This is a genomic window from Burkholderia sp. Tr-20390 (genome assembly GCF_017104595.1).
Taxonomy (GTDB): domain Bacteria; phylum Pseudomonadota; class Gammaproteobacteria; order Burkholderiales; family Burkholderiaceae; genus Burkholderia.
The window spans coordinates 1-55,876 of record NZ_JAAGPC010000043.1 but is presented as its reverse complement, the minus strand read 5'-3'; the positions used below and the strand labels follow the sequence as shown (position 1 = coordinate 55,876).

The 55,876-nt window shown below is 66.8% G+C and carries 52 protein-coding genes, 1 tRNA gene and 1 pseudogene; 22 read left to right on the top strand and 32 right to left on the bottom strand.

The genetic code is table 11. The features are described 5' to 3' along the window. From G3N98_RS14555 to def, 8 genes are all read right to left on the bottom strand, one after another. Positions 1–389: response regulator (locus G3N98_RS14555; protein ID WP_241025914.1), on the bottom strand; the 389-nt coding region annotated here is incomplete at its 3' end. Beyond that, positions 390–2,804: a sensor histidine kinase EsaS gene (gene esaS / locus G3N98_RS14550; protein ID WP_089473746.1), complete on the bottom strand. Its 2,415-nt coding sequence runs from the start codon at positions 2,802–2,804 to the stop codon at positions 390–392. Beyond that, positions 2,794–3,384 carry a DUF4390 domain-containing protein gene (locus G3N98_RS14545; protein ID WP_039353770.1) on the bottom strand — a complete coding sequence of 197 codons (591 nt, stop codon included), beginning with the start codon at positions 3,382–3,384 and terminating at the stop codon, positions 2,794–2,796. The genes esaS and G3N98_RS14545 overlap by 11 nt, the downstream gene beginning before the upstream one ends. Further along, positions 3,381–4,772 (bottom strand): 16S rRNA (cytosine(967)-C(5))-methyltransferase RsmB, encoded by a 1,392-nt coding sequence (gene rsmB / locus G3N98_RS14540; protein WP_206148534.1) that lies wholly within the window; start codon positions 4,770–4,772, stop codon positions 3,381–3,383. The genes G3N98_RS14545 and rsmB overlap by 4 nt, the downstream gene beginning before the upstream one ends. 234 nt (positions 4,773–5,006) lie before the next feature. Then, the gene (gene htpX / locus G3N98_RS14535) at positions 5,007–5,864 is read right to left on the bottom strand and encodes a zinc metalloprotease HtpX (protein ID WP_011353570.1); all 858 of its coding nucleotides are present in this window, start codon (positions 5,862–5,864) and stop codon (positions 5,007–5,009) included. A 101-nt stretch (positions 5,865–5,965) separates the two neighbouring features. Next, complete coding sequence (locus G3N98_RS14530) at positions 5,966–6,601, bottom strand: LysE family translocator (RefSeq protein ID WP_175236913.1); 636 nt, start codon at positions 6,599–6,601, stop codon at positions 5,966–5,968. A gap of 120 nt (positions 6,602–6,721) precedes the next feature. Next, positions 6,722–7,705 carry a methionyl-tRNA formyltransferase gene (gene fmt, locus G3N98_RS14525; RefSeq protein ID WP_089426595.1) on the bottom strand — a complete coding sequence of 328 codons (984 nt, stop codon included), beginning with the start codon at positions 7,703–7,705 and terminating at the stop codon, positions 6,722–6,724. A gap of 34 nt (positions 7,706–7,739) precedes the next feature. After that, positions 7,740–8,243 (bottom strand): peptide deformylase, encoded by a 504-nt coding sequence (gene def, locus G3N98_RS14520; protein ID WP_006477461.1) that lies wholly within the window; start codon positions 8,241–8,243, stop codon positions 7,740–7,742. A 185-nt stretch (positions 8,244–8,428) separates the two neighbouring features. On the opposite strand from def, the gene dprA reads away from it, so the two are divergent. The 3 genes from dprA to G3N98_RS14505 all read left to right on the top strand — a co-directional run bounded on the left by dprA (position 8,429) and on the right by G3N98_RS14505 (position 12,982). Then, positions 8,429–9,775, top strand: a complete 1,347-nt coding sequence (gene dprA, locus G3N98_RS14515) for a DNA-processing protein DprA (RefSeq protein WP_206148533.1) — start codon at positions 8,429–8,431, stop codon at positions 9,773–9,775. A 36-nt stretch (positions 9,776–9,811) separates the two neighbouring features. After that, the gene (locus G3N98_RS14510) at positions 9,812–10,192 is read left to right on the top strand and encodes a thioredoxin family protein (protein WP_039353754.1); all 381 of its coding nucleotides are present in this window, start codon (positions 9,812–9,814) and stop codon (positions 10,190–10,192) included. A 192-nt stretch (positions 10,193–10,384) separates the two neighbouring features. After that, a complete protein-coding gene (locus G3N98_RS14505; protein ID WP_039353751.1) occupies positions 10,385–12,982 on the top strand; it encodes a DNA topoisomerase III in 2,598 nt (865 codons plus the stop codon). A gap of 128 nt (positions 12,983–13,110) precedes the next feature. On the opposite strand, the gene G3N98_RS14500 is transcribed toward G3N98_RS14505, so the two are convergent. Then, positions 13,111–14,160: a LysR family transcriptional regulator gene (locus G3N98_RS14500; RefSeq protein WP_089426598.1), complete on the bottom strand. Its 1,050-nt coding sequence runs from the start codon at positions 14,158–14,160 to the stop codon at positions 13,111–13,113. Positions 14,161–14,586: 426 nt separating this feature from the next. Between G3N98_RS14500 and G3N98_RS14495 the strand changes: the two genes are divergently transcribed. After that, positions 14,587–15,600: a D-2-hydroxyacid dehydrogenase family protein gene (locus tag G3N98_RS14495; protein ID WP_089426599.1), complete on the top strand. Its 1,014-nt coding sequence runs from the start codon at positions 14,587–14,589 to the stop codon at positions 15,598–15,600. Between the two features lie 49 nt (positions 15,601–15,649). Here G3N98_RS14495 and G3N98_RS14490 read toward each other — a convergent pair whose 3' ends face one another. Both G3N98_RS14490 and G3N98_RS14485 read right to left on the bottom strand, forming a co-directional pair. Next, positions 15,650–16,516: a patatin-like phospholipase family protein gene (locus tag G3N98_RS14490; RefSeq protein ID WP_206148532.1), complete on the bottom strand. Its 867-nt coding sequence runs from the start codon at positions 16,514–16,516 to the stop codon at positions 15,650–15,652. A gap of 8 nt (positions 16,517–16,524) precedes the next feature. Next, a complete protein-coding gene (locus G3N98_RS14485; protein ID WP_059232891.1) occupies positions 16,525–16,929 on the bottom strand; it encodes a PaaI family thioesterase in 405 nt (134 codons plus the stop codon). A 191-nt stretch (positions 16,930–17,120) separates the two neighbouring features. Between G3N98_RS14485 and G3N98_RS14480 the strand changes: the two genes are divergently transcribed. Together G3N98_RS14480 and G3N98_RS14475 are read left to right on the top strand one after the other, a co-directional pair. After that, positions 17,121–17,196: transfer RNA gene (locus G3N98_RS14480), tRNA-Lys, on the top strand. 187 nt (positions 17,197–17,383) lie between these two features. Next, entirely contained in the window at positions 17,384–18,433 is a 1,050-nt protein-coding gene (locus G3N98_RS14475) for a DUF3592 domain-containing protein (protein ID WP_206148531.1), read from the top strand. A gap of 54 nt (positions 18,434–18,487) precedes the next feature. On the opposite strand, the gene G3N98_RS14470 is transcribed toward G3N98_RS14475, so the two are convergent. Further along, positions 18,488–19,102 carry a CGNR zinc finger domain-containing protein gene (locus G3N98_RS14470; protein ID WP_206148530.1) on the bottom strand — a complete coding sequence of 205 codons (615 nt, stop codon included), beginning with the start codon at positions 19,100–19,102 and terminating at the stop codon, positions 18,488–18,490. An 81-nt stretch (positions 19,103–19,183) separates the two neighbouring features. Here G3N98_RS14470 and G3N98_RS14465 point away from each other — a divergent pair, with 81 nt between their 5' ends. Next, on the top strand, positions 19,184–19,999 hold the full coding sequence (locus tag G3N98_RS14465; protein WP_206148529.1) for an alpha/beta fold hydrolase: 816 nt from the start codon (positions 19,184–19,186) through the stop codon (positions 19,997–19,999). 39 nt (positions 20,000–20,038) lie between these two features. On the opposite strand, the gene G3N98_RS14460 is transcribed toward G3N98_RS14465, so the two are convergent. The 3 genes from G3N98_RS14460 to G3N98_RS14450 are packed head-to-tail and all read right to left on the bottom strand — an operon-like array spanning position 20,039 to position 22,271. Further along, the gene (locus tag G3N98_RS14460; RefSeq protein WP_174975896.1) at positions 20,039–20,797 is read right to left on the bottom strand and encodes an amino acid ABC transporter ATP-binding protein; all 759 of its coding nucleotides are present in this window, start codon (positions 20,795–20,797) and stop codon (positions 20,039–20,041) included. Next, positions 20,794–21,474 (bottom strand): amino acid ABC transporter permease, encoded by a 681-nt coding sequence (locus G3N98_RS14455; RefSeq protein ID WP_089426605.1) that lies wholly within the window; start codon positions 21,472–21,474, stop codon positions 20,794–20,796. The genes G3N98_RS14460 and G3N98_RS14455 overlap by 4 nt, the downstream gene beginning before the upstream one ends. Positions 21,475–21,488: 14 nt before the next feature. Then, positions 21,489–22,271, bottom strand: coding sequence for an amino acid ABC transporter substrate-binding protein (locus G3N98_RS14450; RefSeq protein ID WP_043185191.1), 783 nt, complete (start codon positions 22,269–22,271; stop codon positions 21,489–21,491). 325 nt (positions 22,272–22,596) lie between these two features. On the opposite strand from G3N98_RS14450, the gene G3N98_RS14445 reads away from it, so the two are divergent. Beyond that, complete coding sequence (locus G3N98_RS14445) at positions 22,597–22,872, top strand: hypothetical protein (protein ID WP_206148528.1); 276 nt, start codon at positions 22,597–22,599, stop codon at positions 22,870–22,872. An 89-nt stretch (positions 22,873–22,961) separates the two neighbouring features. Here the strand turns inward: G3N98_RS14445 and phnY are convergent, their stop codons facing one another. Then, the gene (gene phnY, locus G3N98_RS14440) at positions 22,962–24,416 is read right to left on the bottom strand and encodes a phosphonoacetaldehyde dehydrogenase (RefSeq protein ID WP_206148527.1); all 1,455 of its coding nucleotides are present in this window, start codon (positions 24,414–24,416) and stop codon (positions 22,962–22,964) included. 29 nt (positions 24,417–24,445) lie between these two features. Then, positions 24,446–25,684, bottom strand: a complete 1,239-nt coding sequence (phnA, locus tag G3N98_RS14435; protein ID WP_047852694.1) for a phosphonoacetate hydrolase — start codon at positions 25,682–25,684, stop codon at positions 24,446–24,448. Positions 25,685–25,892: 208 nt separating this feature from the next. Between phnA and G3N98_RS14430 the strand changes: the two genes are divergently transcribed. The 5 genes from G3N98_RS14430 (at position 25,893) to G3N98_RS14410 (ending at position 32,526) form a co-directional block, all read left to right on the top strand. Then, a complete protein-coding gene (locus tag G3N98_RS14430) occupies positions 25,893–26,948 on the top strand; it encodes a putative 2-aminoethylphosphonate ABC transporter substrate-binding protein (protein ID WP_089426608.1) in 1,056 nt (351 codons plus the stop codon). A gap of 97 nt (positions 26,949–27,045) precedes the next feature. Beyond that, on the top strand, positions 27,046–28,137 hold the full coding sequence (locus tag G3N98_RS14425; RefSeq protein ID WP_089473757.1) for a putative 2-aminoethylphosphonate ABC transporter ATP-binding protein: 1,092 nt from the start codon (positions 27,046–27,048) through the stop codon (positions 28,135–28,137). After that, positions 28,134–29,861, top strand: coding sequence for a putative 2-aminoethylphosphonate ABC transporter permease subunit (locus G3N98_RS14420; RefSeq protein WP_175240404.1), 1,728 nt, complete (start codon positions 28,134–28,136; stop codon positions 29,859–29,861). The genes G3N98_RS14425 and G3N98_RS14420 overlap by 4 nt, the downstream gene beginning before the upstream one ends. A 48-nt stretch (positions 29,862–29,909) precedes the next feature. Then, positions 29,910–31,040 carry a 2-aminoethylphosphonate--pyruvate transaminase gene (locus tag G3N98_RS14415; RefSeq protein ID WP_089426610.1) on the top strand — a complete coding sequence of 377 codons (1,131 nt, stop codon included), beginning with the start codon at positions 29,910–29,912 and terminating at the stop codon, positions 31,038–31,040. Between the two features lie 97 nt (positions 31,041–31,137). Next, positions 31,138–32,526 carry an FAD-dependent oxidoreductase gene (locus tag G3N98_RS14410; protein ID WP_206148526.1) on the top strand — a complete coding sequence of 463 codons (1,389 nt, stop codon included), beginning with the start codon at positions 31,138–31,140 and terminating at the stop codon, positions 32,524–32,526. Positions 32,527–32,651: 125 nt separating this feature from the next. Here G3N98_RS14410 and G3N98_RS14405 read toward each other — a convergent pair whose 3' ends face one another. Both G3N98_RS14405 and G3N98_RS14400 read right to left on the bottom strand, forming a co-directional pair. After that, a complete protein-coding gene (locus tag G3N98_RS14405) occupies positions 32,652–33,380 on the bottom strand; it encodes a phosphonate utilization associated transcriptional regulator (RefSeq protein ID WP_089473759.1) in 729 nt (242 codons plus the stop codon). Between the two features lie 206 nt (positions 33,381–33,586). Beyond that, positions 33,587–35,761, bottom strand: coding sequence for a phospholipase C, phosphocholine-specific (locus tag G3N98_RS14400; protein WP_089431859.1), 2,175 nt, complete (start codon positions 35,759–35,761; stop codon positions 33,587–33,589). 228 nt (positions 35,762–35,989) lie between these two features. Here G3N98_RS14400 and G3N98_RS14395 point away from each other — a divergent pair, with 228 nt between their 5' ends. Next, on the top strand, positions 35,990–36,907 hold the full coding sequence (locus G3N98_RS14395; protein ID WP_206148525.1) for a LysR family transcriptional regulator: 918 nt from the start codon (positions 35,990–35,992) through the stop codon (positions 36,905–36,907). A gap of 96 nt (positions 36,908–37,003) precedes the next feature. Here the strand turns inward: G3N98_RS14395 and G3N98_RS14390 are convergent, their stop codons facing one another. Beyond that, positions 37,004–38,644, bottom strand: coding sequence for an L-lactate permease (locus G3N98_RS14390; RefSeq protein ID WP_206148524.1), 1,641 nt, complete (start codon positions 38,642–38,644; stop codon positions 37,004–37,006). Between the two features lie 471 nt (positions 38,645–39,115). Here G3N98_RS14390 and G3N98_RS14385 point away from each other — a divergent pair, with 471 nt between their 5' ends. Beyond that, on the top strand, positions 39,116–39,427 hold the full coding sequence (locus G3N98_RS14385) for a DUF4148 domain-containing protein (RefSeq protein ID WP_089473809.1): 312 nt from the start codon (positions 39,116–39,118) through the stop codon (positions 39,425–39,427). Positions 39,428–39,529: 102 nt separating this feature from the next. On the opposite strand, the gene gshA is transcribed toward G3N98_RS14385, so the two are convergent. The 3 genes from gshA to ada form a co-directional block, all read right to left on the bottom strand. Continuing rightward, positions 39,530–41,143 carry a glutamate--cysteine ligase gene (gene gshA / locus G3N98_RS14380; protein ID WP_206148523.1) on the bottom strand — a complete coding sequence of 538 codons (1,614 nt, stop codon included), beginning with the start codon at positions 41,141–41,143 and terminating at the stop codon, positions 39,530–39,532. Positions 41,144–41,761: 618 nt separating this feature from the next. Then, on the bottom strand, positions 41,762–42,721 hold the full coding sequence (locus G3N98_RS14375; RefSeq protein ID WP_206148522.1) for an AlkA N-terminal domain-containing protein: 960 nt from the start codon (positions 42,719–42,721) through the stop codon (positions 41,762–41,764). Then, entirely contained in the window at positions 42,718–43,809 is a 1,092-nt protein-coding gene (ada, locus tag G3N98_RS14370) for a bifunctional DNA-binding transcriptional regulator/O6-methylguanine-DNA methyltransferase Ada (RefSeq protein WP_175240398.1), read from the bottom strand. The genes G3N98_RS14375 and ada overlap by 4 nt, the downstream gene beginning before the upstream one ends. 431 nt (positions 43,810–44,240) lie before the next feature. Here ada and G3N98_RS14365 point away from each other — a divergent pair, with 431 nt between their 5' ends. Next, positions 44,241–44,654, top strand: a complete 414-nt coding sequence (locus G3N98_RS14365; RefSeq protein ID WP_034179392.1) for a VOC family protein — start codon at positions 44,241–44,243, stop codon at positions 44,652–44,654. A 21-nt stretch (positions 44,655–44,675) separates the two neighbouring features. Here the strand turns inward: G3N98_RS14365 and G3N98_RS14360 are convergent, their stop codons facing one another. The 3 genes from G3N98_RS14360 to speG form a co-directional block, all read right to left on the bottom strand. Further along, the gene (locus tag G3N98_RS14360) at positions 44,676–45,230 is read right to left on the bottom strand and encodes a YaeQ family protein (RefSeq protein WP_039364653.1); all 555 of its coding nucleotides are present in this window, start codon (positions 45,228–45,230) and stop codon (positions 44,676–44,678) included. A 189-nt stretch (positions 45,231–45,419) separates the two neighbouring features. Then, positions 45,420–45,767 (bottom strand): hypothetical protein, encoded by a 348-nt coding sequence (locus tag G3N98_RS14355; protein WP_011353606.1) that lies wholly within the window; start codon positions 45,765–45,767, stop codon positions 45,420–45,422. Positions 45,768–46,255: 488 nt separating this feature from the next. Continuing rightward, entirely contained in the window at positions 46,256–46,813 is a 558-nt protein-coding gene (gene speG / locus G3N98_RS14350) for a spermidine N1-acetyltransferase (protein WP_089426678.1), read from the bottom strand. 138 nt (positions 46,814–46,951) lie between these two features. Between speG and G3N98_RS14345 the strand changes: the two genes are divergently transcribed. From G3N98_RS14345 to G3N98_RS40185, 4 genes are all read left to right on the top strand, one after another. Then, positions 46,952–47,122, top strand: coding sequence for a hypothetical protein (locus G3N98_RS14345; RefSeq protein ID WP_039364617.1), 171 nt, complete (start codon positions 46,952–46,954; stop codon positions 47,120–47,122). A 134-nt stretch (positions 47,123–47,256) separates the two neighbouring features. Continuing rightward, the gene (locus tag G3N98_RS14340; protein WP_206148521.1) at positions 47,257–47,505 is read left to right on the top strand and encodes a DUF2795 domain-containing protein; all 249 of its coding nucleotides are present in this window, start codon (positions 47,257–47,259) and stop codon (positions 47,503–47,505) included. A gap of 109 nt (positions 47,506–47,614) precedes the next feature. Continuing rightward, positions 47,615–48,973 carry a sensor domain-containing diguanylate cyclase gene (locus tag G3N98_RS14335; RefSeq protein ID WP_206148520.1) on the top strand — a complete coding sequence of 453 codons (1,359 nt, stop codon included), beginning with the start codon at positions 47,615–47,617 and terminating at the stop codon, positions 48,971–48,973. A 162-nt stretch (positions 48,974–49,135) separates the two neighbouring features. After that, positions 49,136–49,258, top strand: coding sequence for a hypothetical protein (locus tag G3N98_RS40185; protein WP_256976788.1), 123 nt, complete (start codon positions 49,136–49,138; stop codon positions 49,256–49,258). Between the two features lie 45 nt (positions 49,259–49,303). On the opposite strand, the gene G3N98_RS14330 is transcribed toward G3N98_RS40185, so the two are convergent. Both G3N98_RS14330 and mnmE read right to left on the bottom strand, forming a co-directional pair. Then, positions 49,304–49,999, bottom strand: coding sequence for a hypothetical protein (locus G3N98_RS14330; RefSeq protein WP_206148519.1), 696 nt, complete (start codon positions 49,997–49,999; stop codon positions 49,304–49,306). A 107-nt stretch (positions 50,000–50,106) separates the two neighbouring features. Beyond that, complete coding sequence (gene mnmE / locus G3N98_RS14325; RefSeq protein ID WP_206148518.1) at positions 50,107–51,501, bottom strand: tRNA uridine-5-carboxymethylaminomethyl(34) synthesis GTPase MnmE; 1,395 nt, start codon at positions 51,499–51,501, stop codon at positions 50,107–50,109. Between the two features lie 345 nt (positions 51,502–51,846). Here mnmE and G3N98_RS14320 point away from each other — a divergent pair, with 345 nt between their 5' ends. Beyond that, positions 51,847–52,278 (top strand): transcriptional regulator, encoded by a 432-nt coding sequence (locus G3N98_RS14320; protein WP_089426622.1) that lies wholly within the window; start codon positions 51,847–51,849, stop codon positions 52,276–52,278. Between the two features lie 107 nt (positions 52,279–52,385). Here the strand turns inward: G3N98_RS14320 and yidC are convergent, their stop codons facing one another. From yidC to rpmH, 4 genes are all read right to left on the bottom strand, one after another. Next, positions 52,386–54,053: a membrane protein insertase YidC gene (gene yidC, locus G3N98_RS14315; RefSeq protein WP_206148517.1), complete on the bottom strand. Its 1,668-nt coding sequence runs from the start codon at positions 54,051–54,053 to the stop codon at positions 52,386–52,388. A gap of 8 nt (positions 54,054–54,061) precedes the next feature. After that, positions 54,062–54,328 carry a membrane protein insertion efficiency factor YidD gene (gene yidD, locus G3N98_RS14310; RefSeq protein ID WP_006750110.1) on the bottom strand — a complete coding sequence of 89 codons (267 nt, stop codon included), beginning with the start codon at positions 54,326–54,328 and terminating at the stop codon, positions 54,062–54,064. Positions 54,329–54,403: 75 nt separating this feature from the next. Continuing rightward, positions 54,404–54,865 (bottom strand): ribonuclease P protein component, encoded by a 462-nt coding sequence (rnpA, locus tag G3N98_RS14305; RefSeq protein WP_039364627.1) that lies wholly within the window; start codon positions 54,863–54,865, stop codon positions 54,404–54,406. A 15-nt stretch (positions 54,866–54,880) separates the two neighbouring features. After that, positions 54,881–55,015 carry a 50S ribosomal protein L34 gene (rpmH, locus tag G3N98_RS14300; RefSeq protein WP_004198824.1) on the bottom strand — a complete coding sequence of 45 codons (135 nt, stop codon included), beginning with the start codon at positions 55,013–55,015 and terminating at the stop codon, positions 54,881–54,883. Positions 55,016–55,436: 421 nt separating this feature from the next. Between rpmH and G3N98_RS14295 the strand changes: the two are divergent. Beyond that, positions 55,437–55,739 (top strand): annotated as a pseudogene (locus G3N98_RS14295) (DnaA N-terminal domain-containing protein); the annotation flags it as partial. Positions 55,740–55,876 lie beyond the last annotated feature (137 nt).

Here is a 55,876-nt window from a genome sequence, read left to right as displayed (position 1 = left end):
GGCAGGCGCGCGGGATCGACCAACGGGATCGACGCCAGCGCCGGCGGCGGCTGGCAGTCGGTGCCGACGATGACGGCCGGCCGGGCCAGCGTCAGCAGGGTCTCGACCCGCTGGGCCGGATAGGCCGTATCGATCGTCGCGTGCCCGGACATCATGATCACGGGCATCGTCAGCAGCCCCTGCGCCGCCCACTCCTTGAGCAACGTCACGCCGTCGGTATCGGGCATCCAGATATCGAGCAGCACGAGATCGGGCGCCTGATTCAACCGGTATTCCCGCGCGGCCTGCGCGTTCTCCGCCGCCTCGACGACGTGTCCTTCATCGCTGAGGATCTCCGAGAGCAATTCCCGGATGCCCATTTCATCATCTACCACCAGGATGGTTGCCATTTACGCTGCCTTTGTCTGCTCACTTGCTTTTGTCTTGGCGGGGGCCGCCCCGTCCTGCACGCCCGATTCGGCGCCTGGCGCATCGCTCGCCATCTGCAGGAACAGGATCGACACCTGCGCACCCTCGACGGTCTCGCCGTGCATGCGATTGCGCAGATCGATCCGCGCACCGTGCTCATCGACGATCTTCTTGACCGTGGCCAACCCCAGACCCGTGCCCTTCGCCTTCGTCGTCACATAAGGCTCGAACGCGCGAGTCAGGATGCGCGCCGGAAAACCGGGCCCGTTGTCGGACACGGTAAGACGTACCGCGACGCGCGTTTTGCCCTCGGCGTCGGGATCGCCATATTCTACTGTCTTGGTTTCGATCAACACACGCGGATGCGCCGACTCCGCGACCGAATCCTGCGCATTCTGCAGCAGGTTGTGAATCACCTGGCGCAGTTGCGTCGCATCACCGCGTATCACCGGCAGCGACGGCGCGAGCTCGGCGACGATCGCGCTCTTGCCTTCGCCCACTCCGTACAGCCCCAGCACCTCGCTCGCCAGTTCGTTCAACTGCAGGTTCGAGAGTACCGCCGGCGGCGTGCGCGCGTATTCGCGGAAATCGTCGACCATTCGCTTCATCGCGGCGACCTGATTGACGATCATCGTCGCGCCGCGCTTGAGCACATCGGCATCGGGCGGGGCGAGCTTGTCGGAGAGCTTCATCTGCAGCCGCTCCGCCGACAGCTGAATCGGCGTCAGCGGATTCTTGATCTCGTGCGCGAGCCGGCGCGCGACCTCGCCCCACGCGACCGAACGCTGCGCGGAAATCACGTCGGAGATGTCGTCGAACACGACGACGTAACCGGACGTCTGCGGATCGTCGGCCTGCCCCTCGACCGTCGACACGAGGCGCGTGCCGCGCACGAGCAAGGTCAGCGGATCGGCTTCGCCCGGCACCTCGATCGCGAACTGCTGCTGCCAGTGGCCGCGATCGCCGCTGCCGCCGTCGGACGCCGCCTCGCGATCGGCGAACGCCTTGCGCACCATCGCGCCGAACCCGGCGGCCACGCCGATCCGGTCGAGCGTCGTGCCGATCAGCGTGTTGAACGGCTGCCGGAAGATCCGCTCGGCGCCGCGATTGGCCGTCGTCAGCCGGAACTGGCGGTCGAGCACGAACACGCCGGCCGTCAGGTTCGCGAGGATGCTCTCGAGATACGTCTTCGAATGCTCGAGCGCGACGCGGTTCTTCTCGACCGCGAGCCGCGCTTCGGACAACTGGCGCGTCATCGCGTTGAACGACTGCGTGAGGAAGCCGAGCTCGTCGCGCGTCTTGATCTCGCGCTTCGGCGTGTAGTCGCCTTCCGTGACCTCCTTCGTGCCCTGCGCGAGCAGGAACAGCGGCCGCGCGAGCTGCTGGCCGAGCGCGAGCGCGAGCATCATCGCGATGAAGGTCGCGAGGAACAGCGCAAGCGTCAGCGTGCCGATGTACATCTTGCGCAGCCCCGTGCGGCCCAGCGACTTTTCCTGGTACTCGCGATACGCGCGCTGCACGGCGTCCGCGTTGTGGGCAAGCGTCGGCGGCACCGGCTGCGTGAGCTGCAGGAAGCGTTCCGCCGGCTGCAGCAACGACGTCGATGCATCGGGAATCGGCCGCACGACGCGCAACCGCAGCGCCCCCTTCGCGCCGTGCGCGCGCGGGTCGCCGTCGACTTCACCCTCGATCGCCGCGTACGCGCCGTGTTCGCGCGCCTGGTTCAGCATCAGCGGCGTCGGCAGGTCGTCCGGAATCAGTGCCGCGAAATTGCCCGACGCCTGCGCGACGATGTGCAGGTCGGGGGACGCACCCGAGCCGCCGCGGCTCGGCTCGACGATCGTCGCGTCCTGCACGCCGAACTGGTCGCGCAAGCGCAGCAACGTGAGCGTCGTGCCGTTGGTGTTCGCATCGACGCTCGCGAGCTGGTCGGACATCAGCCGCGCCTTCGTCTGCAGATCGGACAGCGACGCATCGAGCATCCCGCGGCCGAGGTTCAGGCCGGCCGTCAGCGCCGTCTCGACGTTCACGTCGAACCACGACTCGATACTGCGCGACACGAACTGGTACGACACGATGTAGATGATCCCGCCCGGCACGACGCCGACGAGCGCGAAGAACACCGCGAGCTTCGCGAGCAGCCGCGTGCCGAACTTGCCCTTCCTCAGGCGCACGACGATCATCCCGATCAGCCCGAGCACCACGAGCAGGAACACGAGCGCGACGACGATGTTCGTCGCGTACAGCCACGAGTAGTAGCGGTCGAAGAATTCGGTGTTCGCGCTCGCGGCCGCGAGCAGCACGAGCAGCAGCAGCGCGGTCAGCGCGACCGTCGAGACGATCACGCGGATGAGGAGGCTCTTCCCGCTGGCCGCGCGGCGCACTTTATTTAGCACGTTCGGTCACCGTGAAGTTGAAGCGCTTCCAGTCGGACCCGAGCGTCCAGTCGCGGTTGTTCACGGCATCGACCTGGAACGGCTTCGGCATCAGCGCCGTATCGAGCTGCATCCGCACCGACGCCGTGTAGGTTTCACCGGCGCGCACCTGGTTGCGGTCGATCACGTGCCACGACGTGATGTGCCTGACGACCGCGAGCGCGTCCTTCAGCGACGGGAAACCGAGCTGCAGGCCGCCCGTCGACACGCGATACTCGCGCGTGAGCGGCTGGAACGACAGGCGGATCGTCTGCGTCACCGCCACCGGCTGCTCGTCGAACCAGTACCAGCGCGCACGGCTCAACTCGAAGTCGGTCGTGAAATAAAGCGGAATGCCCTTGTTGACGGCATCCTCGAGGTTCGGGTTCAGCTCGAAATCGAAGCGTGCGTCGAGCGCCCAGCCGCTTCCGTCGGACTGGAGCGACGCGCGCTGCACGGCGATCGACTCGGCATGCGCCGGCCGGACGACGGCCAGGCACAGCGTCAACGCGACCATCAGGACGGCCGCGAGCCGAAGTGGAAAAAGGTGTTTGATCGTCACCGTTTCTGAAACCGCGCGTAGAAAAATCCGTCGTGATCGGTGTTCTGGTCGAGTGCGCCGGCGGCCGCCCCTCCCTGCACTCCGCCCGGCAGCAGCTGGCCGGGGGCGTCCAATCGTACCGCATCTTCACAGGCCGCTTCAAACCAGCGGGCCTGCAGTTCGCCTTCCTCGGGGAAGACCGAACAGGTCACGTAAAGCAGTTCGCCGCCCGGCTTCACGAGCGGCCACAACGCCGCCAGGATGCGGCGCTGTTCCGCGACGAGCGCCGGGATGTCAGCCTCGCGGCGCAGCCAGCGAATGTCGGGGTGCCGACGCACGATGCCGGACGCCGAGCACGGCACGTCGGCAAGGATGCGGTCGAACGGGCGCCCGTCGTACCAAGAGTCCGGCGCCCCCGCGTCGCCGACGCGCACGTCCGCTTCGAGCGACAGCCGCACGAGGTTCTCGCCGATCCGTGCCGCGCGCGCGGCGTCGCTTTCCAGCGCAACGACTTCCGCATCGGCCAATTCGAGAATATGACCGGTCTTGCCGCCGGGCGCCGCGCATGCGTCGAGCACGCGCATGCCGTCGCGCGCACCGAGCCATTCGGCGGCGAGCTGCGCGCCGGCGTCCTGCACCGACACGACACCGTCGGCAAACCCCGGAATGCGATCGACCGGCAGCGCCGACGCGAGCCGCACCGCATGCCGGCCGATCGCGGTCGCGTCGATCCCGTTCTCGCGCAGCGTCTCGAGATACGCGTCGACGCTCGCGCGGCGCGCGTTCACGCGCAGCGTCAGCGGCCCTTGCCGCTCGCCGGCCTCGAGGATCGCCTGCCATGCGTCGGGCCACGCGCGCTGCACCGAAGCGACCCACCACGCGCGGTAGTTCCAGCGCGCGACGACATCGTCCTGCAGCGCCGCGACGAGCGCGTCGCGCTCGCGCAGGAAACGGCGCAGCACCGCGTTGACCATCCCCTTCGCGAACGCGCATTCTCGGCGTGCCCCGATCACGGTCACGGCCTGGTCGACCACCGTGAACGCCGGATACGCGGCCTCGTCCGCCGGGTCGAGCAGCAGCGCGAACGCGCCAGCGAGCACCGCGTGCACGTAGGCGGGCGGCGCCTTGCTGATGAGCCGGCCGATCAGCCAGTCCGCACTGCCGAGACGGCGCATCGTCCGGTAAGCGACGTCCTGCGTCGCCCCGCGCGCGAGCGCCTGCGCACCGGACGGCATCTGCGCGAATACCGCCGACAGCGCCGCCGGCAGCGCGGTGCCGCGCCGCACCGCATCGACCGCCTGCGCGGCCGCGTCGAGTGCGAAGCCGAGCGAATCGGGCGCGAGATGCAGCGCGGACAGGCGCGCCGGGCGGCCGGAAGAAGACGGAGCGGTAGAACGGGTTCGTGTCATCGGAGCAAATTCGGCAAACAAGCGCGGCCAACAGGCACAGCAAGCCCATGCGGCAAACGGCGGGATCGCGGCGCCCGTGGGCCCTGCCATCCCAAACCGGGCATTGTAGCCTGCGATGCTGCAGGCCCTTTGGCCCCTTTACGGCACGCGCAAATGAAACACCCCGCAGCGCGAAGCGTGCGGGGTGGTGTGACGGCCCCCGCGCGGCAACTGCCGCACGGTGTGTGCCGTGGCTTAGTCGAAGCGGCCGGTACGCGCCATCTCCATCAGGCGCGCGATGCGCTCCTCGGTGGCCGGGTGCGTCGAGAACAGATTCTGCAGGCCGCCACCGTGCAGCGGGTTCATGATCATCATCTGCGCGGTGGCCGGATGCTGCTCGGCCGCCTGGAACGGGATGCCCGCCGCGTAGCGATGGATCTTGTCGAGCGCGGTCGCAAGCGATTGCGGATCGCCGGAAATCTGCGCGCCGCCGCGGTCCGCCTCGAACTCGCGTGCCCGCGAAATCGCCATCTGGATCAACGCGCCTGCGATCGGTGCGAGCAGCGCGACCGCGATACCCGCGATCGGGTTGGCCGGCCGGCCATTCTCGTCGCGCCCGCCGAAGAACATCGCGAAGTTCGCGATGGCCGAGATCGCGCCCGCCATCGTCGCGGTGATCGTCGAGATCAGGATGTCGCGGTGCTTCACGTGTGCGAGCTCGTGCGCCATCACGCCGCGCATCTCGCGCTCCGACAGCACGCGCAGGATGCCCGTTGTCGCGGCGACTGCCGCGTGCTCGGGGTTGCGGCCCGTTGCGAACGCGTTCGGCGCATCCTCGTTGATCAGGTAGACGCGCGGCATCGGCAGGTTCGCGCGCGTGGCCAGCTCGCGCACCATCCGGTAGAACTGCGGCGCCGTGTTCTCGTCGACTTCCTGCGCGTTGTACATGCGCAGCACCATCTTGTCCGAGAACCAGTAAGAGAAGAAATTCATGCCGAGCGCGAACAGCAGCGCGATCGTCATGCCTCGCGAACCGCCGATCATCCCGCCGATCACGATGAACAGGGCCGTGATCGCGGCCATCAGCATCGCCGTTTTGACCCAATTGAACATACCCACTCCTTATCCGTCAGGGGACCCGCCGCGCATCAAAAGAGCACGGCGGAAAATTGTAAGCGTTTTGTTAGATAAGGTCTTGCCGGAAAAATTCAATCTCACCGTTGCGAGGTTGCAAGACGAAGACCGAGGCCGACGAAAGCGCTGCCGACCGTGCGGTCAAGCCACTTCTTGACGCCCGGCTTGCCGGAGAAGCGCGCCGTGACACTGCCCGCGACCCACGCGACGAGGCTGGTCCACACCGTGCTCATCGCGACGAACACACCGCCGAGGGTCAGGAACGCCCATGCCTTGTGCGGGCTGTCGGCCGACACGAACTGCGGGAAGAACGACACGAAGAACAGCACGACCTTCGGGTTCAGCACGTTGGTCCAGAAGCCCTGCATGAACAGCTGGCGCAGCGGCTTCGCGGCTTGCGGGGCCGCCGTGCCCGACGGCTCGGCCGCCTGCTTCGCGATGATCATCCGCACGCCCAGGTAGATCAGGTAGGCGGCGCCGACCAGCTTGATCACCGTGAATGCGGCAGCCGACGCCGCGAGCAGCGCGGTCAGGCCGAATGCGCAAGCGAGCGCGTGAACGCAGCAGCCGGCCGAAATGCCGAACGCCGACATCAGCCCCGCGCCGCGGCCCTGCGCGACGCTGCGGCCGACGATATAGGCCGTATCGGGGCCGGGCGTGACGTTCAGCAGGAAGACTGCCAGCACGAAGAAGCCGAAATGGGTGATGCCGAACATGAAAACCTCGAAACCGGGGAGCGCAGGGAAATTCTACGCGCGCCTGCCGCGCCGCGCGACTCGGCCATCCGGCCGATTGCGCACGCCCGGCAGGCCGTGTCGAATGGCGGTCAGGCCGCGTCAGGCAACGTCGGTCAGCGCGAAACGCTGACCCGCGGCGAGCGGCGAGCCGGCCAGGAATTCGCGCGCGGGCAGCCGCTTGCCGCCCGGCTTCTGCAATTGCGTGACGCGCAGCGCACCGCTGCCGCACGCGACGACCACGCCTTCCGGTGCGGCTTCGACGATCGTGCCGGGCGCCGCGTCGCCGCGCGCCGCCACCGGCTCGGCTGCCCACAGCTTGATCGCCGCGCCGTCGAGCGTCGCGACGCCGCCCGGGAACGGATCGAACGCACGCACCTGGCGCGCAAGCACGTCGGCCGGCTTGCGCCAGTCGAGCGCCGCTTCGTGCTTGCCGATCTTTTCCGCATAGGTCACGCCGTCGGCCGGCTGCGGCGTCGCCGGCAGCACGCCGTCGCGCTCGAGCTGCACGAGCGCGTCGACGATCAGTCGCGCGCCTTCGGCGGCGAGCCGGTCGTGCAGCGTCGCGGTCGTCTCGTCGGGCGCGATCGCGATGCGCGCTTCCTCGATCATCGCGCCGGTGTCGAGGCCGATGTCCATCTGCATCAGCGTGACGCCCGTCTCGGCGTCGCCGGCCTCGATCGCGCGGTGGATCGGCGCGGCGCCGCGCCAGCGCGGCAGCAGCGACGCGTGAATGTTGATGCAGCCGGCGCGCGGAATGTCGAGCACTTCCTGCGGCAGCAGCAGGCCGTAGGCGGCGACCACCATCACGTCATGCGGCGTCGAGCGCAGCAGCTCGATCGCGTCGGCCGCCTCGGCCGGGTACTTGCCCGCCCGGCGCAGCGACGGCGGTTGCGCGACGGGCATCCCGTGCTCGACGGCGTAGCGCTTCACCGCGCTCGCCTGCAGTTTCATCCCGCGCCCGGCAGGGCGATCGGGCTGGGTGAGCACGAGCGGCACCGGAAATCCGGCCTCGTGGATCGCGGCGAGGGCAGCCGCGGCGAATTCCGGCGTGCCGGCAAAAACTACGCGCAACGTATGGGTCATGACAGCGTTCGGGGTCGGGCTGGGCGAACGCGCGTTACATCGCGCGTTCGAGTTTCTTCATCTTCGTCTTGATGCGCGTCTGCTTGAGCGGCGACAGGTATTCGACGAACACGCGCCCCATCAGGTGATCCATCTCGTGCTGGACGCACACGGCCAGCAGGCCCTCGCAGTCGAGTTCGAAAGTCTCGCCCTGCTCGTTGAGCGCGCGCACGCGCACATGATCGGGACGCTCGACTTCGTCGTAGATGCCGGGCACCGACAGGCAGCCCTCTTCATAGATCTGCTTTGCATCGCTCGACCACACGATCTCCGGGTTGATGAACGCGCGCAGCTCGTTCTTCTCCTCGGAGACGTCGATCACGATCACGCGCTCGTGCACGTCGACCTGCGTGGCGGCAAGGCCGATCCCTGGCGCCGCATACATGGTCTCGGCCATGTCGGCGACGAGCTTGCGGATCCGGTCGTCGACCTTGTCGACGGGCTTCGCGACCTTGTGCAGCCGCTTGTCGGGGTAATGAAGAATATTGAGTAAAGCCATGGCGTTCGGTATTCGGTGGAGCGGCGTGCCGCATCGGCCATCCGGCCGGCTGGCGCTGCCGCCAGGATGCAATGAAGATGAGGCGGACGCGCGGCGAATCAATGCCGCGGATCACGCCTCCTGCAATTGGCCGGACGCCTGCGCGCGCGGCCCTGTCGAGTATTTCGGATGATGAAAATTTTATCATGGCGCCACGCGGTCCGCTGGCCACCGCATTCGAGGGGCGCCTCATGTCGCCGCAAGCGCTGACCCTCTCCGCCGTGCGCGCGTGGCTGCAGCTTGCGCATGCGCCCGGCCTCGCCCCGGCCGCGCTGCAGGCCCTGCTCGATGCGTTCGGCTCGCCGGACGCGCTTCTACGTACGCCCGACCACGCCATCGCCGCCGTAACCAGCGCCGCCACCGCCCTGGCCGTGCGCGCAAGCGAGCGCGGCGATCTCGACGCGCGCACCGACGCCGCGCTCGCGTGGCTCGACGCGCCGGGCAATGCGCTCGTCACGCTCAACGATCCGGCCTACCCGCCGCGGTTGCGCGACCTGCACGATCCGCCGCTGCTGCTATATGTAAAGGGCCGGCTCGACCTGCTGCACGCGCGCAGCCTCGCCGTGGTCGGCAGCCGTCACGCCACGCCGCAGGGGCTCGTCGACGCAACGCACTTCGCGCGCGAACTGTCCGACGCCGGGCTGCCGATCGTGTCGGGCCTCGCGCTCGGGATCGACGCGGCCGCACATCGTGGCGGGCTCGACGGCCGGTCGGGCACGGTCGCGGTGATCGCGACCGGCGCCGATCTCGTCTACCCGGCGCGGCACCGCGCGCTCGCCCACGAGATCGCCGCGCACGGCGCGATCGTGTCGGAATGGCCGCTCGGCACGCCGGCCCGCGCCGCCCACTTCCCGCAGCGCAACCGGCTGATCGCCGCGCTCGCGATCGGCGCGCTCGTCGTCGAGGCCGCGCCGCGCTCCGGTTCGCTGATCACCGCGCGGCTCGCGAACGAACTGGGGCGCGATGTGTTCGCCATGCCGGGCTCGATCCATGCGCCGCTGGCGCAGGGCTGCCACGCGTTGATCCGCGACGGCGCGAAGCTCACGGCGGCGCCGCTCGACGTGCTCGAGGAATACGGGCTGGGCGAATCGAAAGCCGGCACGGCAGGCGGTGCGGCGTGCTCCGGGCATCCGTGCGCGGGCACCGGCGACCTTCGCGAAACCGAAACCGCCACTCAGCGTGCCGCGGCCGATGTTATCCACAATGGCGATGCCGTTCCGGCCACCGCGTCCGCCCGAGACGAAGCACCATCGCCGGCGCCACCGCTGCCCGCCACCCCGGCAGAGCAGGCCGTGCTTGCCGCATTGGGATACGGCCCCGTCACCTACGAATGGATCGCCGAGCACAGCGGCGTGCCTGACGACGTACTGCACCGCGCGCTGCTGGCGCTGGAACTGGCCGGCCGCGTCGCCAGCCTCCCCGGCGGACGCTTCGCGCGGCTTGACGCAGCGCGCACCTCGCCCGTGGACGGCGTGCTACATTCCCCCGCATAGGGGCGGCAAGGCCGCCGACGATACCCAAGGAAACCCATGCCCGCGCTGAATCTCGACACCGATGCGGATCGGATCGCCGAGCGCCTCGCCGATCCCGGCACGTTGCTCGTCGCCTGCCTGTGCGCCGAGTGGTGCGGCACGTGCCGCGACTACCGGACGGCCTTCGACCAGCTCGCCGACGCGCATCCGGATGCCTGCTTCGCCTGGATCGACATCGAAACGCATGCCGACCAGCTCGACGATCTCGACGTCGAGAACTTCCCGACCATCCTGATCGAAGATACCCACACCGCCCGCTTCTTCGGCACGGTGCTGCCGCATGCGGCGATCGTCGAGCGGATGCTGTCCGACCTGAGCGCGGTACCCGGCGCGCCGCACGCACCGAAATTGCGCAACATCCTGGCCGTCGAAGCCTGAATTCGCGAGCCGGCCGGTGGTTTAGCGCGCGTTTGCGCGCCCCGCCGCGCCGGGCGCTTGCCGCCGTTGCGGCCCCCCTCTATGATGAGCCGCTTTTTACGCGCTGAGCCGCCATTGCTGCGGCGTGTGCTATAAAGCGGTCGTAAAAGGGACCCACAACCGGCGAACCCGGTCTACCAACACACACCTGTCATGTCCAAAGCACTGATCATTGCGGAAAAGCCTTCTGTCGCGAACGACATCGCACGCGCTTTGGGCGGCTTTACCAAGCATGACGAGTATTACGAGAGCGACGATTTCGTCCTTTCGTCCGCTGTCGGCCACCTGCTGGAAATCGCCGCCCCGGAAGAGTACGAGGTCAAGCGCGGGAAATGGAGCTTCGCGCATCTGCCCGTCATCCCCCCGCATTTCGACCTGAACCCGATCGCAAAAAGCGAGTCGCGCCTCAAGGTGCTCACCAAGCTGTTGAAGCGCAAGGACGTCGACCGCCTGATCAACGCATGTGACGCGGGGCGCGAGGGCGAGCTGATTTTCCGCCTGATCGCGCAGCACGCGAAGGCGAAGCAGCCGGTCCAGCGCCTGTGGCTGCAGTCGATGACCCCGCAGGCAATCCGCGACGGCTTCGCGAACCTGCGCAGCGACGCGGACATGCTGCCGCTCGCCGACGCCGCACGCTGCCGCTCGGAAGCCGACTGGCTCGTCGGGATCAACGGCACCCGCGCGATGACCGCGTTCAACAGCAAGGGCGGCGGCTTCTTCCTGACGACAGTTGGCCGCGTTCAGACGCCAACGTTGTCGATCGTCGTCGAACGCGAAGAGAAAATCCGCCGCTTCGTCCCGCGCGACTACTGGGAAGTGAAGGCCGAATTCGCATGCGCGGGCGGCTTCTACGAAGGCAAGTGGTACGACCCGAAATTCAAGCGCGACGAATTCGATCCGGAGAAGCGCGACTCCCGCCTGTGGAGCCTGCCGGCTGCCGAGACGATCGTCGCCGCGTGCCGCGACCAGGTCGGCACGGTCTCCGAGGAATCGAAGCCGTCGACGCAGCTGTCGCCGCTGCTGTTCGACCTGACGAGCCTGCAGCGTGAAGCGAACAGCCGCTTCGGCTTCTCCGCGAAGAACACGCTCGGCCTCGCGCAGGCGCTGTATGAAAAGCACAAGGTGCTGACCTACCCGCGTACCGACGCGCGCGCGCTGCCGGAAGACTACCTGTCGACGGTCCAGTCCACGCTCGAGATGCTCAAGGAGAGCAACAATTACCTGCCGCACGCGAAGCAGGTGCTCGACAAGGGCTGGGTGAAGCCGAACAAGCGGATCTTCGACAACTCGAAGATCAGCGACCACTTTGCAATCATCCCGACGCTGCAGGCGCCGAAGTCGCTGTCCGAGCCGGAGCAGAAGCTGTACGACATGGTCGTGAAGCGCTTCCTCGCCGTGTTCTTCCCGGCCGCCGAATTCCGCGTCACGACGCGGATCACCGAAGTCGCCGGCCATCACTTCAAGACCGAAGGCAAGGTGCTCGTCGAGCCGGGCTGGCTGCAGGTGTACGGCCGCGACGCCGAAGGCGCGGATGCGAACCTCGTGCCGGTGCAGAAGGACGAGAAGGTGAAGACGGACGAAATCGCCGCCGTCGCGCTCGTCACGAAGCCGCCCGCACGCTACTCGGAAGCGACGCTGCTGTCCGCGATGGAAGGCGCGGGCAAGCTCGTCGAGGACGACGAACTGCGCGAGGCGATGGCCGCGAAGGGCCTCGGCACGCCGGCCACGCGCGCGGCGATCATCGAAGGCCTGCTCGGCGAGAAGTACCTCGTGCGCGAAGGCCGCGAACTGATCCCGACCGCGAAGGCATTCCAGCTGATGACGCTGCTGCGCGGGCTCGGCGTGAAGGAACTCACCGCGCCCGAGCTCACCGGCGAATGGGAATACAAGCTGTCGCAGATGGAGCGCGGCAACCTCGGGCGCGAAGCGTTCATGCAGGAAATCGCCCGCATGACGCAGCAGATCGTGAAGCGCGCGAAGGAATACGATTCGGACACGATCCCCGGCGATTACGCGACGCTCGAGACGCCGTGCCCGAACTGCGGCGGCCAGGTGAAGGAAAACTACCGCCGCTTCGCGTGCACGAAGTGCGAGTTCTCTATCTCGAAGATCCCGGGCAGCCGGCAGTTCGAGATCGCGGAAGTCGAGGAGCTGCTGCGCGAGAAGACGATCGGCCCGCTGTCCGGCTTCCGCAGCAAGATGGGCCGCCCGTTCTCGGCGATCCTCAAGCTGTCCTTCGACGACGAGACGAAGAACTACAAGCTCGAGTTCGATTTCGGCCAGGACACCGGCGGCGAGGAAGGCGAAGCGCCCGACTTTTCCGCACAGGAGCCGGTCGGCGCGTGCCCGAAGTGCAAGGGCCGCGTGTTCGAGCACGGGATGAGCTACGTGTGCGAGCACTCGGTGGCCAACCCGAAGACCTGCGATTTCCGCTCGGGCAAGGTGATCCTGCAGCAGGAAATCACGCGTGAGCAGATGGGCAAGCTGCTGGCCGACGGCCGCACGGATCTGCTGCCGAACTTCAAGTCGTCGCGCACGGGACGCAACTTCAAGGCCTTCCTCGTGAAGCAGCCGGACGGCAAGATCGGCTTCGAGTTCGAGAAGAAGGAGCCGAAGGCCGCTGCCGCGAAGAAGACGGCAAAATCGGCGACGAAGGATGCCGAAACCGTGACGGAAGGCGCCGAAGAGAAACCGGCACCGGCTCGCAAGACCGCCGCCCGCAAGACGACGGCGCGCAAGACGGGCTCGTGACGGCCTGACGGCCGGGGCTCCCCCCGGCCATGCCGAACTCGGGCAGGCAGCCATAAAAAAACGCGGATCGATTGCTCGATCCGCGTTTTTTTTGTGCCGGCGGCAACCGCCGCCCGGCCGTCGCGCCGTTACAGCGGCGACGGCGCCGCAACGCGCGTGCGCGGCGAACGCGGCAGACGCGGCGACAGGTTCGGGTCGGCCGCTTCCGGCTGCTCGGCACGTGTCTCGACACCGATCGGCGCGAGCGCCGAACTCTGCGCGGCCCACTGCTCGCCCATCGTCGCGTCGGTCGAGTGGCTGAAATGCTCGACGAGGTGGTCGATGAACGTGCGCACCTTCGCGGGCAGATGGCGCCGGCTCGGGTAAGCGATGTTGATCTCGACCTGCGGCAGCCGGAAATCCGGCAGCAGCCGCACGAGCGCGCCGCGCGCGATATCGCCGCCGATCAGGTAGCTCGGCAGAATCGCGACCCCCATCCCGAGCAGCGCGAACTGGCGCAGCATCGCGGTGTTGTTCGCGACGATCACATTGGTCGGGCGCACGCGCACTTCGCCGTCCGGCCCCGTGAACACACGCTCGTCACCCCAGTATTCGGTCGGCAGGCTCAGGCTCGGGTGCTCGGCGAGATGCTCCGGATGGGTCGGCACGCCGTGCTTCTCCAGATAGCTCGGCGTCGCGCATACGGTCATGCAGCCGGTGGTCAGGCGCCGCGTGACGATGCTCGCGCTGCGCATCTGGCGCGTGACGACGATGCCGACGTCGAAGCCTTCCTCGACGAGATCGACCTGCCGGTCGACCAGCGTGAGATCCGGCACCACTTTCGGGAAATTCTCCGTGTACGACTGCAACACGGGCGCGAGGTTGTGCAGGCCGAACACGACAGGCGCAACGATGCGCAACGTTCCGACCGGCTCGTGATTGCGCGCAACGACCATCTGCTCGACGTCCTCGAGCTCATCGAGGATCTGGCGAGCACGCTCCAGATAGACCTGGCCCGACTCCGTCAGGGAAAGGCTGCGCGTGGTGCGGTTCAGCAAACGCGTGCCGAGCCGGCCTTCCAGATCGGCGACGTGACGCGTCGCGACCGCGTTGGAGATATCCATTGCACTCGCGGCCCGCGCAAAACTGCCGAGATCTGCAACCTTGACGAACACGCGCATCGACTGCAAATGATCCATAAACGACTCCTGCCGCTGTTACAACTTCAAAAAGATGAAGCAAATGCGTAATTCTCCTACGACAGCGGAAATGATGCAGAGTTGCTCAACAAGGCCCCGGTTGACGATAAAAATAGTCAAAAATCCTCGCCTTCTGCGGATAGTTGATCCAATTATTCTGATTGAAGCAACAATTGGGTGAACCTCGTCGAGTAAGTGGCCGAATCAGGAAGGACGTATTTGATGCGACACAACAGCGCACCCTTCCACCCGTCGCGCAAGCGGCGCCGGGTCAGGCCGCCGCCAATTGCGGCGGAGCGTAACAACCTGTTAAAAAGACACCATGAAGGCGGCCGACGTAGCATCATGTCGGCCCCGGCCGGGCGGGACGGGTGCGCGACGTGCGCCGCCGCCACCGCCGCTTTCAACGCGCGACACCCGCTCACCATGAAAATTGCCATCCTCGACGACTACCAGGACGCCGTCCGCAAGCTGAACTGCTTCGAGATGCTTGCCGACCACGACGTGAAGGTCTTCAACAATACGGTGCGCGGATTGGGACAGCTCGCCAGCCGTCTGGCGGAAGTCGAGGCGCTCGTGCTGATTCGCGAACGGACCCCGATTTCGTCGCAACTGCTCGCCAAGCTGCCGAACCTGCGCATGATCAGCCAGACCGGCCGCATTTCGAGCCACATCGATCTCGAAGCGTGTACCGACCGCGGCATCGCTGTGCTCGAAGGCACGGGCTCGCCGATTGCCCCCGCCGAACTGACCTGGGCGCTCGTGATGGCCGCCCAGCGCCGCATTCCGCAATACGTCGCGAACCTGAAGCAAGGCGCGTGGCAACAGTCGGGCCTGAAGACGTCGGCGATGCCGCCGAACTTCGGCCTCGGCCAGGTGCTGCGCGGCCAGACGCTCGGCATCTGGGGCTACGGCAAGATCGGCCGGCTCGTCGCCGGCTACGGCAAGGCGTTCGGGATGAACGTGCTGATCTGGGGCCGCGAGCATTCGCTCGAGGCCGCGCGCGCCGACGGCTATACGGCCGCCGAAAGCCGCGAAGCGCTGTTCGAGCAGAGCGACGTGCTGTCGCTGCACCTGCGCCTGCATGACGACACGCGCGGGATCGTGAAGCAGGAAGACCTGATGCGGATGAAGCCGACGTCGCTGCTCGTCAACACGAGCCGCGCCGAATTGCTCGAGGAAAATGCACTGGTCAACGCGCTGTCGCACAATCGCCCGGGAATGGTCGCGATCGACGTGTTCGAAAGCGAGCCGATCCTGCAGGGCTACAGCCTGCTGCGGATGGAAAACGTGATCTGCACGCCGCACATCGGCTACGTCGAGCGCGAAAGCTACGAGCTCTACTTCAGCGCGGCATTCCGGAACATCCTGGCGTTCGACCAGGGCGACATGTCGAGCGTCGTCAACCCGGAAGCACTGACGCCGCGCCGCGTGCGCTGAGCGCCGCGGGCCGCGCCTGCCGCGCGGCCCCGCTTCCTGCTTCCCGTCTTCAGGCGGCCACGCGGCCGCCCGTCATCGCGCCGACGCGCGTGAGGAAATGCTCGCCGTCGCGCCGCCCGAGATCGTACGCATGCCGCATCTGCGACGGGCTCGTGTAATCCCAACTCGAAATCGGCACCTTGCTCGACGGCTGGACGTAAAGCCGCCGCTGCTCGCCGTGCGCGACCGTGAACATCTGCGGGCGCGGGTACAGCCGCGTGACGAGCACCAGCACGTCGCCGGGCGTCGGGTCGAGCGCGTCGACCGGCACGTTGTCGACCATCCCGCCATCCAGCACGGGCCGGCCGCCGCGGCGCAGCACCGGCGTGAACGGCGGCGTGCAGGACGACTGCAGGATCAGGTCGGCGAGATCGTCGACGCGCGCGCAGGCCTGCGCGCGCACGAATTCCGGCCGAAAGCCGAGCGAGCGCCCGAGCGTCGGGTGCAGCGTCTTGCGCACGTACTTCTCGATGTTGTACGCGACGAGCCCGGCGGCCACCGCGCTGCGCGCGCCGAGCCAGCGCGGCACGTGCGACACGCCGATGCGGATCTCCGGCGCCGCGGCCAGCTTCGCGAACGGCTCGCCGTAGATGTCGAGCAGCGCCTGGCGGTAAATCCGGTAATGCGGAAACACGGGCTCGCGCCCGAACAGGTTGCCCCAGTACGCGTTCTTCCGGTTGTGGCGCAGCGCCTCTTCGTAATAGCGCATCACCCAGGCGGCGTCGCGCGTATACAGCATGCACGCGGTCGCCGCGCCGGCCGAGATGCCGGTGATCACGCGCGGGCGCAGGCCGAGCGCCGGCTGGGCGATATCCCAGAAGCCGGCCTGCCACCAGCAGCGATTGCCGCCGCCCGCAAAGACGATCTGGTCGAACATCGCGCCGCTCAGCTGACGAGCGCGTAGGTCGACGTCGCGTGAACGGCCATCTTGCCGTCCTCGTCGAACAGCTCGACTTCGCCGAATACGAGATTGCGGCCCATCCGCAGCACGCGCGCGGTGACGAGCACGTCGCCCTTGCGCACGGGCCGCATGAAGTTCGTGTTCAGCGATACGGTGGTCATCGGCCGGAACTCGCCGAGCGCGACCGAGATCGCGACCACCATCGCGGTGTCGGCGGCCGCCGTGAACACCTGGCCGCAGATGATGCCGCCCGAATGGCGGAATTCGCCGGAAAACGGCAGGCGCAGCGTGACGCTGTCGTCGCCGATCGACACGGGGACCAGACCGAGCGAGCGGACCCAGGGGGCCAGCAGGCGATCCAGCAATTCGCGGACTGCGTTTTCGTCCATCTTCGGGAAGCCCAGAAAGCGTTGCGCGACCGCCGCGCAACACGTGTGGCGTCATCATACCGGGAGCGCGAAAACTGCGATCGCTCGTCATCGGGCCGACAGCTGCCGTAGCGGTGACGAAATATTTTCAGGAAATTTGCAGAAAGGGCTTGCAAGACCCGAAATACCCGTGCATAATCTTTCTTCTGTTGGGGGCGTTAGCTCAGTTGGTAGAGCAGCGGACTCTTAATCCGTAGGTCGAGTGTTCGAGTCACTCACGCCCCACCAGGAATTCCGAAGCCCGGTTAGCGAAAGCTAACCGGGCTTTTTCCTTTTCCGCCGTCGCACGCGCGGCGCGCGCCCTGTCGCAGTACGCCATCGCACGCCTGTTCCACATCGTTTCCGCTAGAATCGTCCGACAAATATCACACGACCGGCGCAGGCACTGCCGTTTGCCCGCCGGCACTGAGAGAACATGGGACGTCAGACATGGAAGCATGTAACCGAGACGCGACCATTCAGAGAGCCTGGTTGCGCCAATATCGGCGAGTCCGTCGGGACACGCCGCTCCCACGATCACACCGGCATCCGCAGTGCGACGCACGAACCGGATCCGGCCATGCCGGGTAAGGACGCGCTTGTCGCCATGGCGCTCGGCGTCGTACTGCTCGTACTGGCAGGCGTGCTCGCCGTCACGACCGGGCAGGCGACCGGTCATCTGGTCCGCACGCCGGGCACGGTCGTCCGTATCGTGCAGGACAGCGACGCGATGCGCGCGTACCGGCCGATCGTCGCGTATCTCGCGAACGACGGTCAGCGCCGCGAGGTCGCCGGCAATACCGCGTCGACCACCCCCGCCTACGACATCGGCGAAAACGTCGAGGTCCTGCTCGATCCCGTCCATCCCGAGCGCCCCGCGCTGATCGACGATTTCGCACAACGCTGGTTTCCGGCGTCGGTGGCAGCGCTGCTCGCCGTCGCGTCGTTCGCGATCGGCGCCCTGCTGATCGCCGGCAAGCGCCACCGCATGCAATCCGATGCGCCGCCCGCCCGGGCCGAGCGCAAGCAGGCGCGACGCCGCTGGGATATCGCGATCGTGCTGATTCCGATCACGATCGGCACGGGCTTCATTGCCGGTGCCGGCGCAGCCGGCCTGCGTCAGTGGCAGATCGCCCACCACTACGCGCGCTCGACCGGCCACGTCGTCGAGATCGCAAAAAATGCGAGGTCGGCCCGCTCGCGCACGTCGCTGTATTCGGCAATCGTCGCGTTCACGACCGACAGCGGACGCCGGATCACGTTCGCCCAGGGCGCGGCGTCGTCGCATCCGGGCCTGCAGGAAGGCGAAGCGGTCAACGTGCTGTACGACCCCGTCACCCCCGAGCGCGCGGTCGTCGACCGCTTCTGGGATCGCTGGGGCCTCACGGCCATCCTGCTCGCAATCGGTGCGCCGTTCCTCGCGGCCGGGCTGTTCGTCGCCGCGACGCTGTGGCCGGAGCATCGGTCGCACGAGATCGCCCCATGACGCTCGCGCGCCGGCCGCGCATCGCGTGGCACGACAAGCGGTACGGCGCGCGCGTCACCGCTCCCTGAACGCCTCCACCTTCGCGCGGTTCCCGCACGTGCGCATGTCGCACCAGCGGCGCCCGACGCCGCGGCCGCGATCGACGAAGAACCACGTGCACCGGCCACACTGCCTCACCCGCGCGGAATCGTCGCTGCGCAGCAGTTGCTCGAAGCCGAGCGCGGCCGCGTCGACCCAGCGCGACGCGGCACGCGCGTCGGGCCGCCATGCGAACCGGCCGTCGACCGCATCAAACGCGCTGCGCCCGATCGCCTCGCGAATCGCGACGGCGAGCCAGTCCGCCGCGCGCGCGCCGGTCGTGCCGCCGCCTCCGGCCGTCAGGTGCAAGATTGCCGTGTAGGCATCCTCGCGAAAGCGATGCAGCGCCGCCAGCGCGTCCGCGTCGTCCTGCCGCGCATGACGCAGCAGCCGCGCCAGATCGGCCGGCGCCAGCAGCCCCGATCGTTCCGCCCACGCATGCACGGCCGGCCAGTCGACGAGCTTGTCCGCGTCGCGCGTCTTGCCCGTATCGGCCACCGTGTTGAGGAAATCGAGCGCCGGATGGCCGCCGACGAAATCGGCTGAACCCCATGCGTGCGCGGCCCGCGCGGACTCATGTCGAGTAACCATTTATTTTCACCTATCGGTTTCACACCCGGGCAATCGGGAGTAACCTGTTAACAACCAAAACAGGTTAGCACGGAGAGGCCGATGCTCGAACTCGCCAACCGCTTCATTTTCGAAGGCCACCGGATTGCCTGGGGAACGATCGGCGAAGGCCCGCCGCTCGTGCTCGTGCACGGCACGCCGTTTTCGTCGCAGGTGTGGCGCCGGATCGCGCCGTGGCTCGCGCGGCGTCATCGCGTGTTCTTCTACGACCTGCTCGGGTACGGTCAGTCCGACATGCCGGACGCGGACGTGTCGCTCGGCCGCCAGAACAGGCTGTTCGGCGCGCTGCTCGACGAGTGGAACATCTCGCGCCCCCGCGTACTCGCGCACGACTACGGCGGCGCAACCGTGCTGCGCGCGCACTTTCTCGACGGCGTCGCCTATGCGGATCTCACGCTCGTGAATCCGGTCGCGATCGCGCCGCAGGGTTCGCCGTTCGTGCGTCATGTCGCGCAGCACGAAGCCGCCTTCACCGGATTGCCCGCGTATGCGCATCACGCGCTCGTGTCGGCGTATCTCGGCAAGGCGGTCGCGCGGCCGCTGAGCGACGAGGCGCTGTCGATCTACCGCGCGCCGTGGCTCACGCCCGCCGGGCAGGCCGCGTTCTATCGCCAGATCGCGCAGATGCGCCAGCGCTACATCGAGGAAGCCGAGGCGCGTTACGCGCCGCCGGACTTTCCGGTGCGCATCGTGTGGGGCGAGGACGACGCGTGGATTCCGCTCGAACAGGGGCAGGCGCTGGCCGATCGCATCGCACACGGCCAGCTGATTCGGGTGCCGGGCGCAGGCCATCTGGTACAGGAAGATGCACCGGAGGCGATCGTCGCGGCGGTGCTCGACGCATCAGGGCAAGGTTGACGCCCGCCGACGCGCATGTCGCTTGTCACGTGTGCCGCGTCAGAACACCGGCACGCCCTGCGCGAGCGTCGAGATGAATTTCGCGGTGCGCGGATCGCGCGGGTCGCCGAACAGGTCGCGCGACGCACCGGCTTCGACAACGCGGCCTTCCGCGAGAAACACCGCGTCGTGTGCAATCGACGCGGCCAGGCGCAGGTCGTGGGTGGCCATCAGCATCGTCGTGCCTTCCCGTGCGAGCTGGCGCAGCACCTCGACCACTTCGACGGACAGTTCCGGATCGAGCGCCGACGTCGGCTCGTCGCACAACAGCACCTGCGGCGACGGCGCGAGCGCACGCGCGATCGCGACGCGTTGCTGCTGGCCGCCCGACAGCGTGCCGGGCCACGCGTCGGCCTTGTCCGCGATGCCGACCTTCTCGAGCAGCGCGAGCGCGCGTTCGCGGGCTCGTTCGCGCGGCCAGCGCTGCACGGTGACGAGCCCTTCCATCACGTTCTGCACGACGCTCAGGTGCGGAAACAGCTGGAAGTTCTGGAACACCATGCCGGTCTGGCGTCGCACCGCGAACACGGCGTCGCGCGCCGGCCGCTGCGCCGGCGAGAAGTCGATGCGCGCGTCGCCGACCGTCAGCGTGCCCGCCTCGGGCACCTCGAGCAGGTTCACGCAACGCAGCAGCGTGCTCTTGCCGCTGCCGGACGGCCCGATCAGCGCCGTCACGCTGCCGGGTTGCAACGCGAGGTCGATCCCTTGCAGCACGCGGTGCGTGCCGAACGACTTGTCGATGCGTTCGAGCCTGATCATCGCAGTTCCGCCTGGAACAGCGCATGACGGCCGAAGCGGATTTCGAGGCGACGCTGCAGCGTGGACAGCACCGAACTGAGCAGCAGATAGACCAGCGCGGCTTCCGTATAGAGAATCATCGGCTCGTAGGTGACGGCCGCGATCCGCTGCGCGGCCTGGAAGATCTCCGGCACGGTCAGCACGGCCGCGAGCGACGTGTCCTTCACGAGCGAAATGAACGAATTCGACAATGCGGGCAGCGCGACGCGCGCGGCCTGCGGCAGGATCGCGCGGCGCAGCGCCTGCGGGCGCGTCATCGCCATCGAGTACGCGGCTTCCCACTGCCCCTTCGGAATCGATTCGATCACGCCACGGATCACCTCGGCGTTGTACGCACCGACGTTCAGCGAGAAGCCGATCACCGCGGCCGTCAGCGGATCGAGCACGATGCCGACGCTCGGCAAACCGTAGAAGATCACGAACAGCTGCACGAGCAGCGGCGAACCGCGAAACAGCCAGATGTAGAAACGGACGGCGGCCTGCGCCCAGCGCGGCCCGAACAGCCGCGTGAGCGCCGCGCCGAAGGCGAGCAACAGGCCGATCGCGAACGACGCGAGCGTGAGCGGTACCGTGAACACGAGCCCCGCGACGAGCAGGGGCCGCAGCGATTCCGCCATCAGGTGAAGCCAGGCCGGCATCGTTCAGCCTCGCGTCACGGCTGCGACACGTCGCGGCCGAAATACTTCTGCGAGATCTTCGCGTAGGTGCCGTCGGCCTTGATGTCCGCGAGCGCCTTGTCGATCGCGGCCACCAGCGCGGGGCTGCCCTTGCGCAGCAGCACGCCCGATGCGTCGCTCGCGCCGCCCGTGTCGGTCGCCGCGATCTTCAGCTTCGCGTCCGGCTTGTGCTTGCGGAAATCGAGGTACGACAGCGAATCGTTGATCGTCGCGTCGACGCGCCCCGAGCTCAGCAGGTCGATCGATTCGTTGAAGCCCTGCACGGGCACGACGTCCGCGCCGTGCGCGGCCGCGAGCTTGCCAAAATTGCTGGTCAGCGTGTTCGCGGATTTCTTGCCCTTGAGGTCGTCGAACGAGCGGATCGTCGTGTTGTCCGCACGCACGATCAGCACCGCGCGCGACGTGATGTACGGCGTCGAGAAATCGTATTTCGCCTTGCGCGCGTCGGTGATCGACACTTCGTTGACGACCGCGTCGTAGCGGTTCACGTCGAGGCCCGCGATCAGCCCGTCCCACTTGCCTTCGACGAACTGCGGCTTCACGCCGAGGCGCTGCGCGATCGCGGTCGCGATGTCGACGTCGAAGCCCGTCAGCTTGCCGGTTTCGTCGTGGTACGTGAACGGCGCGTACGTGCCTTCGGTACCGACCCGGAACACGCCGGACGACTTGATCTGCGACAGGTCGTCGGCAGCCAGCGCGCTCGTGACCGAAACGGCCTGCAGCATGGCGACGACCAGGATGGAGCGAAGGAATTTCATGGTGCGGACCCCGAATGATTGGAGGGAATGGTCCCGCGGCACATATATGCCGTTCGAGAGGTCCGCGAATTCTACCGACGCGTCGAGGCCCGGCAAAAACGCAAATCGGCTATCGATATGAGCGCGACGAATAACGCGCCGGCCAGCCCCCTCATCCCTCAGATGAAATCCGTCGCGATGCAGCGCGGCAATGATCCGACGATTCGTTACCGGCGGTTACAGAAGCGACACCGTGGTATCACCCGTTCGGCATGCGCTACGTACCATGAAGGCAGGTCAACCTGTTGCTCGCGGGCCTTGCCCCCGCGAACGGAGTGAACGGCAAATGAAACGCATCCTGTTCTCCAGTGCCGTCGGCCTCGCGGCCGCCTGCCTGTCGGCAGGCGCATTCGCGCACGCCGACGTCGGCGTGTACTTGGGCGTGCCGGGGCCGGTGATCGAGGCGCCGCCGCCTGTCTACTACACGCCGCCGCCCGTCGTGTACGAGCCGGCACCCACCTATTACGGCCCGTACTACGGCGAATATCGCTATCGCCGCTACCGTCACGACAACGGCTGGCATCGCGGCTGGCGACATCACCACCACGACGACGACGATTGACCGTCGCCTGGCAGCCATCGCGGGCGCATCCCGCCCGGAGAATCTCCGCGCGCCGGCCTTCGAGCCGGCGCGCGCACATCACACGTCGCTTACCACGGCAGCGAATACGTCTTCGTATTCGTGAAGCTCTTCATTGCTTCCTGCACGCCTTCCTTGTACCCGAGCCCCGAATCCTTCACGCCGCCGAACGGCGTCAGCTCGAGCCGGTAGCCCGGCACTTCGCGCACGTTCACGCTGCCGACTTCCAGCTCGGTGATGAAGCGCGTGATGTGGTCGAAGCGGTTCGTGCAGACCGACGACGACAGCGCATAGTCAGTGCTGTTCGACATCCGGATCGCTTCGTCGATGTCGCGGAAACGCATGATCGGCGACACGGGGCCGAAGGTTTCGTACTTCACGAGCGGCATGTCGGGCGTCACGCGATCGATCACCGTCGGCGAATACAGCGCACCGTTGCGGACGTTGCCGACCAGCAGCCGCGCACCGCGTGCGATCGCGTCATTCACCTGCTGCTCGCAGAACTTCGCGGCCGCTTCGTCGATCACCGTGCCCATGTCCACCGACGGATCGGCCGGGTTGCCGTACGACCACGCCTTCGTTTTCTCGACCACCAGTTCCGTGAAGCGATCGGCCACCGACTCGTGCACGAGCATCCGCTTGATCGCCGTGCAGCGCTGCCCCGAGTTCTTGTACGAGCCCGACACCGCGAGCGTGCTCGCTTCGTCGAGATCGGCGTCTTCCATCACGATGATCGGATCGTTGCCGCCGAGTTCGAGCACCGCGCGCCGGTAGCCCATCCGCGACGCAATCGACTTGCCGATCGATACGCCGCCCGTGAACGTGATGAGATCGATCGCCGGGTTCGTGATCAGCTCGTCGGCGATCTCCTTCGGATCACCGGTGAGCACCTGCAGCATCTGCGGCGGCAACCCGGCTTCATACAGGATGTCCGCGAACAGGTAGCACGATAGCGGCACCTTCTCCGACGGCTTCACCACGATCCGGTTGTTGGTCGCGACCGACGGCACGATCTTGTGCGCGACCTGGTTCATCGGGTGATTGAACGGCGTGATCGCGGAAATCACGCCGAGCAGCGGGTCGCGCTGCGTGTACACGCGGCGCTTCTTGCCGTGCGGAGTCAGGTCGCACGAGAAGATCTGCCCGTCGTCCTTCAGCACTTCACCGGCACCGAACGTCAGCACGTCGGCCACGCGGCCGGCTTCGTATGTGGAATCCTTGATGCACAAGCCGGCCTCGGCCGTGATCAGCGCCGCGATCTCGGCAGTGCGCGAGCGCACGATGTCGGCCGCGCGGCGCAGGATCGCTGCCCGATCGTGGCGCGTCAGCGTCGGCCGGTAGGCGCGTGCGGCGGCAAACGCGCGCCGCACGTCGTCCAGCGTCGCCTTCGGCACGGTGCCGACCAGCGCGCCGTCGTACGGGTTGCGCACTTCGATTACCGCGTCCCGATGAATCCGTTCCCCATCGATTCGCAGTGCTTCGCGACGAATCTCGCGGACGTCCGTCGATGCTGCAATGGCGTTCATGAGTGTGTCCCCTTACGGATGCGTGCGCATCACTGCAGATGGTTGAGCGCGATGTCGATGATGTCGAAGTTGCGCAGCCGCGCGCGGCCCGAGACGTCGCCGGCGACCGGCTTGCTGAAGATCAGCGGCACGATCTGCTCGGAGATCCCGCCGTGCGAGCGCAGCGGCACGTCGAGACCCGACAGGTCGTGCTTGATGCGGCGCGTGCCGAGCACGACGTCCTGCTTCGAGATCACGATCAGGTCGCCCATCCGCGCCGGCGGCAGCTCGAAGCGCGCGCAACCCTCGGCGCCCGTGAGCACGACCTCGATGCCGTCGACCGCGGCGAGCCGTGCGCGCAGCGCTTCGGCGTCGGCCGTCGCCGGCACGTAGACGGTCGCGAACGAGCCGAGCGCGCCGTGGTGCACGACGTACGGATCGGTGATCGGCAGGATCACGCGCGCCGCATCCTCGCCAAGCCACTCGTCGAACAGCTCCTGCAGGTAGATCACGTTCGGCTCGCCGGTTTCGTCGTCGTGCTTCGCATTCATTCCGTGGTCGGCCGTGATCGCGACGATCGCGCCGAGCGCGTCGAGGCGCTGCAGGTACGTGTCCATCATTGCGTAGAACGCGTTCGCGCCTTCCGTGCCGGGCGCGCACTTGTGCTGCACGTAGTCGGTGGTCGACAGGTACATCAGGTCGATCGGGCGCGTCTCGAGCAGGCGCACGCCGGCGGCGAACACGAATTCCGAGAGATCCGCGCTGTACACGCTCGGCACCGGCTTGCCGACCAGCTCGAGCACGTTGTCGATGCCGTTTTCCTCGATGCTCGCCTCGTCGGCCTTTTCCGACGAGAAGCAGATGCCCTTCAGCCCCTTGCCGAGCAGGCGGCGCAGCTTGTCCTTCGCGGTGACGACCGCGACTTTCGCACCCTGCTCCGCGAAGGTCGCGAGCACGGTCGGTGCGACCAGGTACTTCGGATCGTTCATCAGCACCTCGGCGCCGGTGTCGCGATCGTAGAAGTAGTTGCCGCTTATCCCATGCACCGCCGGCGGCACGCCTGTCACGATCGACAGGTTGTTCGGGTTCGTGAAGCTCGGCACCACGCACTCGCCCTTGAGCGCCGTGCCCGGCTTCAGCAGCGTGCGCAGGAACGGCGCGACGCCGGCCTCGGCCGCTTCTTCCAGATATTCGTATGCGCAGCCATCGACGCACACGACCACCACGGGCCGGCTCATCCAGTTGTAGCGGCGGCCGTTCACTTCCACGGATACAGGCGTTTCATTCATGACGTTCATTCCTTTCAGGTCGAAGGGGTGAGCCGTCGGCGCCCGCGCCGCGCCGAAGGGAGGTGTTTTCCATGCTTGACATTAAAATTGATGATTTGTAGATTGTCAACAACATGCAGAGAACAGAAAGCAAAACAACGGTGCAGCAAGAGGGCTGGTCTCCACTCATCCGCCGCGTGCCGCGGCGCCACAGTCAAGGGGTCTGAAGATGAACGAAGTGCCGGTAAACAAGCGTTTGAACGCATGGGCGGCGGGCGCGGCCCGTTTCGCGCTGGCCGCGGCGGTCGCGCTCGGTGCGGTGCAGGCGGCGCACGCGAAGACGTCGCTGCTCGTCTACACCGCGCTGGAAGACGAGGCGATGAAGCCCTACAAGGACGCATTCGAGAAAGCGAACCCCGATATCGAGATCCGCTGGGTGCGCGACTCGACCGGCTCGGTCACCGCGAAGCTCCTCGCGGAGAAGAACAACCCGCGCGCGGACGTCGTGCTCGGCCTCGCCGCGTCGAGCCTCACGCTGCTGGACCTGCAGGGGATGCTGATGCCGTACGCGCCGAAGGGCTTCGACCAGCTCACGCGCAAGTACAGCGACGCCAACACGCCGCCGCACTGGGTCGGCATGGACGTGTGGGGCGCGACGATCTGCTACAACCGCGTCGCCGCGCAGGCGAAGGGCATCCCGAAGCCCACGTCGTGGGAAGACCTGACGAAGCCCGTCTATAAAGGCGCGATCGTGATGCCGAGCCCGGTTTCGTCCGGCACCGGCTACCTCGACGTGACCGCGTGGCTGCAGACCTTCGGCGACGACAAAGGCTGGAAATTCATGGACGCGCTCGACAAGAACGTCGCGCAATACGTGCACTCGGGCTCGAAGCCGTGCACGCTCGCCGGCACTGGCGAATTCCCGATCGGCATCTCGTTCGAGTTCCGCGGCCACGAACTGCAGTCGCAGGGCGCGCCGATCGATCTCGTGTTCCCGAAGGAAGGGCTCGGCTGGGACATGGAAGGCACCGCGATCATGAAGACGACGAAGCAGCCCGACGCCGCGAAGAAGCTCGCCGACTTCATGGCGAGCAAGGAGGCGAACCAGATCACCGCGCGCTGGTGGGCGATCGTCGCGTACCCGGGTGTCGCACGCAAGCTGGCCGGCATCCCCGACAACTACTCGGACCTGCTCGTGAAGAACGATTTCGTGTGGTCGGCGAAGAACCGCCAGTCGATTCTCGATACGTGGCAGAAGCGCTACGGCGCGAAAGCGCAGCAGTAATCCCGCGACCCGCCGCGGGGCCGCGCCGCGCGCGGCCCCGCGCCACCCTTTCCATCGTCGAATCCGGCCCCCGGGCCGCCCCAGCATGGAGGCGCGCATGGCACCTTATCTGAGCGTAGAACGCATCGAGAAGCGGTACAACGACACGCAGGTCCTGACCGACATCAACCTGAGCGTGATGAAGGGCGAAATGATCTGCTTCCTGGGGCCGTCCGGCTGCGGGAAGACCACGCTGCTGCGGATCATCGCGGGGCTCGAGACGCAGAATGCCGGCCACATCATGCAGGACGGCCGAGACATCTCGCGGCTGCCGCCGCAACTGCGCGACTACGGGATCGTGTTCCAGTCGTACGCGCTGTTCCCCAACCTCACCGTGTACGACAACGTCGCGTACGGGCTCGTGAACCGCAAGATGAAGCGCGACGCGATCCACGAGCGCGTGCACACGCTGCTCGCGCTGGTCGGCCTGCCCGACAGCCATCGCAAGCATCCCGGCCAGCTGTCCGGCGGCCAGCAGCAGCGCATCGCACTGGCGCGCGCACTCGCCACCTCCCCCGGCCTGCTGCTGCTCGACGAACCGCTGTCGGCGCTCGACGCGCGGGTGCGCGTGCGGCTGCGCCAGGAAATCCGCGCGCTGCAGCAGCGGCTCGGCGTGACGACGATCATGGTCACGCACGACCAGGAAGAAGCGCTGTCGATGGCCGATCGCATCGTCGTGATGAACCACGGCGTGATCGAGCAGATCGGCACGCCGCTCGAAATCTACCGGCAGCCCGCGTCGCCGTTCGTCGCGGACTTCATCGGCCGCGTCAACACGATTCCCGCCGAAGTCGCGCAGGACGGCACGCTGCGCGCGGGTGCGGTCGGCTTCGACTGCCGCCACGGTGCGGCTCGCCCTGCGCAGGGCGCAGCCGTGTCCGTGTACGTGCGGCCGGAAGACCTGCGCATCCGCGTGCCGGGCGAGACGGCCGACAACGTGCTGGCCGGCCGCGTCGAGAAGCTCGAATTCCTCGGCGCGTTCTGCCGCGTGAGCTTCCGGATCGACGGGCTCGACGGCCAGGAGATCGTCGCCGACCTGTCGTATCACGACGTCGACCGCACCGGCGTGCAGGCCGGCGCGCGCATCGACCTCGCGCTCGATCGCGAGCATGTCCGCGTGTTCCCGAGCGCGAAGGAGCGACTGCAATGAGCACCGTCCTGACCGAGCGCCGCCGCGGCGCCTCCGCCCCCGCCGACGTGCGGCAGATCACGCACTGGCACGACCGCATCGCGCAGCTCGCGCTCGTCGCGATGGCCGCGCTGATGTCGATGTTCCTGCTGCTGCCGCTCGCGCTCGTCGTGCAGAAATGCTTCGTCGATGCGGACGGACGCTTCGTCGGCGCGCACAACTTCGTCGAATATCTCGAGGACAGCGGCGTACTGCGCTCGATGCTGCATTCGCTGACGGTCGGCGCGCTCGTCACGTCGATCGTCGTGCCGATGGCGTTCACGTTCGCTTACGCGCTGACGCGCTCGTGCATGCCGCTGAAGAACGCGGCGCGCACGATCGCGCTGCTGCCGCTGCTCGCGCCGACGCTGTTGTCCGCGGTGTCGTTCATCTACTGGTTCGGCAACGCGGGGCTGCTCAAGCCGCTGCTGCACGGCCATTCGATCTACGGGCTGCCGGGCATCGTGCTGAGCATGGTGTATGCGTCGTTCCCGCACGTGCTGATGATCCTCGTCACCGCGCTGTCGCTGGCCGACGGCCGGCTCTACGAGGCCGCCGACGCGATGGGCACGAGTCGCATCCGCAAGTTCTTCACGATCACGCTGCCGGGCGCGAAGTACGGCTTGATCAGCGCGACGATGGTGGCGTTCACGATGTGCATCAACGACTTCGGCGTGCCGGTGGTGATCGGCGGTTCGTACAACGTACTGTCAACCGACATCTACAAGCTGATCATCGGCCTGCAGGATTTCAACCGCAGCGCGGTCGTGAGCCTGATGCTGTTGTGCCCCGCCCTCGTCGCGTTCGGCGTCGACTTCTTCATCCGCCGCCGCCAGCAGTCGCAGCTCGGCGCGCGCTCGACGCCGTACCAGCCGAAGCCGTCGCGCGGCTTCGACGCCGCGATGCTCGCGTACTGCGGCATCGTGTGCGCGTTCTTCATCGCGGTGGTCGGCATCTCGGTATTCGCGTCGTTCGTGAAGTTCTGGCCGTACCAGATGCGCCTCGGGCTGCAGCATTACGAGATGGGGCTGATCGGCGCCGGCATCTTCGACGCGTACAAGAACAGCCTGCGGATGGCCGCGACGGTGGCGCTCGGCGGCACGATCGTCGTGTTCGGCGGCGCCTACCTGATCGAGAAGACCCGCGGCGCACGCTGGCTGCGCGGCTTCATCGCGCTGTGCGCGATCCTGCCGATGGGCGTGCCGGGGCTCGTGCTTGGCATCAGCTACATCTTCCTGTTCAACGCGCCCGGCAATCCGCTGAACGGGCTGTACGGGTCGCTGTGGCTGCTCGCGATCGTCACGGTGGTGCACTACTACGCATCGAGCCACCTGACCGCCGTCACCGCGCTTCGGCAGATCGACAGCGAGTTCGAGGCCGTGTCCGCGTCGCTGAAGGTGCCGTTCTACAAGACCTTCCTGCGCGTGACCGTACCCGTGTGCCTGCCCGCGATCCTGCTGATCGCGCGCTACCTGTTCGTCAACGGGATGACGACGGTCTCGGCCGTCGCGTTCCTCTACTCGCCCGACACGCAGCCCGCATCGGTCGCGATCCTGAACCTCGACGACGCGGGCCAGATGGGCCCGGCCGCCGCGATGGCCACGCTCGTGCTCGCGACCTCTTCGTTCGCGTGCGTGCTGTTCGCGTGCATCTCGCATCGACTGTTGCGCCGTACGCAGGCCTGGCGCAATCCGCATCGCCGTTGATTCTTTGACCGTATTCACGTGACGTCCCGACTTCATCAAGGAGACACCATGACGCTCGCCGCCCAGCCCATCCTGCTCACCCCTGGCCCCCTGACGACCTCCGACACCACGCGCGACGCGATGCTGCGCGACTGGGGATCGTGGGACAGCGACTTCAACGCGATCACCGCGCGCTTGCGCGAACGCCTGCTGCAGATCGTGCACGGCGAAGGCACGCACGAATGCGTGCCGCTGCAAGGCAGCGGCACGTTCTCGGTCGAAGCGGCCCTCGGCACGCTCGTGCCGCGCGACGGCCACGTGCTCGTGCCGAACAACGGCGCGTACTGCCAGCGCATCGCGAAGATCTGCCGCGTGCTCGGCCGCCAGCTGACGACGATCGACTACAGCGAGGATCGCCGCGTCGATCCGGCCGACGTCGAGCGCGCGCTCGCCGCCGATCCGACCATCACGCACGTCGCGCTCGTGCACTGCGAAACCGGTGCCGGCGTGCTGAACCCGCTGCACGACATCGCGCAGGTCGTCGCGAAGCACGGCCGCGCGCTGATCGTCGACGCGATGAGCTCGTTCGGCGCGATCGACATCGATGCGCGCACGACGCCGTTCGACGCGGTGATCGCCGCATCCGGCAAATGCCTCGAAGGCGTGCCGGGGCTCGGCTTCGTGATCGCGAAGCGCAGTGCGCTCGAACGCTGCGAAGGCAACAGCCACTCACTCGCGATGGACCTGTACGACCAGTGGGTCTACATGCAGCGCACGACGCAGTGGCGCTTCACGCCGCCGACGCACGTGGTCGCGGCACTCGACGCCGCCGTCGCGCAATACGTCGACGAAGGCGGGCTCGCGGCACGCGGCGGCCGCTACCAGCGCAACTATCGCGCGCTGATCGACGGGATGCTCGCGCTCGGCTTCCGGCCGTTCCTCGATCCGGCGATCCAGGCGCCGATCATCGTCACGTTCCATGCACCGGACGATCCGAACTACGACTTCAAGCGCTTCTACCAGGAGGTCAAGCAGCGCGGCTACATCCTGTATCCGGGCAAGCTGACCGAAGTGGAGACGTTCCGGGTCGGCTGCATCGGCCACTTCGGCGAAGCCGGGATTCCGGGCGCCGTCGCCGCGATCGCCGACACGCTGCGGGCGATGGGCGTGCGTCGCGTGTCGGCCGAAGCGGCCGCCTGACGTGACGTGATGTAACCCGCCGCATGCACGTTCGCATGCGGCAGCCGTCCTTTTTTCGGGCCGTGCGCGGCACGGCCCCTTTTCGACGAACCCTCCCATGCGACCCTTCTGGATCGAACAAGCGCTGTTCAACGACGGCGATCTCGCCCCCGCGCTGCAAGGTGCGACGCAGGCCGACGTGTGCATCGTCGGCGGCGGCTTCACGGGGCTCTGGACGGCCATCCAGGCGAAGCAGCAGAACCCCTCGCTCGACATCGCGATCGTCGAGGCCGACCTCTGCGGCGCCGGCGCGAGCGGTCGCAACGGCGGCTGCCTGCTCACGTGGTCCGCGAAATTCCTGACGCTGCGGCGGCTGTTCGGCGAAGCCGAGGCGATCCGGCTCGTGAAAGCATCCGAAGCGGCCGTGCAGCACATCGCCGATTTCTGCCGCGCGCACGACATCGATGCGGAGCTGCGGCTCGACGGCACGCTGTACACCGCGACGTCGCGTGCACAGGTCGGCACGCTCGCGCCGGTGCTCGACGCGCTCGCCGCGTGCGGCATCCATAGCTACGAGCCGCTGCCGCCTGCCGAGGTCGCGCGCCGCTCGGGGTCCGCACGCAATCTCGACGGCGTCTATTCGCCGATCGCCGCGACCGTGCATCCCGGCAAGCTCGTGCGCGGGCTGCGCCGCGTCGCGCTCGCGATGGGCATCCGGATCTACGAACGCACACCGATGCTCGACTTCACGCCCGGGCAGCCTGCCGTCGTGCGCACACCGTCCGGCAGCGTGCGCGCGGGCAAGCTCGTGTTCGCGATCAACGCGTGGATGGCGAGCCGCTTCCCGCAGTTCGAGCGCACGATCGCGGTCGTGTCGAGCGACATGGTCATCACCGAGAAATGCCCCGAGCTGCTCGAGAAAACCGGGCTCGTGGACGGCGTGTCGGTGCTCGATTCGCGGATCTTCGTCTACTACTACCGCACCACCGCCGACGGGCGGCTGATGCTCGGCAAGGGCGGCAACACGTTCTCGTGGCGCAGCCGCATCGCGCCCGTGTTCGACCGGCGCTCGCCGTACGAGGCGCAACTGACGCAAAGCCTGCGCGAGTTCTTTCCGTCGCTCGCGGGCGTGCCGGTCACCGCGAGCTGGAACGGGCCGTCGGATCGCTCCGTCACCGGCTTCCCGTTCTTCGGCCGCCTCGACGACGCGCCGAACGTGTTCTACGGCTTCGGCTACTCGGGTAACGGCGTGGGGCCGACCTACATGGGCGGGCAGATCCTGTCGTCGCTCGTGCTCGGCCTCGACAACGCATGGACGCGCAGCCCGATCGTGCGCGGCCCGCTGGGTCATTTTCCGCCGGAGCCGATCCGCTATGTCGGCGCGCACGTCGTGCGCAATGCGATCCGCCGCAAGGAGCGCGCGGAAGACGAGAGCCGGCCGCCGGCAGTTGTCGACACGTGGCTCGCGAAATTCGCGAGCGCGGCCGGGAAGGCCGACAAGGCGTGACGATGCGTTGACCTTCAGGTCATGCATGACCTGAAGCCGCAATGAAAAAAGGGACGCTGCGAAGCGTCCCTTTGCTTTTGTGCGGCAACTATTTCGCGGCAACCCGTGCAGGCGTTGCCGCGCACTTACGCGCGCACGGCCTTCTCCCGCGCCGACTTGCCCGTCGACGGCAGCCCCTGCTCATGCGTGCGGCGCATGCGCTCGAGGCCGTGCGACACGTGCTCGCGCACGAGCGCCACCGCCTGCGCTTCATCGCCACCCGCGAGCGCCTGCACGATCTTGTCGTGCTCGGCCGCGGACACGGCGATCGCATCCTCCTCGGCCTCGATTGCCGCCTGGCGCAGCAGGCCGAGCTGGCGCACGAGCCGGCGGTAGGTATCGGTGAGATGCGTATTGCCGACGCCGACGACCATCGCATCGTGGAACTGCACGTTCAGCTCGGTATAGCGCGTGACGTCGTGCGTCTTCGCGGCGTCCTTCATCGACTGGATGATGCCCTTCAGCACCTTCAGCGTGTCGGGCGAGATACGCTTCGCTAGCGCGCGCGCGACCGACTCGTCGAGCATCGCGCGCACTTCGTAGATCTCCTCGGCTTCGCGCAGCGGCACGACGCGCACCGTCACGCCGCGGTTCTTCTCGTTGCGCAGCAGGCCGGCCTGCTCGAGCGCGCGGAACGCTTCGCGCACGGGGCCGCGCGACACGTTCAGCTTGGTCGCGATCTCGACTTCGTTGAGCTTCTCGCCGGGCGCGTATTCGCCGGAGACGATCGCGCGCTCGAGCATGTCCTGGACGATCATCGCGAGCGACTGGCTTTGCAGGAGTTCGATGGCGCTGAGCGCGTTCGGGGCTGTCATGGTCGGGCAGGCAGCAGGGCTGCGGTAGAAAACGAGGGCGCCATATCGGCGAATGATCCATATATACCCTCGGCCCGACACATTGTCAACAGTTTTCAGTTTCCAAAAGCCAATCCCGCCTGCCGGAATGCAACCGACGCGCAGCCGGCAGACGATGGTCGCGCGGCGGGCTGACCTCACCCGCATCGCGCGACGCATGGCGGCCGTCAGGCCGTCGGGTGCTTCACCGGCCCCGGATCGCTTTGGCTCGGCCGGCCCGTCTCGACGTGGCCCGCGAAGCGGCGCACGACCTTGTCGTCGCCGCCGCGCAGCGTCGTCGCGGTGATCGTCAGATCGTACCAGCCGTGGCTCGACGACAGCTCGAAGTGATCCTCGATGCGCTCGCCCGGCTCCAGCGTGTAGGTCCGCGCATGCTTGTGGCTGTATGCGTTGTCGACCGTCACGCGGCACGTCGCGCGTCCGCTGTTGCGCAGTTGCAGGTACACGTGGCGGTTGCGCACGTCGTAGCCGATCCGCGCTTCGGGGTTCGCATGGCGGCCGTCCGCCGCGAGCCGCGTGTTGCCCTGGAACTCGCACAGATAGCCGTTCGGGCCGTAGGCCGCGAGATGGTAGTCGCCGCGCGCGGCCGACGTGTTCCACGTGTCGACGAAGCGGTCGTGTGCGGACACCGCATAGCGGCGCGGCGGCGTCGTCGGGTTGCGGCGGTCGTACACGTAGAACGCGGCGCCTGCGTCACCGGTGTTCGCGAAGTCGAGCGACACGCTGTCGTCGTGCCCGCTCACGCGGCTGTGCACGAACAGCTCGTACGGCAGCGCACGTGCCGGACGCGTGCCCGGCTCCTGCGTCGGCATCGACTGCTGCGCGGGCACCTGGTACGCCTGGCCGGCCGTCGCGATGTGCTGCGGCACCGTGAAGCTCACCGTGCGCGTGTCGGGCCGTGCGGAGAAGTCGAAGGCCGACGTGAGGTCGCCGCAGATCGACCGGCGCCACGCGCTGATGTTCGGCTCCTTCACGCCGAAACGCGCTTCGAGGAAACGCAGCACCGACGTATGGTCGAACGTCTCCGAGCACACCCAGCCGCCCTTCGTCCACGGCGAGATGATGATGAGCGGCACGCGCGGCCCGAGGCCGATCGGCTGGATGCCGCCCGGGTCCGCCCCCGGCACGAGCGGGCTCATTTCGCCCGGGTACTTGTTCAGGTCGAGCAGCTCGTCGCCGAGATTCGACAGCAGGTTCGACGACACGATGCCCTGGCCGCCCACGCCGCTCGTGACCGGCGGCACCGGCGGCACGACGTGGTCGAACAGCCCGTCGTTCTCGTCGTAGTTGAGGATGAACACCGTCTTCGCCCACACTTCCGGGTTCGACGTGAGCGCCTCGAGCACCATGTTGATATAGAACGCGCCGTCGGTCGGCGATGCCTGCGGGTGCTCGCTGTACTTGTACGGCGACACGATCCACGACACCTGCGGCAGCCGGTTCGCCTGCACGTCCGCCTTCAGCTCGGCGAGCGTGTGGTCCGACGCGCCCTTGTCGACCAGCGGGCCGCTCGCGCCTTCCTTCACCTGGAAGCGCTTGAAGAACATCAGCGAGTTGTCGGTGTAGTTGTCGGTCGGGTCGCCCGGAATGCCCGTGCCGCCCTGGTACACCTTCCAGCTGATCTTCGCGTTCTCGAGGCGTTCCGCGTAGGTCGTCCACGTGTAGCCGTTCACGTCGTCGCGCTCGCCGATGCCCGGGCCGTTCGGCGGGTTGCCGTAGATGTTGCGCGGGTCGACCGTGCCGGTCCACAGGTAGATGCGGTTCGGCGCGGTGTCGGCGTGCGCGGAGCAGAAGTACGAATCGCAGATCGTGAACGCGTCGGCCAGTGCGTAGTGGTACGTGAGATCCTGGCGCTTCAGGTAGCCCATCGTCAGCACGTCCTGCTTCTGGTTCACCCACTGGTCCCACTGGCCGTTGTTCCAGGACAGGTGGCCGCTGCTCCAGCCGTGGTTGGTGCCCGGCTGGAATTCGGTCGTCTGCTTCGGATCGAGGTAGAACGGCAGCACGTACGGCGCCGACGGATCGAGGCCGCGCGAATGGTAGTTCTTCGTGAACACCGACGCCGGCGGCTGCTGCCACACCGGTGCGCCGCTCGGCAGCAGGTGCGGGCGCGGGTCGTTGAAGCCGCGCACGCCGCGCAGCCCGCCGAAGTAATGGTCGAACGAACGGTTTTCCTGCATGAAGATCACGACGTGTTCGACGTCGCGGATCGTGCCCGTGCGATAGGCGGCCGGCATCGCCAGCGCATTGCGGATCGCGGGCGGGAAGCCCGCGTAGGCGGCCATCGCGCCGGCGGACTGCGCGGCGAGGCGCAGGAAATCGCGTCGATTGTTCGAGGACATGAAGAGAACCCTGTTGTCGATAGGAGTGGGGCGCCGGTCGAGCGGGGCCGGCGGTGGTGCGTTGCCGTTATTACCCCGCATCGGCGTGTCCCGGCCGTGACCGGTTACCGCAGGTTTCTTTGGGTTACCCCCAGGAATTTTTTCGAAGCGGCGCACGACGCGCCTTTCATCCGGCCGACATACGCATGCGCTACGCTGACGCGCGATACAGAGGGGAGAAGCCGAGTCGTGTTCGATCAGCTGAAGGCGTTCCACGCGACCGTCCGGCAGGGCAGCATCACGCGCGCCGCGCGCCACCTGGGCGTGAGCCAGCCGACGATCGCCGCGCAGATCCGGCAGGTCGAGCAGGTGTACGGCGTCGAGCTGTTCTACCGCAGCGGCCGCAAGCTCGAGGTCACCGAGACGGGCATCGAGCTGCTGCCGCTCGTCGAGAAGATGATCGCGCTCGAGGCGCAGGCCGACATCATGCTGCGCAACGTCGGCGGCCTGTTCGAAGGCCACCTGCGGATCGGCGCGACGGGGCCGTACTACATCATGGACGCGGTCGGCCGCTTCTCGAACGCGCATCCGTCGATCGCGCTCACGTGCCGGATCGGCAACTCCGAGGAGATCCTGCAGGCGCTGCAGGAATTCCGCATCGATCTCGCCGTCTCGTCGCAGCGCAACGACGCCGACGGCCTCGAACGCAAGGTGATCTCGACCGACCCGCTCGTGCTCGTCGTGCATCGCAACCATCCGCTCGCGCGCTTCGACGCGATCGAGCCGGCGCAACTCGCCGACGTGCGGCTGCTGATTCGCGAGGAAGGCTCGGTCACGCGCCGCTGCACGGAGACGATTCTCGACGCGGCCGGTGTCGCGGCCGTCTCGGTGGCCGAGATCGGCAGCCGCGAAGCGATCCGCGAGGCGATCCTGCACGGCGTGGGCGGCAGCCTGTTTCCGCTCGGCGAGGCCGAACGTCATCCGGATTTGCGCGTGATCGCGCTGCGCGGCGTCGACACGACGATTGACGAATACGTGTACTACCTGAAGGCGCGCCGCCAGAGCCCCGCGATCGACGCGTTCCTCGCGTGCATCCTGCCGGGCGGCAGCGACGCGGCCGAAACGGATGAAGCAGGACGAACGGCGCGGCGGGCGAACGCACGCTGAACTGCCGCGCGTTCGCCGGTTCCGCACACTACTGGCGCTTTTCCCGCGCCTTCCCTCGCTTTTTCCTCGTGCCTTCCTTCTGTCGTCGCGCTCACCTCACTTCGGCAGTGCCGGTATCATCCACGTCAGCACGTGCTGCTGCATGAACACCAGCACACCGAGCAACAGCGTGAGAATCACGCTGTGCCAGAAGGTGCGCGCGAACACGACACCTTCCTGCCCTTTCAGGTCCGTCGTCGACACACCCGTCGCGATGTTCTGCGGCGAGATCATCTTGCCCATCACGCCGCCCGACGAGTTGGTCGCGGCCATCAGCACCGGATCGAGGCCGAGCTGCCGCGCGGCGACGACCTGCAGGTTGCCGAACAGCGCATTGCCCGACGTGTCGCTGCCGGACAGGAACACGGCAATCCAGCCGAGCGACGCGGACACCAGCGGGAACAGCGCACCGGTCGACGCGACGCCGGTGCCGAGCGTGTAGCTGATCCCCGAGTAGTTCAGCAGGTACGCGAGCCCGACGATCATCATCACCGTGACGATCGCGATCCACGTTTGCCGCCAGGTCTTGACCACGCAATCGAAGAAATCGCCCACGCCGGTGCGTGTCAGCGCGGCCGTGATGATCGCCGAGAGCAGGATCGCGGTGCCCGTGCCGAGCGGCTGGAAGTCCCAGATCGCCGCATACGGCTTGTGGTACAGCGACACGAACACGGCGTTGTGCAGGCCCGGCCACTTGATCTTCACGTCGCCGATCGCCGCGATGTTCGCATGCACCCACACGATCACGACCACCGACACGACGAGCCACGGCAACCAGCCGCCGAAGCCCGCGCGCGCGGCGCCGGCCGTCGCCGGCACACTGCGCGCGAGCGCGTATTGCGGATCGGGCTGCGGCTTCCACAGCTGCAGGAAACCGATCGTGACGATCAGCGACGTGAGCGACGACAGCACGTCGGTGAGCTGGTAGCCGAGGAAGTTCGACGTGACGAACTGCGCGATCGCGAAGCTGCCGCCCGACACGAGCAGCGCGGGCCACAGCTTCGAGATCGAGCGCAGCCCGCCGTACGCGCCGACCACGTAGAACGGCAGCAGCAGCGCGAAGAACGGCAGCTGGCGGCCGACCATCTGCGCGAGGGTCGCGGGCGGCAGCGACGTGACCGCGCCGAGCACGGTGATCGGCACGCCGAGCGCGCCGAACGCAACCGGCGCCGTGTTGAACAGCAGCGTGTAGGTGAGCGCTTCGAGCGCGGGGAAGCCGAGCGCGATCAGGAGGGCGCTCGTGATCGCGACCGGCGTGCCGAACCCCGAGATCCCTTCGAGCAGGCAGCCGAACGAGAACGCGACGACGAGCAGCACGAGGCGGCGATCGTCGGGCAGGTTGTCCAGCATCCACTGCCGGAACTGGTCGAAGCGGCCCGACTTCACCGCAATGTTGTACAGCAGCAGCGCGTTGAAGACGATCCACATCACCGGCACGACCGCGAGCGCCATGCCCGCGCCGACCGCGTTGAACGCGAGCCCGGCCGGCATGCCCCATGCGCCGATCGCGACCGCGAGGCCCGCGACGAGCCCGGCGAGCGACGCCTGCCACGCGGGGCGGCGCAGCACGCCGAGCGCGATCAGCGCGACCGCGATCGGGATCGCGGCGACGAGGAAGGACAGCAGCAGCGAGTGGGCGACCGGCGTCAGCGGCTGTGCGAAGACGATGCCGGGCGGTAGGGCGTCGGTGGGGTTCATCGTGTCTCCAGATGTCGACCCGAGTTGGCGCTTTAGCGCTTACTCGGGTCCCATGCCTTGCGCTGACGACCCGAGCTGGCAACGGGATGCCCCGGGTTCGGTACAAGGCGATGTCCTGCGGTCACGACAACGATCAGGCGCTTGCGCACGCAACGACGTTGCACGGCCAACCGATCAGTCGCTTAAAAGAGGTTAGGAGGCGCGCGGCGCTTGTACAAGGAGGGCAAGCCCGATCCGTGCCGACCCGATACGCCCGTGCCGCCGCCCGCTGACCGGCAGCAGGCAGCCCGCTGTCGTATTCGACAGAAAGCCCGCCACGAACGGCTCCCCGCGCAATGTTGCACATGCGGCAAAGGTGCCTGACGACGGGCGGGATGTTTCGTTTGGCGTCCGAAGCCTAGACTGGTCGCATCGATTCCGCCCGCGCCGGCCACGGCAGGCACGGCGCCGGAACCTCACGGAGTGAACACGATGAAGACGATGAAACGGGCGGCATGCGCCTGCGTGCTGATCGGCGCGGCCTTCGCCGCTCACGCGCAGGCCGCGTCGACGCTGACGCGTGCCCAGGTCCGCCAGGAACTCGTGGAGCTGCAGGCCGCCGGCTACCGGACGAGCCTCGCCAGCAGTCCCGACTTTCCGGACCACATGCAGGCGATCATGCGCCGTGCCGCACAGGCACGTGGCGAGGACACCGGCTACGGCAGCGAAGGCGGGGCAAACGTGGAATCGGGCAAACCGGCGCTGCCGCACGCGATCGACCGCGGCACCTACGCGCATCACTGACGGCAGACTCAACCGGATCGAGCGCACAACGGTGCGACCCGACCGGCGACGGAGAGACGCATCGCGCACCGCGCCGACCGACGCGATGCACGTGCGCAGGCATCACACGCTGAAGCGGTTCAGCGTGTAGGCGCGATAGGCCGCGACGAACGCGTCGAACGATCCGGCCTCCTTCGCTTCGAGCTCGGCCTGCTCGGCCAGCGATTTCGCGGCAAGCGCCTGCTCGGTGCGCAGCGTCTCCGCCGACGGCGGACGCGCACGGAAATGCGCGGCATGCGCTTCGCTCTGCGCCAGCGCGAACCCGAGGAACGACTGGCCGCGCTCGCGCATCGTGCGCAGCACACGCGCGGACGGCGTGCGCTCCGGATCGGCGAGTTTCTCGCGTTGCGCAGCGATTGCGCGCACATGCTCGTCGCCGCCGCGGATCTCGTCGAGACGACGGCCGATGGTTTCGATATCGGCCATCAGGTCGTCCGCCCATGCCTGCAGCGTGACCGGCTGGCCGTCGCGCTGCAGCGTGAGCCCCGGCTTGCGCCCTTCCATCGTCACGCTGCCGAAGTTCGCGTTTGCTTCCTTGTACGCGGGGCAGTCGAGCGCCGGGCTCTCGTCGAGCGCGCACGCGAGCAGGAAGGCATCGATGAAGCGTGCGGTTTCCAGTGCGATGCCGGTCGGCTCGAACGGATCGATGTCGAGACAGCGCACCTCGATGTACTGCACGCCGCGCGACGCGAGCGCATGCAGCGGCCGCTCGCCCGAATACGTGACGCGCTTCGGCCGGATCGTCGAGTAGAACTCGTTCTCGATCTGCAGCACGTTCGTGTTGATCTGAATCCACTCGCCGTCGCGATGCGTGCCGATCGCCTCATACGCCGGATACGGCTCGCTCACGGCTTTCGACAGCGCGTCGAGATAGCCGGGCAGCGTGTTGTAGTCGACGTGCAGCGCGGCCTGGGCGGTCGTGTTCGAGTAGCCGAGATCGCTCATTCGCAGGCTCGTCGCATGCGGCAGGTACAGCGTATCGGCATCGAACGTGTCGAGCTTGTGCGGCTTGCCGCGCAGGAACTTCGTGTCGAGCGCGGGCGACGCGCCGAACAGGTACATCAGCAGCCAGCTGCGGCGGCGGAAGTTGCGGATCTGCGCGAGATAGCGCTCCGACTGGTAATCGACGAGCGTGGCCGTCGAGCCCTCTTCCGCATGCAGGCGCCGCCACACTTCCTCGTGCAGCGAGTAGTTGTAGTGGATGCCGGCGATGCACTGCATCGTGCGGCCGTAGCGATACGCGAGGCCGCGCCGGTACACCGTCTTCAGGCGGCCGATGTTCGACGTGCCGTAGTCGGCGATCGGGATCTGGTCGTCGGCCGGCAGCAGGCCGGGCATCGAGTCGTTCCACAGCATCTCGTCGCCGAGCGACGCATAGACGTAGCGATGCAGATCGTCGAGACGCTCGAGCGTGATCGCGGCGTCGCCTTCCGCGGGCGTGATCAGCTCGATCAGCGCTTCGGAATAGTCGGTCGTCAGCGCCGGATGCGTGAGCGCCGAACCGAGCGCACGCGGATGCGGCGTGAACGCGATCATCCCGTCGCGCGTCACGCGCAGGCTTTCCTTTTCGATGCCGCGCAGGCCGTCGGGCAGATGCTGCCGCGTCGGGCCCGAGCTCAGCGCGTCGAGGCGATTCAGCAGCAGTTCGGACTGGCGGTGAGTCATGGTGTTCGACATGGAGACGCAAGTGCGTGACGGCCGCGCGCAGAACGCCGCGCGCGGCCGGCTGGATTGTTGGTCGCTTCGTTGGTAGCGGGCACTTTAACATCTCGCCGAAACACGCGCTTGAGGTGGCGCCGGGCACGGTGCGCGGGCCGGAGCGGGCCGCCGGGCGGGCCGGTCGCGGCGGTCGCCGCATCTGCGACCGGTTCCATGCGGCGGCAACGGGCACGCCGGTTACGCGAATTCGTCGGATGGAACGTGATGCGCGGACGGGTGGCGGCAGGTGCAACCCTGCCGCTGAACCGATCGCGGAAAGCGGGGTAAGTGGGCATCGCGCGCCCGGCATCCGGCCGACGACGGATGCGCGGAATCGCTGTGACGGCCGGTGTGCGGTGTGCGGTGTGCGGTGTGCGGTGTCCGGTGTCCGGTGTCCGGTGTCCGGTGTCCGGTGTCCGGTGTCCGGTGTCCGGTGTCCGGTGTCCGGTGTCCGGTGTCCGGTGTCCGGTGTCCGGTGTCCGGTGTCCGGTGTCCGGTGTCCGGTGTCCCGCGGTGAGCCTACGCAGGTCGGCATGACCTGCGCAACGGGTTGCATCGCGGCCTCGCCAGGTCGCACCCGGCCGCAGGCCACAGCGATCACCCGCCGCGCGCGCCGCCCGCCCGGTCGGCCACCTCATTCCACAAATGCAGCGCCGCATACGCGCGCCACGGCCGCCAGCCTTCGGTGCGGTGCTTCTGGGTCGCGAGCCGGTCGAGCGCCGGATCGCGCGCGGCGATCGACTGCATCAGCACGAGATCGGAGGCCGGCCATGCGTCCGGATCGCGCCATGCGCGCATCGCGATGTATTCGACGGTCCACGGGCCGATGCCGGGCAGATCGAGCCACGCACCGCGCAGCGTCGCGAGATCGGCGTGCTCGCGATCGACCGGCACGTCGCCGGCCGCCACCGCGCGCGCTACGCCCGTCAGTGCCGCCACCCGCTTGCCGGGCATCCCGATCTTGTCGAGATCGCAGGCGGCCAGCGCATCGGGCGTCGGGAAGCGCCATGCGGGCATGCCGTCGTCCTCCTGAACCACGCGCTCGCCGGCACGCTCGACGAGCCGGCCGACGATCGTCGTCGCGGCCTTCACGCTCACCTGCTGGCCGACGATTGCCCGCACGGCCAGCTCGAACCCCGACCATGCGCCCGGCACACGCAGCCCCGGCGCGGCCTCGACGAGCGGCGCAAACCACGGATCGCGCGCGAGCCCGCTGCCGATGGCGGCCGGATCAGCGCCGAGGTCGAACATCGTCGCGACGCGCACGGCGAACGCATCATCGACATGACGCGCGACCGCGCCTTCGACCGTCGCGACCAGGCAATGCTTGCGCGGATGTTTCGCGACCGTGAGCCGGCCGGCATCGCCGTGCAGGTCGACGATGCGGCGATACACGCCGTCCGCGACCTGCTCGACACCCGGAATCGCGCGCCCGCTGAAGAAGCGCAGCACGCGCGCCCAGTCGTAAGGCGCATTGAAGCGCAGTTCCATTTGCGCGGACGGCGGCACATGGCCGCCGTTCACGATGGAGGTGATGGTTGTTTTTGCGATGCTCAAACTGCGCTGCCCTCCGCAACGGATTCGGTTTGATCGTCGTGCACATGACGCGCTTCGGACGCGAGCAGCGTCGCCTTGCGGCGCACACCCCAACGATACCCGGAAAGCGCGCCGCCCTTCTGTACGACGCGGTGGCACGGGATCGCGAGCGCGACCGGATTCGATGCGCACGCGGATGCAACAGCGCGTACCGCGCGCGGCGCACCCAGCGCCTCGGCGATCTCCGAGTAGCTGCGCGTTTCGCCGTACGGAATATGCGTCAGCGCCTCCCACACGCGCTGCTGGAATGCCGTCGGCGCGATGTCGAGCGGCAGATCGAACGCGTGCCGTGTGCCATCCAGATACGCGCGGATCTGCGTGACGAACGGCGCGAGCCGCGCCTGCGATTCGACCAGCTCGGCGCGCGCGAACGCATCCCTCAACTCGCCGACGAGCGCGGCCGGCTCGTCGCCGAACGCGATCCGGCAGATGCCCTGCTCGGTCGCGGCGACGAGCACGGTGCCGAGTGACGTCGATGCGGTCGCATAGTCGATCCGCAGCCCCGCGCCCTGCCGGCGAAACGCCGACGGCGCCATCCCGAGCTCGCGCGGCACCGACGCATAAAGCCGCGACGGCGAGTTGAAGCCCGCGTCGACGGCCGCCTGCGTGACCGGCTGCCCGCTTTGCAGCGCCTGCCGCAGCGCGGCGCCGCGTTGCGCGGCCTGGTACTGCCGCGGTGACACGCCGACCACGCGCTTGAAGAGCCGCTGAAGGTGAAACGGGCTCACGTGCACGGCGTCGCTCAACTGCTGCAGCGTGAGCCGTTCGGCATGCGCGTCGAGCACCGCGCACGCGCGGTTGACGATCTCGAGCTCGCGCGGCAGCCCTTCCGGCTGGCAGCGCTTGCAGGGCCGGAAGCCGGCCGCACGCGCGGCGGCCGTATCGGCGAAGAAGGACACGTTTTCGCGACGCGGCAACCGCGACGCACAGGTCGGGCGGCAGAACACGCCGGTCGTGCTCACGGCGTAGAAGAACGCGCCGTCCGCATGCGGATCGCGCTCGGTGACGGCGCCCCAGCGGGCATCATCGGTCGGATAGGCGGTTTTCATCTGAACCTCGCACTCTCTAGTGTAGATGGTGCCTACTCTAGACATCGGCACGTGCCGTCGCGCCCTGAATCTTGCTCTGTGATTCGCCCCGGATAATCGGGGCGCATCAACTGAAAATAAATCCGACAAAACGCGCGCGCCGGCTGTTCCGGCGCGGTTTTCGTCATCGTCCCGTCACCATTTTGTTGCAGTGCGGATGCGACAAATCGCCGTCCTGACGTTTTTTTGCATTCGGAATATTGCGTCGCACCATCGCCGTGTGTATAGTTGGAACTGTCTCCTCCATGTCTCCTCCTGATATGGATTAAGCCCGTTCCGCTCTGCGTGAACGGGCTTTTTTTCGTCCGTCGATTGTGCCGCGTTCCGGCCGGCGGCGCAGGCGCGATGCGTCTACACTCGATGCTCGTGGACTGCGAAGGAGAGCCTTGCCCATGAAACCGACCATCCGCGCGATCGATCACATCGTGCTGCGCGTGACCGACATGGCCGCGATGACGCGTTTTTACTGCGACGCCGTCGGCTGCCATGTGGAGAAGGAACAGCCCGATCTGGGCCTCGTGCAACTGCGCGCCGGCGACGCGCTGATCGACCTGCTGTCGGTCGGCGGCCCGATCGACCGTCCCGACAGCGGCCCGCCCGGCACGGGACGCAATCTCGATCACCTGTGCCTGCGCGTCGAGCCGTTCGATCCCGACGCGTTGATCGCCCATTTCGCCGCGCATGGCGCGCGACCGGGCGCGCCCGCGGAGCGCTACGGCGCCGGCGGCTACGGGCCGTCGATCTACCTGTTCGACCCGGAAGGCAACATGCTCGAATTCAAGGGGCCGCCGGCCGCGATCGGCTGAACGCGGCCGGCACGCGGGCCGTCACGCGTCCGCGCGCGCCTTCAGCACCGTCCACTCGACCGCCACCGGATCGTGGTCGGCGCTCGAGATCCACGCGGCGCCGTCCTGCACCGTGCATTGCAGGCGCATCGTGCGCTCCGCGAGTTTACCGAGCGCGGCCGCGACACCGTCGTTCAGCGACAGCACCTGCACGTTGCGCAGGCGCTCGACCTTGCTTCGCACGCCCTGCCACCAGATATCCGACGTCTTGCCGCCGTATGCGATCACGGTGACCTGCCCGGCGCGGCCGGCCGCCTTCGAGATGCGCCGCTCGTCGGGTTGGCCGGCTTCAATCCAGACGTCGATCGCGCCGGTCAGGTCCTTCTGCCACAGATCGGGCTCGTCGACGTCCGACAGCCCCTTGCAGAATTCGAGCCGCTCGTGCGCGAACAGCGCGAACGCGACGATGCGCACCATCATCCGGTCGTCGGTTTCGGACGGATGGCGCGCCACCGTCAGCGCGTGATCGGCGTAGTAATGCCGATCCATGTCGGCGATTTGCAGTTCGGCTTTGTAGATCGTGGATTTCAGCGCCATGCGGAGTCGGCCCGGGCGGGCATTCGGTTCGGTCGGGCCGTGATGATACCGAATGCGGGCCGTCCGGCGCGTGTCATGCGCCGCCCACAGCGCAACGGCCCGGCATGGGCCGGGCCGTGTTCGGTTCGCGCCGCCGGCTCATCGGGCCGGCGCGCTCGCGCGTCGTGTGACGGCGCGCTGAATGGACGGTTACTGCTTGACGAAGCGCGAATCGGTCCAGAGACCCTGCTGGTCGCTGTTGTCGGCGCTGACGAACTGCACGTCGCCCTGGTCGACCGACACCACGCGGAAGCGCTGGCCTTCCGGCACCGACAGGCACCGGTAATCGTCGAAGTATTGCTGCTTCGCCTGTGACTTGCCGTCACGCTCGTGACTCAGTACGGAGTCCAGATTGTCTTTCGACAGGCAGCCCCATGCATTCTTCGTCAACTGGATTTCCTGCTTCGGCTTGACGGCCGAATCGCCGCCGGCTTGGGCAATCGACACCGCGCAAAATGCGCCGACGAGGGCAAAAAGGATACCGGTACGTTTCATCATGTTCTGTCTCCAGGCTTGCGGGCACCAGGCTTGGGTTAGCTATGTGTTTAAAGGTGATCGTGAACCCGCGTTTTTCACTTTAGAAGACCGGCAAGCGATAGCAAGCACATTTGTTGTGCGACCGCAATAGCGGCGGATTGTCGCACCCCGTGCGCAGCCTGTTTTTCTCACCCCGTGCTGACATGACGACGCGCACCGCCCGACGAACGGGCTCGCGCCGCCGGGCGGAAAGCGTTACTCAGCAAGACTTTCATCAAAGTTACAATGCGGCGATTGAACGGTTTGGATAATCCATTTCGCTATCCGGATCATTTTGATGCGCCGCACATAAAGTCATCCGAAACGATTCGACTTTACCGCAACGCGGAATCGCATTTACCTGATACAAGAAAAATGCCAGGTATAAGCGCATCCGTATTTATCCGTACTTCGCCGCATGGTTTCAGCGCCCGCGAAAGCCCCGCCGCCAGCGCCTTTCGCCAGCGTGTTTACCCTGCCTTATTCTGGGTAGCTTGCTGGCGTTCGAAATAATCGCGCTGAAAAATGCACATGCGATAAGCGTTGTGATACGCGCCGTTTCCGAAAAATTCTTCCTTCAATTCGGCCTCGTGCTGGAATCCACATTTCTCGTACACGTGAATCGCCGCCGCATTCGACGTATCGACGATCAGGTACAGCTTGCGCATGTTCAGCACCTTGAACGCGTATTCGATCGCAAGACGCGTCGCCTGGCCCGCATAGCCGCGCCCCTGGCGTTGCGGCGCGATGATGATCTGGAATTCGCCGCGTCGATGGATGTAGTCGAGCTCGATCAGCTCGACGAGGCCGACCAGTTCGTCTTGCGCATCGACCGCGACGAAACGGCGCTCGCGCTGGTCGTGCACGTGGCGGTCGTACAGTTGTGACAGTTCCGAGAAGGTTTCGTACGGCTCCTCGAACCAGTAGCGCATGATCTTTGCGTCGTTGTTCAGCTCGTGGACGAAGCGCAGGTCCTGGCGCTCCAGGGGCCGCAGCGCGAGCGTGTTGGTATCGTTCTGGAGTTGCATGTTCATGTCCTTTTTGATGCCGGCGCACGTGCGGCAAGGCCGCATCCGGGCCTGTTTCGCACTGTAAGAAGTTGAACGCGGGCGAAGTTCAGAGCCTAGAATGGGAGCAAGGGTTCCTGCCACCGCAAGGAGGCTATCGTGTTCGAGCAAGTCATACTCGGAATATTCCTCGTGCTGCCGCTCGTGATCGTCGCGGCGCTGTTTTCCGACGAACTTTGGCAGGAACATCGGCGCCAGCATCCGCGCGACGAAAACGCACCGCACATCGACTGGAAGCATCCGTGGCGCCGCGTGCGACGCGGGCATTGAGTCGATTGCCGTCCATCCGCGAGGCGTGCCGGCCCGGCCGCCCTGGCATGTGAAGCGTGACGTGCCCTGTCAAGCCCCCGAATTTCGCCTCGATCCGATTCCCACTTGATCCGCTCACTCCGCGAGACGCCGCCGTGAACGACCAGCCCGCCCAACCTCCGCACGACATTCCCAGCGAAACGATCGACCTGCAGATCGCCGACGTGCTGGCGACCGTCCGCTACCCGGCCAACAAGGATGCGATCGTCGATGCCGCACGCGACGCCGGCGCCAGCAACGAGGTGCTGTCGATGCTCGACGGCCTGCCCGAACAGGACTACGCGGACGTCAACGCCGTCACCCGGTGGGTCGCCGGCAACTTCGGTCCCGGCCTCGGGGTTTGAGCGCGCACCCATAACGCGATAGGATCAGGCCGCACCGGTCGCGCAGCGGCCGGTTGCCTGTCGCCCGGCGCAAGACCGGGCGTTTCCGCCTACGTGCCCGGGGAACTCCATGGAAGGCATCCTGATCCAGCACACGACACGCCGTCAGCTCTGGTTCGGCGCCCTGACGGCGCTCGTCATCGTGCTCGCGCTCGGGATCGCCGCGCCGCACGCGAACGTCGAGCTGCCGGCCGTCGAGCCGTTCATGCCGATGTGCGCGCTCACCGTGTTCACCACCGCGAGCATCGCGGCGTTCTTTCTCGGCGCGCAGTTCACCGTGACGCGCCAGCCGGTGCTCGGCGCGCTCGGCGGCGCCTACGCGTTCACCGCGCTCGCCGTCGCATTGCAACTGCTCACCTTTCCCGGCGTGTTCGCGCCGCAGGGGCTGTTCGGCGCGCAACCGCAAAGCGCCGCGTGGATGTGGATCTTCTGGCATGCCGGCTTCCCCGGTTTCGTGATGGTCGCGCTGCTCGCGCGCGAGCGGCTGGCGCGCGCCCCGATCGGCGCGCAGCAGACACGCTGGTGGACGGTCGCGCTGATCGGCGGACCGGCGGTCGTCGCCGGACTGCTGTGCCTGTTTGCGCTGAACGTGTCGCTGCCGCCCGCGTTTCATCCGCCTGGCGACGCGGCCGTGCTGCCCGTCAACGCCGTCGCGCTGATCGTGTGGCTGCTGAATGCGCTGGCGCTCGTGGCCGTGCTGGCCACCGGCCGGCTGCGCACGACGCTCGACCTGTGGCTCGCGATCGCGGTGCTCGCGTGCCTCACCGACACGACGCTGAACCTGATGAGCACCCATCGCTTCACGGTCGGCTGGTATCTCGCGCGCGTGTTCAGCATGTTCACGCCCGGCGTGCTCGTGTGCGTGCTCGCGTGGGAAGTGACGATGCTGTACCAGCGGCTGTTCGAGGCGCACGCGACGCTGATTCGTTCGTCCGCACGCGACGGCCTGACGGGTGCATTCAACCGCATGCACTTCAACGATCATTTCCACACGCTGTTCCTGCAGGCGCGACGGCAAGGCGAACCGCTGTCGCTGCTGATGGTCGACGTCGATCGCTTCAAGGCGTACAACGACGCGTTCGGCCACGTGAAGGGCGACGCGTGCCTGATCGCGGTCGCGAATGCGCTGACCGGCGCGGTGCGGCGGCCGGCGGACATGGTCGCGCGTTACGGCGGCGAGGAGTTCGCGATCGTGCTGCCGAACACGGGGGCGCGCGGTGCGCGGCTGGTCGCCGAGGAAGCGCGCGAAGCGGTGCTGCGGCTCGATCTCGCGATGCCGACCGCACCCGCCGGACGCGTGAGCGTGAGCGTCGGCTGCGCGACCGTGTCGCCCGACGATCTGTCGACACCCGATGCGTTGATCGAAGCCGCCGATGCCGCGCTGTATCGTGCGAAGGATACAGGGCGAAACAGGGTCGTCACCGCCTGAAAACGTCTGCGGTTTCAGGGATTCTTCGGGGATTTGTTACGGTCATTGTGACCGGAATAATCCGCCGTTACGGATTGCGCAGCAGGGAAACGATCGCTTACAGCCGGTGTTGCGGGCGCTCGCTATGCTGGGTTTCATATTGAACCCATGCAGGTGAACGCGATGAAGAAGACCCTTTTGCTGATTGCCGGTGTCGCCGTGCTGTTGAGCGGCTGTATCGTGGTGCCGGATGGTGGCGGGTATTACGGGGATGGGTATTACCACCATCATCGTCATTGGGACTGATGTGGGTGAGGGTCCGGATGGGGCGAGCCGGCCCCTCTCGCGCGATCAGGCCGGCTTGGTCAGCACGGCATGCGTCAGAAATATCTGTAGCGCTGCTCGCGTTTCGTAGTGGAGACGCTCGAGGCGCGCGTCCTTTTCAGCGTCTTCGATCAGATTGCGTTCGGTGTCGAACTGGTAGGGCTCGCCCAGTAGTTCGGCCATGTCGATCTGGATGTACGTGCACTCCCCGTACGGCCGCTTGCCGTCGATGTAAGACAGCGGCCAGAAGTCATCCATCTCCAACACCGCGTCGATCGAGTAATCGTCGAGCGTTCTCCAGATGGTTCCCTGCAGGATCGCGAGATGCTCGGCGCGAAAATCGAAACGCCCCGACGCATCGACACCGCTTTCCGGGTAATCGAACGCATCGCGCAATTCCTCGGGGATCGCGTATTGTCCCGGCGCCAACTCGCCCACGGCCGTGACGAATTCGGGTAACACGTGGCCGAGTTCTGCCAGCGTGCGAATGGCCAGCACGTCATCGTCGGTTTCGAGGATCGCCTTGGCAACATCGATTGTCGCGCCGTCTCCCGTCAGCGGCTGCTCGGGAACGATGGCCGGCGCGCCCGATTCGACCGGCAGCCACCCGACGCGCAACTTTCTCATCAGCGCGACGTGACGGGGCGTCAGGTCGGGATACGGCGCGTCGTCGGCAAAGACGGCGCGAAGAATGGCGTTGCGTTCAGTCGGATTGATTGACATGGGAGCCCTCGGCGTAGTGCGAACGGCCAGCGTCGGCAGCGCGACGGGATTCAATCAAAAACGAATGACGAGCCACGAAGGGCTGTCGAACTGCAAATGCGCGGGCATTACTTGCCAATACAAAACCTGCTGAAAATCACCCCCAGCAGATCATCCGAAGTGAATTCCCCGGTAATCGCATTGAGCTGCTCCTGCGCGAGCCGCAATTCCTCGGCAAACAGATCGAGCGACTGCGCCCTCTGCTCCGCATGATCCGCCGCCTGCGCGAGATGCTCCTGCGCAGCCCGCAGCGCGATCAAATGCCGCTCGCGCGCAAGATAAACGCCCTCGGCCCCCGCCTGCCACCCTGCAATCCGCAGCAGCTCCGCACGCAGCATGTCGATCCCGTCGCCGCGCTTCGCGGACAGATGCACCTCGGTCAAATCGCCTTCCGCCGCCGGATGCTCGACGCACGCCGCCACACCGGTCAGATCCGTCTTGTTCAGCACGCGCACCACCGGCACGCCACCCGGGAACCGCGCCGCGATCGTTTCGTCATCCGCCGTCATCCCCGTGCGCGAATCCAGCAGATGCAGCACGACATCCGCCCGCTCGATCTCGCTCCACGTGCGCGCAATGCCGATCCGCTCAACCTCGTCCTCCGTCTCGCGCAACCCCGCCGTGTCGATGATGTGCAGCGGAATTCCTTCGACCTGGATCGTCTGCGCGACCTTGTCGCGCGTCGTGCCCGCGATCGGCGTGACGATCGCCAGCTCCGCGCCAGCCAGCGCATTCAGCAACGACGACTTGCCGACGTTCGGCTGCCCCGCCAGCACGACCGACAGCCCTTCGCGCAGCAGCGCCCCCTGCCGCGCATCACCCAGCACGTGCACGAGCTGCGCGCGGATCTTCGCGAGCTTGCCGCGCGCGTCGGCCGCCTCCAGGAAATCGATCTCCTCTTCCGGAAAATCGAGCGTCGCCTCGACCAGCATCCGCAGCGTGATCACGTCGTCGACGAGCGCATGGATCTGCCGCGAGAACGCGCCGTCGAGCGAACGCCCGGCCGAACGCGCGGCGGCTTCGGTGCTCGCCTCGATCAGGTCGGCAACGGCCTCGGCCTGCGCGAGGTCGAGCTTGTCGTTCAGGAACGCACGCCGTGTGAATTCGCCGGGCTCCGCGAGCCGCAGCCCGAAACCGCGCCCCGCATCCAGGCAGCGCTGCAGCAGCAGCTGCATCACGATCGGCCCGCCGTGCCCCTGCAGCTCGAGCACGTGCTCGCCGGTGTACGAATGCGGCGCCGGGAAATACAGCGCGATCCCGCGGTCGAGCGGCGCGGCGTGCTCGTCGAGGAACGGCACGTAGCTCGCGTGGCGCGGGGCGAGCTTCTGCCCGCACAACGCGTCGATCAGCGGCAACGCGGCCGCCTCGCCGCCGCGCCCGAACGACACGCGGACGACCCCGATGCCACCCCGGCCGGCAGCAGTGGCAATGGCGACGATCGGATCGGAATCGGTAGCGAGCATGGGAATCGGATAGATGGGATGAATCGGGTAATCAGCGAATATGGTGCGCCCGCGCAACACTTCAGGCATCGGAACGCCGGCATTGTAGCGTGCCGGCACACACGTCACCGGCCGCCGCGCAGGATTCGGACACGCTCGAATTTATCCCGCCGGGGATAAGCCGGGTATCAGCCCGGCGCCATGTCGCAGCCACCGTTTCGGACGAGTATGCCTGCTGGAGCGGCCTAACAATGCGGCCCTTAATTCCGACGCCCACCTCGATCAAGACCGGGATTCGTCTGAACGAGATATGTTTAGCTCAAATGGTTGTCTGAGAGGCGACGGTGGAATTGCACAATCTCCCCCATGCCGACATCCGAAGAAAAAGCCGCGTTCTCGGAACGCCTGAAATTCGCCCTGCGGCGCAGCCCGGAGAAGGTCACCGGTGCGACTGAGCTGGCGAACCGATTCAATCTGCGTCACCGCGGAGCACAGCCCGTTTCGCCGCAAACCGCGCACAAGTGGCTGACGGGCCGCACGATCCCGACGTCGGACAAACTCGTCACGCTCGCCGAATGGCTGCGCGTCGAAGTCCACTGGCTGCATTACGGCCCGTCGCCGAGCGTGATCGAACACCCGACGCCGCAACCGCTGCCGCGCGACGAGCGCTATCCGCCGACGCCCGAGACGATCGAACTCGCGTCGAAGATCGAAGCGTTGTCGCCGCACCATCGCTACCTCGTGCAGGAGCTGGTCGAGCAGTTCTACGGCGACTCGGGCGAAGCGAAGAAGGGCTGAACCCGCACTACCGGACCCGCAAAAAGCAAAAAGCCGCATGGGCGAACCATGCGGCTTTTTTTCGTGCATCGCGGGGCGAACGCGCCGCCCCGCGTGTGCAACGGGCGTCAGGCTGGTTTCTTCTTGGCCCCGCCGAGCTTGCGCGTGATGTAGTACTGCTGTGCGATCGACAGCACGTTGTTCACGACGTAGTACAGCACGAGGCCGGCCGGGAAGAAGAAGAACATCACCGAGAACGCGATCGGCATGAACTTCATCATCTTCGCCTGGACCGGATCCGGCGGCGTCGGGTTCAGGCTCGTCTGCACGTACATCGAGACAGCCATCAGCACCGGCAGGATGAAGAACGGATCGCGCTGCGACAGGTCGTGAATCCACAGCACCCACGGCGCACCGCGCATTTCGACCGACGCGAGCAGCACCCAGTACAGCGAGATGAACACCGGGATCTGGATCACGACCGGCAGGCAGCCGCCGAACGGATTGACCTTCTCGGTCTTGTACAGCTCCATCAGCGCGGCGTTCATCTTCTGCGGATCGCTCTTGAAGCGTTCGCGCAGCGCCTGCATGCGCGGCGTGATTTCCTTCATGCGCGCCATCGACTTGTAGCTCGCCGCCGACAGCGGGAAGAACACGGCCTTGATCAGGATCGTCAGCAGCACGATCGACCAGCCCCAGTTGCCGATGTAGCCGTGGATCTTCTCGAGCAGCCAGAACAGCGGCTTCGCGATGATCGTCACCCAGCCGTAGTCCTTCACGAGTTCCAGGCCCGGCGCGATGCCTTCGAGCATGCGCTCTTCTTCCGGACCGGCGAACAGGCGTGCCTGCACGTCGGCCGACTGGCCCGGCGCGATCGCGGCGACCGGCTGCTTCACGCCGACGCGGTACAGCGTCGGGTCGATCTTCTCAGCGTAGATGTCGCGCTTCACGCCCTGCTGCGGAATCCAGGCCGACGCGAAGTAGTGCTGCACCATCGCGACCCAGCCGTTGTCGGCAGAGGTCACGTAATCGGCCTTGTTCTTGTCGAGGTCGCTGAAGTTGATCTTCTGGAAATGCTTCGCGTCCGTGTAGACCGCCGGCCCGAGGAACGTATGCGAGAACATCGGCGTTTCGACGGCCGTGTTGTCGCGCACCAGTTCCATGTAGACCGTCGGCGTGACCGGTGCCGTGCCGACGTTGTCGATCTTGGTGTCGACGCCGATCACGTAGCTGCCGCGCGTGAACGTGTAGGTCTTCACGACCTTCACGCCGCCCTTCACCGGCGATTCGAACGACAGCTTCAGCGCGTTCTGGTCACCCGTCAGCGACGTCGTGCCAGGATTCAGCTGCGTGTAGACGTCGTTGTGGTTCGGGAAATCGCCGCCGAGCAGGCCCGAGCGTGCGAGATACGTGTGGCCGGCCGTGTGGTCGAACAGCGTGATGTACAGGTCGGGCTGCTTGCCGTCGCCCTGCTTCTTCAGCGTCAGCTTCGCGAGCGTGCCGCCGCGCGTGTCGATTTCGCCGTCATACACGTCGGTCGAGAACTTCACGAGCTGCGCCTGGGCGGCCGGTGCCGTCGTCGACGGTGCGGCGCCGGCTGCGGCGGCAGGCACTTCACCTGCGGTCGTCGTCGTCGCGCCCGTGCCCGATGCGCCGCCGGCAGCGGCCGCGGGGGCCGTCTGCGTGGCACTCGGGAAGAACATCGACGGGCGTCCATGGTCGCGCTGCCAGTTGTCGTACAGCATGACAGCTGACATGAAGAAGATCACCCATAGGACGGTGCGTTTGATATCCATGCGTTGTCTCAGAGTCGATGGGACCGCGCGTCGGCTTCGCCGCGAGCGCGAGTGTCGGAGTTGGGCGGCGGGACGAGGTCGATGCCGCCCGCGGAAAACGGATGGCATCGGCACACGCGCCTGACGGCGAGATACGTGCCGCGCGCGGCGCCATGATACTGGATTGCCTCGCGCGCGTAATCCGAACAGGAAGGATAAAAACGGCAACGGTTGCCGAGCATCGGGCTCACGGCAACCTTGTAGAAGCGCAGCAAGGCGATCAATACCGTTTCCATACCTTGGGCGGCGCCGTTCAACGCCGCGTCAAAACCGGCCGGGCAGGCGCGAACGCCGCACCGGGCACGGATGCGTCACTCGGACGCGGGCTTCGACGCACGGCGGGCGATCTCCCGGACTGCCCTGTCGAGCAGTTCGCGAATCTCGGCCGCGCACATCGCCGCGAGCGGGGCGGAAGCCGCGCTCGGCAGCGCTTTCTTGTCGAAGCGCGTGTGCTGCCGCAGCAGCAGGTCGTAACCGGCGAATTCGGCCCGGCGCAGGCGAAACTGATCGCGCGCCAGCCGCTTCACGAGGTTACGCGTCACCGCACGCGGCGCATACTTCTTGCCGACGACGAGCCCCAGACGCGCGGGCTGACCGGTCGGCTTGCCGTAAATCACGAAGTGCGCGGAGCGCCGCCAGGGACGCAAACGAAAAACGGATGAAAATTCATCCGTTTTCAGAAGTCGCGCAGCTTTCGGGAAGGCGGCTTTCGTCTGCGACGGATTCGCACCCGGCTCGACGGCACCTTCCGCAGGACTGCGGACGGCGGACACAGCGCGCAACCTGCCTTAGATGGCGAGGCGCTTGCGGCCCTTCGCGCGGCGAGCGTTGATGACCTTGCGGCCACCTGCCGTCTTCATGCGGACACGGAAGCCATGGGTGCGCTTGCGGCGCGTCACGGACGGTTGGTAAGTACGTTTCATGATGTTCTCACTTGTTCGAGAATGTCGAAATTCAGGGGACCGCGTGCCCTTAACCGGAGGCATTCGGGCGAACGCAATCGCCGGGAATACAGGATTGGTTTTCGCGGAACCCGCTATTTAAACCGTTTTTCCGTTGACGGTCAATACTTTAGGAGTCGCTCGCCTGTGCACGCCCCGAGCGATCCGGCCCCGCGCCTCACACAACCGGCCTGTGGATAACTCGCTCTGTGGCCGCGTTTGGCGGTAGAATCTCGCCTTATCTCCAAGAATCCCGCACGCCGCTTCGGCTCGCGCCTGCCCCTCCAACACTGTGATGCAGGCGTCCGAGGCACGCTCGCACGACCGCTTCGGGCCTTGTTGCGCTACCGCGACAAGGGCGCCGGCGAGCCGCGCTGTGCACGCAAAAAACGACAGTTACTTGATGAACGATTTCTGGCAACACTGTTCCGCACTGCTGGAGCGCGAGCTGACGCCCCAGCAGTACGTGACGTGGATCAAACCCTTGGCCCCGGTGGCCTTCGATGCGTCGGCGAACACGCTGTCCATCGCCGCGCCGAACCGCTTCAAGCTGGACTGGGTCAAGAGCCAGTTTTCGGGACGGATCAGCGATCTGGCCCGCGAATTCTGGAGCGCGCCGATCGAAGTCCAGTTCGTCCTCGATCCCAAGGCAGGCATGCGCAGCGCCGCCGCCGGTGCAGCACCGGCCGCCCCGCGCGCGCCGCTGGCCCCGACCGGCCGAACACCTTCTCGGCGAAGTCGAAATGCGGTTCGAGCTCCTCGTAGGTCACGCCCGTGTCCTGGATCGTCATCCCTTCGGGGATGAACTTCTTGCCGTAGCGCTCTTCATAGTGGCTGCGCAGG

Bases quoted from the DNA above. Each gene is read 5' to 3' on its own strand.
- rsmB (WP_206148534.1), bottom strand. From the start codon at position 4,772: ATGACACGAACCCGTTCTACCGCTCCGTCTTCTTCCGGCCGCCCGGCG.
- htpX (WP_011353570.1), bottom strand. From the start codon at position 5,864: ATGTTCAATTGGGTCAAAACGGCGATGCTGATGGCCGCGATCACGGCC.
- G3N98_RS14530 (WP_175236913.1), bottom strand. From the start codon at position 6,601: ATGTTCGGCATCACCCATTTCGGCTTCTTCGTGCTGGCAGTCTTCCTG.
- fmt (WP_089426595.1), bottom strand. From the start codon at position 7,705: ATGACCCATACGTTGCGCGTAGTTTTTGCCGGCACGCCGGAATTCGCC.
- def (WP_006477461.1), bottom strand. From the start codon at position 8,243: ATGGCTTTACTCAATATTCTTCATTACCCCGACAAGCGGCTGCACAAG.
- dprA (WP_206148533.1), top strand. From the start codon at position 8,429: ATGGCGCCACGCGGTCCGCTGGCCACCGCATTCGAGGGGCGCCTCATG.
- G3N98_RS14510 (WP_039353754.1), top strand. From the start codon at position 9,812: ATGCCCGCGCTGAATCTCGACACCGATGCGGATCGGATCGCCGAGCGC.
- G3N98_RS14505 (WP_039353751.1), top strand. From the start codon at position 10,385: ATGTCCAAAGCACTGATCATTGCGGAAAAGCCTTCTGTCGCGAACGAC.
- G3N98_RS14500 (WP_089426598.1), bottom strand. From the start codon at position 14,160: ATGGATCATTTGCAGTCGATGCGCGTGTTCGTCAAGGTTGCAGATCTC.
- G3N98_RS14495 (WP_089426599.1), top strand. From the start codon at position 14,587: ATGAAAATTGCCATCCTCGACGACTACCAGGACGCCGTCCGCAAGCTG.
- G3N98_RS14490 (WP_206148532.1), bottom strand. From the start codon at position 16,516: ATGTTCGACCAGATCGTCTTTGCGGGCGGCGGCAATCGCTGCTGGTGG.
- G3N98_RS14485 (WP_059232891.1), bottom strand. From the start codon at position 16,929: ATGGACGAAAACGCAGTCCGCGAATTGCTGGATCGCCTGCTGGCCCCC.
- G3N98_RS14475 (WP_206148531.1), top strand. From the start codon at position 17,384: ATGGGACGTCAGACATGGAAGCATGTAACCGAGACGCGACCATTCAGA.
- G3N98_RS14470 (WP_206148530.1), bottom strand. From the start codon at position 19,102: ATGGTTACTCGACATGAGTCCGCGCGGGCCGCGCACGCATGGGGTTCA.
- G3N98_RS14465 (WP_206148529.1), top strand. From the start codon at position 19,184: ATGCTCGAACTCGCCAACCGCTTCATTTTCGAAGGCCACCGGATTGCC.
- G3N98_RS14460 (WP_174975896.1), bottom strand. From the start codon at position 20,797: ATGATCAGGCTCGAACGCATCGACAAGTCGTTCGGCACGCACCGCGTG.
- G3N98_RS14455 (WP_089426605.1), bottom strand. From the start codon at position 21,474: ATGCCGGCCTGGCTTCACCTGATGGCGGAATCGCTGCGGCCCCTGCTC.
- G3N98_RS14450 (WP_043185191.1), bottom strand. From the start codon at position 22,271: ATGAAATTCCTTCGCTCCATCCTGGTCGTCGCCATGCTGCAGGCCGTT.
- G3N98_RS14445 (WP_206148528.1), top strand. From the start codon at position 22,597: ATGAAACGCATCCTGTTCTCCAGTGCCGTCGGCCTCGCGGCCGCCTGC.
- phnY (WP_206148527.1), bottom strand. From the start codon at position 24,416: ATGAACGCCATTGCAGCATCGACGGACGTCCGCGAGATTCGTCGCGAA.
- phnA (WP_047852694.1), bottom strand. From the start codon at position 25,684: ATGAATGAAACGCCTGTATCCGTGGAAGTGAACGGCCGCCGCTACAAC.
- G3N98_RS14430 (WP_089426608.1), top strand. From the start codon at position 25,893: ATGAACGAAGTGCCGGTAAACAAGCGTTTGAACGCATGGGCGGCGGGC.
- G3N98_RS14425 (WP_089473757.1), top strand. From the start codon at position 27,046: ATGGCACCTTATCTGAGCGTAGAACGCATCGAGAAGCGGTACAACGAC.
- G3N98_RS14420 (WP_175240404.1), top strand. From the start codon at position 28,134: ATGAGCACCGTCCTGACCGAGCGCCGCCGCGGCGCCTCCGCCCCCGCC.
- G3N98_RS14415 (WP_089426610.1), top strand. From the start codon at position 29,910: ATGACGCTCGCCGCCCAGCCCATCCTGCTCACCCCTGGCCCCCTGACG.
- G3N98_RS14410 (WP_206148526.1), top strand. From the start codon at position 31,138: ATGCGACCCTTCTGGATCGAACAAGCGCTGTTCAACGACGGCGATCTC.
- G3N98_RS14405 (WP_089473759.1), bottom strand. From the start codon at position 33,380: ATGACAGCCCCGAACGCGCTCAGCGCCATCGAACTCCTGCAAAGCCAG.
- G3N98_RS14400 (WP_089431859.1), bottom strand. From the start codon at position 35,761: ATGTCCTCGAACAATCGACGCGATTTCCTGCGCCTCGCCGCGCAGTCC.
- G3N98_RS14390 (WP_206148524.1), bottom strand. From the start codon at position 38,644: ATGAACCCCACCGACGCCCTACCGCCCGGCATCGTCTTCGCACAGCCG.
- G3N98_RS14385 (WP_089473809.1), top strand. From the start codon at position 39,116: ATGAAGACGATGAAACGGGCGGCATGCGCCTGCGTGCTGATCGGCGCG.
- gshA (WP_206148523.1), bottom strand. From the start codon at position 41,143: ATGTCGAACACCATGACTCACCGCCAGTCCGAACTGCTGCTGAATCGC.
- ada (WP_175240398.1), bottom strand. From the start codon at position 43,809: ATGAAAACCGCCTATCCGACCGATGATGCCCGCTGGGGCGCCGTCACC.
- G3N98_RS14365 (WP_034179392.1), top strand. From the start codon at position 44,241: ATGAAACCGACCATCCGCGCGATCGATCACATCGTGCTGCGCGTGACC.
- G3N98_RS14360 (WP_039364653.1), bottom strand. From the start codon at position 45,230: ATGGCGCTGAAATCCACGATCTACAAAGCCGAACTGCAAATCGCCGAC.
- G3N98_RS14355 (WP_011353606.1), bottom strand. From the start codon at position 45,767: ATGATGAAACGTACCGGTATCCTTTTTGCCCTCGTCGGCGCATTTTGC.
- speG (WP_089426678.1), bottom strand. From the start codon at position 46,813: ATGCAACTCCAGAACGATACCAACACGCTCGCGCTGCGGCCCCTGGAG.
- G3N98_RS14335 (WP_206148520.1), top strand. From the start codon at position 47,615: ATGGAAGGCATCCTGATCCAGCACACGACACGCCGTCAGCTCTGGTTC.
- G3N98_RS40185 (WP_256976788.1), top strand. From the start codon at position 49,136: ATGAAGAAGACCCTTTTGCTGATTGCCGGTGTCGCCGTGCTGTTGAGC.
- G3N98_RS14330 (WP_206148519.1), bottom strand. From the start codon at position 49,999: ATGTCAATCAATCCGACTGAACGCAACGCCATTCTTCGCGCCGTCTTT.
- mnmE (WP_206148518.1), bottom strand. From the start codon at position 51,501: ATGCTCGCTACCGATTCCGATCCGATCGTCGCCATTGCCACTGCTGCC.
- G3N98_RS14320 (WP_089426622.1), top strand. From the start codon at position 51,847: ATGCCGACATCCGAAGAAAAAGCCGCGTTCTCGGAACGCCTGAAATTC.
- yidC (WP_206148517.1), bottom strand. From the start codon at position 54,053: ATGGATATCAAACGCACCGTCCTATGGGTGATCTTCTTCATGTCAGCT.
- yidD (WP_006750110.1), bottom strand. From the start codon at position 54,328: ATGGAAACGGTATTGATCGCCTTGCTGCGCTTCTACAAGGTTGCCGTG.
- rpmH (WP_004198824.1), bottom strand. From the start codon at position 55,015: ATGAAACGTACTTACCAACCGTCCGTGACGCGCCGCAAGCGCACCCAT.